Origin of the sequence: Pseudomonas sp. BP01 (genome assembly GCF_022760795.1) — a bacterium.
GTDB classification, from domain to species: domain Bacteria; phylum Pseudomonadota; class Gammaproteobacteria; order Pseudomonadales; family Pseudomonadaceae; genus Aquipseudomonas; species Aquipseudomonas putida_Q.
This window is the reverse complement of sequence record NZ_JAFBKA010000038.1, coordinates 1-56460: the sequence shown is the minus strand read 5'-3', so window position 1 is coordinate 56460 and position 56460 is coordinate 1. Positions and strand designations below refer to the sequence as shown.

The 56460-nt window shown below is 63.1% G+C and carries 50 protein-coding genes, 1 tRNA gene and 1 pseudogene (1 of these 52 only partly in view); 21 read left to right on the top strand and 31 right to left on the bottom strand.

Annotation, left to right across the window (positions count from 1 at the left end):
• A protein-coding gene (gene rssB / locus JOY50_RS25185; RefSeq protein WP_132846183.1) for a two-component system response regulator RssB crosses the window boundary here: on the bottom strand, window positions 1–1032 show its 5' portion. Its footprint begins 150 nt before the window's first position; 1032 of the gene's 1182 nt are visible here — the first part of the coding sequence; the start codon lies at window positions 1030–1032; its stop codon lies off the left edge, out of view.
• A gap of 271 nt (window positions 1033–1303) precedes the next feature.
• On the opposite strand from rssB, the gene JOY50_RS25180 reads away from it, so the two are divergent.
• Complete coding sequence (locus JOY50_RS25180; RefSeq protein ID WP_019471259.1) at window positions 1304–1603, top strand: PilZ domain-containing protein; 300 nt, start codon at window positions 1304–1306, stop codon at window positions 1601–1603.
• A gap of 31 nt (window positions 1604–1634) precedes the next feature.
• On the opposite strand, the gene JOY50_RS25175 is transcribed toward JOY50_RS25180, so the two are convergent.
• The gene (locus tag JOY50_RS25175) at window positions 1635–2342 is read right to left on the bottom strand and encodes a VacJ family lipoprotein (RefSeq protein ID WP_132846181.1); all 708 of its coding nucleotides are present in this window, start codon (window positions 2340–2342) and stop codon (window positions 1635–1637) included.
• Between the two features lie 201 nt (window positions 2343–2543).
• Here JOY50_RS25175 and JOY50_RS25170 point away from each other — a divergent pair, with 201 nt between their 5' ends.
• On the top strand, window positions 2544–3110 hold the full coding sequence (locus JOY50_RS25170; protein ID WP_138737676.1) for a phosphonoacetaldehyde phosphonohydrolase-related protein: 567 nt from the start codon (window positions 2544–2546) through the stop codon (window positions 3108–3110).
• 122 nt (window positions 3111–3232) lie between these two features.
• A complete protein-coding gene (locus JOY50_RS25165; protein WP_019471256.1) occupies window positions 3233–3496 on the top strand; it encodes a DUF4404 family protein in 264 nt (87 codons plus the stop codon).
• A gap of 143 nt (window positions 3497–3639) precedes the next feature.
• Here the strand turns inward: JOY50_RS25165 and queF are convergent, their stop codons facing one another.
• Both queF and JOY50_RS25155 read right to left on the bottom strand, forming a co-directional pair.
• Window positions 3640–4470: an NADPH-dependent 7-cyano-7-deazaguanine reductase QueF gene (queF, locus tag JOY50_RS25160; protein ID WP_132846176.1), complete on the bottom strand. Its 831-nt coding sequence runs from the start codon at window positions 4468–4470 to the stop codon at window positions 3640–3642.
• Between the two features lie 68 nt (window positions 4471–4538).
• Window positions 4539–5045: a plastocyanin/azurin family copper-binding protein gene (locus JOY50_RS25155; protein WP_132846174.1), complete on the bottom strand. Its 507-nt coding sequence runs from the start codon at window positions 5043–5045 to the stop codon at window positions 4539–4541.
• A gap of 182 nt (window positions 5046–5227) precedes the next feature.
• Here JOY50_RS25155 and cinR point away from each other — a divergent pair, with 182 nt between their 5' ends.
• Window positions 5228–5908 carry a two-component system response regulator CinR gene (gene cinR, locus JOY50_RS25150; protein ID WP_014753919.1) on the top strand — a complete coding sequence of 227 codons (681 nt, stop codon included), beginning with the start codon at window positions 5228–5230 and terminating at the stop codon, window positions 5906–5908.
• Entirely contained in the window at window positions 5905–7257 is a 1353-nt protein-coding gene (locus JOY50_RS25145) for a heavy metal sensor histidine kinase (RefSeq protein ID WP_132846172.1), read from the top strand. Before cinR ends, JOY50_RS25145 begins: the two co-directional genes overlap by 4 nt.
• Before the next feature lie 376 nt (window positions 7258–7633).
• Here the strand turns inward: JOY50_RS25145 and JOY50_RS25140 are convergent, their stop codons facing one another.
• The 3 genes from JOY50_RS25140 to JOY50_RS25130 form a co-directional block, all read right to left on the bottom strand.
• A complete protein-coding gene (locus JOY50_RS25140) occupies window positions 7634–8875 on the bottom strand; it encodes a lipoprotein-releasing ABC transporter permease subunit (protein ID WP_132846170.1) in 1242 nt (413 codons plus the stop codon).
• 61 nt (window positions 8876–8936) lie between these two features.
• Complete coding sequence (lolD, locus tag JOY50_RS25135) at window positions 8937–9620, bottom strand: lipoprotein-releasing ABC transporter ATP-binding protein LolD (protein WP_177313761.1); 684 nt, start codon at window positions 9618–9620, stop codon at window positions 8937–8939.
• Between the two features lie 7 nt (window positions 9621–9627).
• Window positions 9628–10878 (bottom strand): lipoprotein-releasing ABC transporter permease subunit, encoded by a 1251-nt coding sequence (locus JOY50_RS25130; protein WP_019472113.1) that lies wholly within the window; start codon window positions 10876–10878, stop codon window positions 9628–9630.
• A gap of 93 nt (window positions 10879–10971) precedes the next feature.
• Between JOY50_RS25130 and JOY50_RS25125 the strand changes: the two genes are divergently transcribed.
• Together JOY50_RS25125 and JOY50_RS25120 are read left to right on the top strand one after the other, a co-directional pair.
• Complete coding sequence (locus tag JOY50_RS25125) at window positions 10972–11556, top strand: PilZ domain-containing protein (protein WP_132846168.1); 585 nt, start codon at window positions 10972–10974, stop codon at window positions 11554–11556.
• A 31-nt stretch (window positions 11557–11587) separates the two neighbouring features.
• Entirely contained in the window at window positions 11588–12304 is a 717-nt protein-coding gene (locus JOY50_RS25120) for a glycerophosphodiester phosphodiesterase (protein WP_019472115.1), read from the top strand.
• Between the two features lie 48 nt (window positions 12305–12352).
• Here the strand turns inward: JOY50_RS25120 and sthA are convergent, their stop codons facing one another.
• The 3 genes from sthA to JOY50_RS25105 form a co-directional block, all read right to left on the bottom strand.
• Window positions 12353–13747 (bottom strand): Si-specific NAD(P)(+) transhydrogenase, encoded by a 1395-nt coding sequence (sthA, locus tag JOY50_RS25115; RefSeq protein ID WP_019472116.1) that lies wholly within the window; start codon window positions 13745–13747, stop codon window positions 12353–12355.
• Between the two features lie 203 nt (window positions 13748–13950).
• Window positions 13951–14949 (bottom strand): FAD:protein FMN transferase, encoded by a 999-nt coding sequence (locus JOY50_RS25110; protein ID WP_026034533.1) that lies wholly within the window; start codon window positions 14947–14949, stop codon window positions 13951–13953.
• A gap of 209 nt (window positions 14950–15158) precedes the next feature.
• Window positions 15159–16622 (bottom strand): glyceraldehyde-3-phosphate dehydrogenase, encoded by a 1464-nt coding sequence (locus tag JOY50_RS25105; protein WP_019472117.1) that lies wholly within the window; start codon window positions 16620–16622, stop codon window positions 15159–15161.
• Window positions 16623–16789: 167 nt separating this feature from the next.
• On the opposite strand from JOY50_RS25105, the gene mfd reads away from it, so the two are divergent.
• From mfd to JOY50_RS25090, 3 genes are read left to right on the top strand one after another with little or no spacing between them, the layout of a single operon-like run.
• Window positions 16790–20239, top strand: a complete 3450-nt coding sequence (mfd, locus tag JOY50_RS25100) for a transcription-repair coupling factor (protein WP_243056033.1) — start codon at window positions 16790–16792, stop codon at window positions 20237–20239.
• A 9-nt stretch (window positions 20240–20248) separates the two neighbouring features.
• Window positions 20249–20821, top strand: a complete 573-nt coding sequence (locus JOY50_RS25095) for a CsiV family protein (RefSeq protein ID WP_243056032.1) — start codon at window positions 20249–20251, stop codon at window positions 20819–20821.
• 4 nt (window positions 20822–20825) lie between these two features.
• Window positions 20826–24143: a DEAD/DEAH box helicase gene (locus JOY50_RS25090; RefSeq protein ID WP_243056031.1), complete on the top strand. Its 3318-nt coding sequence runs from the start codon at window positions 20826–20828 to the stop codon at window positions 24141–24143.
• Between the two features lie 196 nt (window positions 24144–24339).
• Here the strand turns inward: JOY50_RS25090 and nagZ are convergent, their stop codons facing one another.
• From nagZ to JOY50_RS25075, 3 genes are read right to left on the bottom strand one after another with little or no spacing between them, the layout of a single operon-like run.
• On the bottom strand, window positions 24340–25338 hold the full coding sequence (gene nagZ / locus JOY50_RS25085; protein ID WP_207911632.1) for a beta-N-acetylhexosaminidase: 999 nt from the start codon (window positions 25336–25338) through the stop codon (window positions 24340–24342).
• A 22-nt stretch (window positions 25339–25360) separates the two neighbouring features.
• Window positions 25361–25885 carry a L,D-transpeptidase gene (locus JOY50_RS25080; protein WP_132846158.1) on the bottom strand — a complete coding sequence of 175 codons (525 nt, stop codon included), beginning with the start codon at window positions 25883–25885 and terminating at the stop codon, window positions 25361–25363.
• A gap of 40 nt (window positions 25886–25925) precedes the next feature.
• The gene (locus JOY50_RS25075; RefSeq protein WP_132846156.1) at window positions 25926–26633 is read right to left on the bottom strand and encodes a TetR/AcrR family transcriptional regulator; all 708 of its coding nucleotides are present in this window, start codon (window positions 26631–26633) and stop codon (window positions 25926–25928) included.
• Window positions 26634–26849: 216 nt separating this feature from the next.
• Between JOY50_RS25075 and lexA the strand changes: the two genes are divergently transcribed.
• Window positions 26850–27458, top strand: coding sequence for a transcriptional repressor LexA (lexA, locus tag JOY50_RS25070; RefSeq protein WP_019470227.1), 609 nt, complete (start codon window positions 26850–26852; stop codon window positions 27456–27458).
• A 13-nt stretch (window positions 27459–27471) separates the two neighbouring features.
• Window positions 27472–27948 (top strand): SOS-induced cell division inhibitor SulA, encoded by a 477-nt coding sequence (sulA, locus tag JOY50_RS25065; RefSeq protein ID WP_063425182.1) that lies wholly within the window; start codon window positions 27472–27474, stop codon window positions 27946–27948.
• A gap of 50 nt (window positions 27949–27998) precedes the next feature.
• Here the strand turns inward: sulA and JOY50_RS25060 are convergent, their stop codons facing one another.
• From JOY50_RS25060 to JOY50_RS25030, 7 genes are all read right to left on the bottom strand, one after another.
• A complete protein-coding gene (locus JOY50_RS25060; protein ID WP_003248777.1) occupies window positions 27999–28232 on the bottom strand; it encodes a hypothetical protein in 234 nt (77 codons plus the stop codon).
• Between the two features lie 50 nt (window positions 28233–28282).
• Window positions 28283–28798 carry a DUF6586 family protein gene (locus JOY50_RS25055; protein ID WP_138737671.1) on the bottom strand — a complete coding sequence of 172 codons (516 nt, stop codon included), beginning with the start codon at window positions 28796–28798 and terminating at the stop codon, window positions 28283–28285.
• A gap of 172 nt (window positions 28799–28970) precedes the next feature.
• Entirely contained in the window at window positions 28971–31580 is a 2610-nt protein-coding gene (gene topA / locus JOY50_RS25050; RefSeq protein WP_019470223.1) for a type I DNA topoisomerase, read from the bottom strand.
• A 100-nt stretch (window positions 31581–31680) separates the two neighbouring features.
• Window positions 31681–31932 (bottom strand): DUF1653 domain-containing protein, encoded by a 252-nt coding sequence (locus JOY50_RS25045; RefSeq protein ID WP_016485639.1) that lies wholly within the window; start codon window positions 31930–31932, stop codon window positions 31681–31683.
• Between the two features lie 75 nt (window positions 31933–32007).
• On the bottom strand, window positions 32008–33183 hold the full coding sequence (gene fadA, locus JOY50_RS25040; RefSeq protein WP_012271343.1) for an acetyl-CoA C-acyltransferase FadA: 1176 nt from the start codon (window positions 33181–33183) through the stop codon (window positions 32008–32010).
• A gap of 31 nt (window positions 33184–33214) precedes the next feature.
• Window positions 33215–35362 (bottom strand): fatty acid oxidation complex subunit alpha FadB, encoded by a 2148-nt coding sequence (gene fadB, locus JOY50_RS25035; RefSeq protein ID WP_138737670.1) that lies wholly within the window; start codon window positions 35360–35362, stop codon window positions 33215–33217.
• A gap of 626 nt (window positions 35363–35988) precedes the next feature.
• Entirely contained in the window at window positions 35989–36426 is a 438-nt protein-coding gene (locus JOY50_RS25030) for a hypothetical protein (RefSeq protein WP_063425174.1), read from the bottom strand.
• A 108-nt stretch (window positions 36427–36534) separates the two neighbouring features.
• Between JOY50_RS25030 and JOY50_RS25025 the strand changes: the two genes are divergently transcribed.
• The gene (locus tag JOY50_RS25025) at window positions 36535–36978 is read left to right on the top strand and encodes a universal stress protein (RefSeq protein ID WP_243056030.1); all 444 of its coding nucleotides are present in this window, start codon (window positions 36535–36537) and stop codon (window positions 36976–36978) included.
• Between the two features lie 195 nt (window positions 36979–37173).
• On the opposite strand, the gene JOY50_RS25020 is transcribed toward JOY50_RS25025, so the two are convergent.
• Window positions 37174–39102 carry an ATP-binding cassette domain-containing protein gene (locus tag JOY50_RS25020; protein ID WP_028614036.1) on the bottom strand — a complete coding sequence of 643 codons (1929 nt, stop codon included), beginning with the start codon at window positions 39100–39102 and terminating at the stop codon, window positions 37174–37176.
• A 221-nt stretch (window positions 39103–39323) separates the two neighbouring features.
• Between JOY50_RS25020 and JOY50_RS25015 the strand changes: the two genes are divergently transcribed.
• Window positions 39324–41249, top strand: a complete 1926-nt coding sequence (locus JOY50_RS25015) for a transglycosylase SLT domain-containing protein (RefSeq protein WP_138737669.1) — start codon at window positions 39324–39326, stop codon at window positions 41247–41249.
• Window positions 41250–41369: 120 nt separating this feature from the next.
• Here JOY50_RS25015 and JOY50_RS25010 read toward each other — a convergent pair whose 3' ends face one another.
• Both JOY50_RS25010 and JOY50_RS25005 read right to left on the bottom strand, forming a co-directional pair.
• Entirely contained in the window at window positions 41370–42173 is an 804-nt protein-coding gene (locus tag JOY50_RS25010) for an MOSC domain-containing protein (protein ID WP_243056029.1), read from the bottom strand.
• A 55-nt stretch (window positions 42174–42228) separates the two neighbouring features.
• Window positions 42229–43164 (bottom strand): chemotaxis protein CheV, encoded by a 936-nt coding sequence (locus tag JOY50_RS25005; RefSeq protein ID WP_019472502.1) that lies wholly within the window; start codon window positions 43162–43164, stop codon window positions 42229–42231.
• A 351-nt stretch (window positions 43165–43515) separates the two neighbouring features.
• On the opposite strand from JOY50_RS25005, the gene JOY50_RS25000 reads away from it, so the two are divergent.
• From JOY50_RS25000 to JOY50_RS24990, 3 genes are all read left to right on the top strand, one after another.
• Window positions 43516–44025, top strand: coding sequence for a histidine kinase (locus JOY50_RS25000; protein WP_243056028.1), 510 nt, complete (start codon window positions 43516–43518; stop codon window positions 44023–44025).
• Between the two features lie 365 nt (window positions 44026–44390).
• Complete coding sequence (locus tag JOY50_RS24995) at window positions 44391–45287, top strand: sensor histidine kinase (protein ID WP_243056027.1); 897 nt, start codon at window positions 44391–44393, stop codon at window positions 45285–45287.
• Window positions 45277–45936 carry a response regulator transcription factor gene (locus tag JOY50_RS24990; protein ID WP_132846126.1) on the top strand — a complete coding sequence of 220 codons (660 nt, stop codon included), beginning with the start codon at window positions 45277–45279 and terminating at the stop codon, window positions 45934–45936. The genes JOY50_RS24995 and JOY50_RS24990 overlap by 11 nt, the downstream gene beginning before the upstream one ends.
• On the opposite strand, the gene yegS is transcribed toward JOY50_RS24990, so the two are convergent.
• A complete protein-coding gene (gene yegS / locus JOY50_RS24985) occupies window positions 45920–46807 on the bottom strand; it encodes a lipid kinase YegS (protein ID WP_019472506.1) in 888 nt (295 codons plus the stop codon). The genes JOY50_RS24990 and yegS overlap by 17 nt on opposite strands.
• 309 nt (window positions 46808–47116) lie before the next feature.
• On the opposite strand from yegS, the gene JOY50_RS24980 reads away from it, so the two are divergent.
• Entirely contained in the window at window positions 47117–48364 is a 1248-nt protein-coding gene (locus JOY50_RS24980; protein ID WP_019472507.1) for a glycosyltransferase family 4 protein, read from the top strand.
• Here JOY50_RS24980 and glp read toward each other — a convergent pair.
• Together glp and moaB are read right to left on the bottom strand one after the other, a co-directional pair.
• On the bottom strand, window positions 48353–49540 hold the full coding sequence (gene glp, locus JOY50_RS24975; protein WP_165931652.1) for a gephyrin-like molybdotransferase Glp: 1188 nt from the start codon (window positions 49538–49540) through the stop codon (window positions 48353–48355). The two genes, JOY50_RS24980 and glp, sit on opposite strands and share 12 nt — an antisense overlap.
• A gap of 22 nt (window positions 49541–49562) precedes the next feature.
• Window positions 49563–50102: a molybdenum cofactor biosynthesis protein B gene (gene moaB, locus JOY50_RS24970; protein WP_243056026.1), complete on the bottom strand. Its 540-nt coding sequence runs from the start codon at window positions 50100–50102 to the stop codon at window positions 49563–49565.
• A gap of 187 nt (window positions 50103–50289) precedes the next feature.
• Here moaB and JOY50_RS24965 point away from each other — a divergent pair, with 187 nt between their 5' ends.
• Together JOY50_RS24965 and JOY50_RS24960 are read left to right on the top strand one after the other, a co-directional pair.
• On the top strand, window positions 50290–50511 hold the full coding sequence (locus JOY50_RS24965; RefSeq protein WP_019472511.1) for a YgdI/YgdR family lipoprotein: 222 nt from the start codon (window positions 50290–50292) through the stop codon (window positions 50509–50511).
• An 80-nt stretch (window positions 50512–50591) separates the two neighbouring features.
• Window positions 50592–50668, top strand: a tRNA-Pro gene (locus JOY50_RS24960).
• Between the two features lie 53 nt (window positions 50669–50721).
• Here JOY50_RS24960 and JOY50_RS29355 read toward each other — a convergent pair.
• From JOY50_RS29355 to JOY50_RS24950, 3 genes and pseudogenes are all read right to left on the bottom strand, one after another.
• Entirely contained in the window at window positions 50722–51435 is a 714-nt protein-coding gene (locus JOY50_RS29355) for a methyl-accepting chemotaxis protein (protein ID WP_405046010.1), read from the bottom strand.
• 171 nt (window positions 51436–51606) lie between these two features.
• Window positions 51607–51765 (bottom strand): annotated as a pseudogene (locus JOY50_RS29350) (HAMP domain-containing protein); the annotation flags it as partial.
• A 763-nt stretch (window positions 51766–52528) separates the two neighbouring features.
• Window positions 52529–54292 (bottom strand): ABC transporter transmembrane domain-containing protein, encoded by a 1764-nt coding sequence (locus tag JOY50_RS24950; protein ID WP_132846116.1) that lies wholly within the window; start codon window positions 54290–54292, stop codon window positions 52529–52531.
• A gap of 208 nt (window positions 54293–54500) precedes the next feature.
• Between JOY50_RS24950 and JOY50_RS24945 the strand changes: the two genes are divergently transcribed.
• The gene (locus JOY50_RS24945; protein WP_019472514.1) at window positions 54501–54674 is read left to right on the top strand and encodes a PA1571 family protein; all 174 of its coding nucleotides are present in this window, start codon (window positions 54501–54503) and stop codon (window positions 54672–54674) included.
• 110 nt (window positions 54675–54784) lie between these two features.
• Here the strand turns inward: JOY50_RS24945 and pdxB are convergent, their stop codons facing one another.
• Window positions 54785–55927, bottom strand: a complete 1143-nt coding sequence (gene pdxB / locus JOY50_RS24940) for a 4-phosphoerythronate dehydrogenase PdxB (RefSeq protein WP_132846114.1) — start codon at window positions 55925–55927, stop codon at window positions 54785–54787.
• Between the two features lie 60 nt (window positions 55928–55987).
• Window positions 55988–56230 carry a sulfurtransferase TusA gene (tusA, locus tag JOY50_RS24935; protein ID WP_016500764.1) on the bottom strand — a complete coding sequence of 81 codons (243 nt, stop codon included), beginning with the start codon at window positions 56228–56230 and terminating at the stop codon, window positions 55988–55990.
• Window positions 56231–56460: the final 230 nt, after the last annotated feature.

The following is a 56460-nucleotide window of genomic DNA, read 5'->3' as shown; positions in this document are numbered from 1 at the left end:
GTCACCCGGCAAAAGGTCCAGAATGCCATCGGACATCAGGCTGAGGCTGAACTGAGGCGGCAGCTCCACGACCAGGTCCTGATAGGTGGCCTCGTCGAACAGCCCCACTGGCAGGCCACGGCCTTCCAGGTATCGGGTGTGCCCAGGGGTATGCAGCACGGGCAGCGGCAAGTGGCCGCCCACGGCGTAGGTCAACAGGCCAGACTCTTCGTCGATCACCCCACCAACCATGGTGACGTGCTTGCCCAGCTTGCTATTGATCAGGCCGCGGTTGATGTGACTGAGCACTTCGGACGGCTTGAACTCGCGCATCCTGCTGCGCTTTAGCTCAAACATGAGCCGCGTGGTCATGAATTTCAACAGCACGGTGACAAAGGCCGACGACGCGCCATGCCCGGAAACATCCGCGAGGTAGAAGGCAATGCGCCGCTCGTCCACACGGAAGTAATCGACAAAATCACCCGACAGGTACAGCGACGGGATGATCTGGTGCTCGAACGCGAACTCGCCAGCTACCCAGGGGCTTTCCGGCAGCATGTTCATCTGCACCTGACGACCGGCGGTCTGGTCCTCCTGCAGCAGGTGCAGGCTGGCCTCCAGCTCGCGGTTGGCCGCTTCGAGCTTGTCGCGGTAGCGCTGGTTTTCCAGCACCAGGCGTGACCGGTCGAGGGCACGGCGCACCGAATGCTCAAGTACGGCCAGGTCTTCCAGCGGCTTGATCAGGTAGTCGGCGGCGCCCAGGCGCAAGGCTTCCACCGCATCACTCATGACGCCGGCACCGGACACCACGATCACCGGCAACTGCGGCGCACGCTCGCTGACCTGACGGATCAGTTCGAGGCCGCCCATCTGCGGCATGCGCAAATCGCAGATCACAAGGTCGGGCTGGTGTTCTTCGAAGACCTGAAGCCCCTGCTGGCCATTACCGGCCTGGAGGACGCTGAAGCCACTGTCTTCAAGATAGGCGGCGAGGCTCGCACGGACCACGTCGTCGTCATCGATAATCAGCAGCGTTGCACTGGTTTTCTGCATGTGGGCGAACGGCGCCGATTTGGGTTGGTGCAGCGGTGTCGGCAAAGCAGACGGCCAGCTACGGGAATTCTTTGTGGTCACACTCTACTTGAGTTGTAGGACAAGAACACCTGCCCGGCAACTGTTCAAAGGTACCTTGTAAGGCGCAGACGGTACTCCCATCCGGCAGGCGTTTCAAGCATGCAAGGGTCGACCTCGCCGCTCTTTACAGGGCAAATCACCGGGAGTTATAAGAAAGTCGACCAGCGCACCCCGATGGGAAGGATGCAGCATGCCCAACACGCCCTCCAGCCACAGCGAAAAACGCGATTTCATCCGCATGCGCATCGACACCGCGGTCAACCTGCTACATGAAGGCCAGGTGATCGCAGCCGTGTGCCTGGACTTGTCCAGCGGCGGCATGCAGGTGCAGGCACCGCAACGCTTCCAGGTGGGGGATCATATTGAGGTGCGGATCGAGTCTGACCACCCGGCGCTGAAAGGGCTGCATGCCAGCACCGAAGTGGTATGGATTGCCGACCAGCCGGGTGGACAGCAGAAATTCGGGTTGCGCGTGCTGGCCATGCATTGAACAGGGGCCTATTGCGGCCCCTGTTCACAGATCAGAAGTCGTCTTCGACTTCGCCATCCTTGACCTTGAACTCGCGGTTCTGCAGGTAGGCGTTACGAATGAAGATGTACTTGTCACCCTGAATCAGCTTCTCGGCAGACAGCAAGTCGGCACGCGTGTCGATCACGTCCAGGGCGAAGATGGAATTGCGTGTCGGCACATGGTCGATGTAGCGATAGGGTTTGGTGTAGCTGTCCGGGTACTTGGCCACGCCGTCACGCACCGTGCTTGGCCCCAGCAGGGGGATGACCACGTACGGGCCGCTCGGCACACCCCAGTAGCCGAGGGTCTGGCCGAAGTCCTCGTCACTGCGCTGCAGGCCCATCGTGGTGCCCACGTCGAAGAAACCGCCCAGGCCAAAGGTGGTGTTGACGATCAGCCGCGCGGTATCCACGCCCGCCGCATGAGGCTTGAGCTGCAGCACGTTGTTGGCCAGGTTGGTCACGTCACCCAGGTTGCGGAAGATGTTGTGGATGCCATCTTCAAGGAACTGCGGAGTGACCGCCTGGTAGCCCTTGGCCAACGGCTTGAGGGCATAGGTGTCGAGGGTATCGTTGAAGCGGAAGATCGGCCGGTTGACCGCTTCCCAGGGATCTTCCTCGGTGGCTGCCTGGGTGGCTGCCACGGGCGCCAGCAGCATGCTGGCGCAGACACAGGCCTGGGTGACTCGTTCGATCACACTGGCACCGATCCTACGCATAGATGTCTCTCCATCGAATTTCTCGGCCGCAAGCGCAACGGGTCGCGCTGCTGGTAAGGCGGCAGTATAGAGGCTTGCGGGCTGATAAACAGCTTTACACATGTTTGCGCAATATTTTGTGAACAACTGTTGCATAAGGGCCGATGTCACAGGGCGGTAACAATCACCGAATAGCCTGCGGACTATTTGGGGGAAGTTGCCATGGATGCTGCACCCGCCTTCACTGCTGTGCTGTTCGGCTTGCGCGGCTGCCTGGTACAGGCCGCCACTGGTGGCGCCCCCTCGCCCGCCCCTGGCGCCCTGGCTACCCTCGCCAGCCTGCGCCAGCATCAGGTGCCGTGCATCTGGCTGGATGACCTCAGCGCCACCCAAAGCAAGCGCCTGGCCCACGTACTGCCCGGCTGGCTGCCGGGGCATTCGGTCAACGGCGTACGCTGGCCGGCGCCGAACGCCTGTTGGCAGGCACTGATGACCCTGGAAAGCGAACGCCTGGACGGCTGCGTACTGGTCAGCGGCGACCCGCGCCTGCTGCAGTCCGGCCTTAACGCCGGTTTGTGGACGGTAGGCCTGGCCGCCTGCAGCCCGTTCTGCGATCGCAGCTCGCGGCAATGGCTAGCCATGACCTCGCAACAACAGGACGTGGCCCGCGGCAAGGCGACGCTGGAACTGTTCGGCATGGGGGTGCACTCGGTCATCGACCACCTGGAAGCGCTGGAAACCTGCCTGCAGGACATCGCCCAGCGCCGGCGCAAAGGTGAAAAACCCTGATACAGCACCTTTGACGCGGATCATGCAAAGCGGCGGCAGGTGGATTACGCTGAAGACAGGCCAGAACCTTTGCCGCTTCGCTGAGGTCCATGGTTTGCCAAGCCCTTGATGGAGAACTACCAATGCCTGCCCGCGAATTGCAAGAGCGCCTGAACAGCTTGCGCGAGCAACTGGACCGCAACGTACCGCTCTCGGAAGACGAACTGGCCGCGTTGCACGAAGAAGCGCGCCAGATCGAGGCGCAACTGAAACTGGAGGAAGCCACGCCAGACAACAACCTGGTGGATGGCGTGAACCTGGCCATCGAACGCTTCGAGGCCGACCACCCCGACCTCACCGCCACCCTGCGCAGCATTGCCAACTCGCTGCACAGCATGGGGATCTGAAACAGCTGGGGCTGCTCGGCAGCCCATTCGCAGCACAAGGCTGCTCCCACAGGTTCAGCGCAAAACCCTGATCATGCGCTGAACCTGTGGGAGCGGCCTTGTGTCGCGAAAGGGGCGCAGAGCGCCCCCAACGTACTTGAGCCTTACTGCCGAACCAGCCGCTTGTTATCCGGGCTGATCGCCCCAGTGCTACGGTACGGGTTGATATCCAGCCCACCCCGGCGCACATACCGCGCATACACCGTCAGGTGCTCCGGCTGCAGCAGGTTCTTCAAGTCCAGGTAAATGCGCTCGACGCACTGCTCATGGAAGTCGGCATGCTGGCGGAAGCTGATCAGGTAGGTCAGCAGGCTGGCGTGGTCCAGCGCCCTGCCCTTGTACTCGACCACCACACTGCCCCAGTCGGGCTGGCCGGTCACCGGGCAGTTGGACTTCAGCAGGTGGCTGTGCAAGGTCTCTTGCACCACTTGCTCCGGGTTGCAACGCAGCAGCTCTGGCTGCGGCTGCTCATAGTTGCTGATGGCAACGTCCAGCGCATCGATGCACAGCCCCGGCAAGGCCACCACGCCTTGGGCCTCGACTTCAGCCAAGGTACGTACCTTCACGCCCACCGGCTTGCCGGCCGCGGCAGACAGGTCTTTCTCCAGGCAGGCCTGCAATTCGCCCAGCGAGGCAAATACCGTCTGGTTCAGCGAGTTGAGGTACAGCTTGAACGACTTGGACTCGATGATGTTCGGCGAGTCGGCCGGGATGGCGAACTCGCCGATCGCCACCACCGGCTTGCCCGACGGCAGCAGCCAGCTCAGCTCGAAGCAGTTCCAGTAATCCACGCCCTGCCAGGGCAAGGTCTGCGCGGTGACGCCCAGCTCGGCCCACTTGGCGGTACGCGGGATCGGGAACAGCTGCTCCGGGGAGTAGGTGGCGATGTATTCGCTGGACTTGCCCAGCGGCGAGTGTTCGGCAGCAGGATGCATGGAAACTGACCTAGAGGTTCGAAATTGCACCTAGTCTACCGGTTTTGCACCCTGCCTTGGAGCGCAAGTCACTCGATGGTCAACGCCCCGACCATGCCAGCCTGATAATGTCCCGGCACGTTGCACGCGAACTCGATAGGCGCCGACTTGCGGAAGGTCCAGGTCAGCTCGGCGCGCTGGCCTGGCATGACCAGCACCGTGTTGCCACCACCGTGGCCATGGCCGCCGCCGTGATCCATCATCTGGCCGTGGTCCATGCCTTCGTGGTTCATGGCCTCGGTGAACATCTTGCCTTGCATGGCGACCATTTCCTTCTGGTGCTCGGCATGCATGGCCTTGTCACCGAGGTTGAATTCATGCGGCAGCTTACCCTCGTTGACCAGTACGAAGCGCACCGTCTCGCCGGCTTTTACCTGCAGGTTTTTGGGCTCGAAGGCGATGTCCTTGAGCACCACGTTGACCGTGCGGGTGGCTTTGTTCGCCGGGGCCGGCTCGCCAAAGGCGAAAGTTTGCGCCTCGCCGGCAAAGGTCGGCAGGCTGGCCAGGGCAAGGGCGGCGATGAACAGGCGTTTCATGATGACTCCGGAAATGTACAACAGGATGAAGCCACCTTAGTCACGGGCGACTGGCAGCTACCTGACAGGGAGATTACAACTTTGTCAGCTTGGGCGTGCCTGCGCTTCGTCACGTATCATTTCAGCCACTAGACCGCCCGCTCCCACAGGGCAGGTACAAACTTTCAGATTATGGACAGTGCATGAAACTGCTGATCGTCGAAGACCAGGCCCGCACCGGCCAGTACCTGAGCCAGGGCTTGAGCGAGGCCGGCTTCGCCACCGAGCTGGCCACCGATGGCGAAACCGGCCAGTTCCTGGCCCTGACCGGCGACCACGACCTTTTGATCCTCGACGTGATGCTGCCCGGCCGTGACGGCTGGCAGATTCTGCAGGCTGTGCGCCAGGCCGGTCTGGATACGCCGGTACTGTTCCTCACCGCCCGTGACGCCGTAGAGGACCGCGTGCATGGCCTTGAGCTGGGCGCCGACGACTATCTGGTCAAGCCGTTCGCCTTTTCCGAACTGCTGGCCCGGGTGCGCAGCCTGCTGCGCCGTGGCACCAGCCCCAGCCAGGACACTACCCTGAGCCTGGCCGACCTGCGCCTGGACCTGATCCGCCGCCGCGCCGAGCGCGCCGGACAGCGCATTGACCTGACCGCCAAGGAATTTTCCCTGCTCGAACTACTGCTGCGCCGCCAGGGCGAGGTATTGCCAAAATCGCTGATCGCCTCGCAGGTGTGGGACATGAATTTCGACAGCGACACCAACGTCATCGAAGTGGCGATACGCCGCCTGCGCCTGAAAATCGACGACCCGCACCCCAACAAGCTGATCCACACCGTACGCGGCATGGGCTATGTACTGGAAGAGCGCACGGAATGATGCGCAGGGTTTCTCTCGGCAGCCGTCTGGCACTGTTATTCGCCGCCTGCACCGCCGCGGTTTCGCTGGGCGCTGGCGTGTTGTTCAGCCGGGCCAGCGAGCAGCACTTCGTCGAACTCGACCAGCAACTGCTGGACTCGCGCCTGTCAGTGTTCCGTACGCAACTGGCTGGCATCTCCACCCCGACCGAGCTGCAGGCACGCCTACCCGCCCTGCGCGATGAACTGAGCCACCAGGCCGACCTGGCCCTGCGCATCAGCGGCAGCGACGGCACCACCTGGTTCGAAAGCCGCACCGGGCTACCGCAGGCACCGCTGCCCGCCGGGCTGGCCACCCTGCATGCACAAGGCACCGATTACCGCAGCCTGGCTGTGCACCTGGTGCAGGGCGCCGTGCAGTCGCCACAACTGGCCCTGTACCTCGACATCACCCACCACCAGCACTTCCTGCAGGGCATGCAACGCCTGATCTGGCTGACTGTCGGCCTTTCCGCGCTGGTCACCGCGCTGCTCGGCGCCTGGGCGGTACGCCGCGGCCTGCGCCCGTTGCGGCAGATGGGCCAGGTGGCCGCCAGCGTGTCGGCACGCTCGCTCACCACGCGCCTGCCGGTGGCGCAAATGCCCGAGGAGCTGGCCGAGCTGGCCACCAGCATGAACGCCATGCTGCAGCGCCTGGACGATGCCTTCCAGCGCCTGTCGGCATTTTCTGCCGACATCGCCCATGAGCTGCGCACGCCGCTGTCCAACCTGCTGACCCATACCCAGGTTACCCTCACCCGCCCGCGCAGCCTCGAGGAGTACCGCGAAGCGCTGCATGGCAACCTGGAAGAACTGCAGTGGATGGCGCAGATGATCAACGACATGTTGTTTCTGGCCAAGGCCGACCACGGCTTGCTGGTACCAGGGCAAGCGCTTTTGGCATTGCACGACGAGGTGGATGCGCTGCTGGAGTACTACGCGCCGCTGGCCGAAGACAGCGATGTGCAGATGCTGCGCGAGGGTGAAGCCGTGCTGCACGGTGACCGGCATATGCTGCGCCGGGCGCTGTCCAATCTGCTGGATAACGCCATGCGCTTTACCCCGGCGGGTGGGCAGGTAAGGGTGACGCTGGCGCCAGGGCCGAGAATCAGCGTGGCCAATACCGGGCCGGCTATCGAGCCTGCTGCTTTGCCGCGGTTGTTCGACCGTTTCTATCGTGTGGACCCGGCACGGCGCGAAGGCAGTAGCGAGCATGCTGGGTTGGGCTTGGCGATTACCCGGTCGATCGTGCAGGCCCATGGCGGGTGCATTCGGGCGGAATGTGAAGGTGGCTGGACACGGTTCGTGATCGAGTTCAGCCAGGATCGGTGAAATTGGGGCTGCTTCGCAGCCCATCGCCGGCAAGCCAGCTCCCACAGGACTGCATCAAGCCGAAAGCGTGCGCGGTACCTGTGGGAGCCGGGGCTGCTGTGCTGCCCATTGCCGGCAAGCCGACCCCCATAGGAACGCATCAAGCCCAGAGCCTGCGCGTTACCTGTGGGAGCCGGGGCTGCTGTGCTGCCCATTGCCTGCAAGCCGACCCCCATAGGAACGCATCAAGCCCAGAGCCTGCGCGTTACCTGTGGGAGCCGGGGCTGCTGTGCTGCCCATTGCCTGCAAGCCGCCCCCCATAGGAACACATCAAGTCCAGAGCCTGCGCGATACCTGTGGGAGCTGGCTTGCCGGCGATGAGGCCCTCGAACCTACCTCAAACCGCCAGACCAATCGCCGGCTGTACCTGCGACGCCCGGTAGGCCGGGTAAATGGTCGCCAGGAAGCTCATCACCAACCCGGCCGTACAGATCATCACCACATCGCCCCACTGCAATTGCGATGGCAGGCTGCTGACGAAGTACACGTCCGAAGTAAAGATGTGCTGCCCGCTCACCCGCTCCAGCCAACCCACGATCTGGCTGACATTGAACGCTGCAATCACGCCCAACACGCCGCCGATCAGCGTCCCGACCACACCAATCAGGCTGCCCTGGACCATGAACGTGCCCATGATCTGCGCTGGCGTGGCGCCCAAGGTACGCAGAATGGCAATGTCCGGCCCCTTGTCGTTCACCACCATCACCAAGGTGGCAATGATGTTGAAGGCCGCCACGGCGATGATCATCATCAGCAGCAGGCCGATCATGGTCTTTTCCATCTTCATGGCGCTGAACAGGCTGCCCTGGGTATGCGACCAGTCATCGGCGCGGTAGGCGTCACCCAGCCCGGCTGCAATCGCCTTGGACACCTGCGGCGCGGCATACAGGTCCTGCAGTTTCAGGCGCACGCCCTGCACCTGGCCCGGCGCCCAGCGTTGCATCTCGCCGGCGTCGGCCACGTGGATGTAGGCTTGCGATCCATCCAGCTCGGCACCGACCTTGAAGATACCGACCACCGTCAGGCGCTGCATGCGCGGGGTGATACCACCCGGTTCCTTGCTGATTTCCGGCACGATCAGGGTCAGTTTGTCGCCGGTGTTCAGGCGGAAGCGCCGCGCGGTCAATTCACCGATGACCACACCGAACTCACCCGGCTGCAGGTCTTGCAGGCGGCCCTGGACAATGTGCTGGCCAACGATCGAGACCTTGCCCTCCTCGGCCGGGTCGATACCACCCACCTGGATCGGCTGCATCGCACCCTTGTACGACAGCATGCCCTCCATTTCGGTAATCGGCGCAGCCGCCACCACCGCCGGGTTCTGCATGGCTGTGTCGGCCACTTTGCGCCAGTCGTCCAGGGGCTGCACGCCAAGGATGGCGGCATGCGGTACCAGGCCGAGGATGCGCGAGCTCATTTCGCGCTGGAAGCCGTTCATCACCGACAGCACCACGATCATCGCCAGCACGCCCAGCGACAGGCCGATCATCGAGGTCATCGAAATGAACGAGATGAAGTGGTTACGGCGCTTGGCTCGGGTGTAGCGCGCGCCGATGAAGATGGGCAAGGGTCTGAACATGTACGAAATCACCCAATGAAAACAGGAAAACGGGGCGGCACCTGCCACCCCGAGCAGTCGATCAGATCGCCACCAGGTGGCCGTCGTCGAGCTTCAATACACGGTCCATCTGCCGCGCCAGGTTGAGGTCGTGGGTGACCACCAGGAACGCCGTGCGCGACGAGCTGGACAGCTCCTGCATAAGCTCCTGGATGCCCTGGGCGGTATGGTGGTCGAGGTTGCCGGTAGGTTCGTCGAGCATCACCAGGCCAGGGCGGTTGACCAGTGCCCGGGCAATCGCCACCCGCTGGCGCTCACCGCCAGACAGCTCGGCCGGCTTGTGGGTCAGGCGGTGGCCCAGGCCCACGCGCTTGAGCAGTGCCTCGGCACGCTCCCGCGCCTCAGGGATGGGCGTGCGGCCGATCAGCAGCGGCATGCACACGTTCTCGATGGCGGTGAATTCCGGCAACAGGTGGTGGAACTGATAAACAAAGCCCAGCTCACGGTTGCGCAGCAGGCCACGGGCACGTTCGCCCAGGGCCGACAGCTCTTCGCCAGCCAGCCAGACGCTGCCCTGGGTCGGCCGATCAAGGCCGCCCAGCAGGTTGAGCAAGGTACTCTTGCCCGAGCCGGAGCTACCGACAATGGCCACTCGCTCACCGGCATGCAGCTCAAGGTTGAGCCCGGACAGCACCTTTACCGATTCCGGGCCCTCGTCGTAGGACTTGCCCAGGTTGCGGCAACTCAGAACGGCTTTATCACTCATGCGCGACTCACTCATAACGTAGCGCCTCTGCAGGCTGGGTGCGGGCCGCACGCCAGGCCGGGTACAGGGTGGCGAAGAAACTCAGGACCAGCGCCGCACCGCAGACCATGTACACGTCCTGGGACTGGATCTGCGACGGCAGGTAATCGATGAAGTACACATCGGCATTGAGGAACTTGTGCCCGATCAGCTTCTCGATGCCTGCGATGGCCGCGCTCACGTTCAGCGCGGCAACGATCCCGACCACGGCGCCGATCAGGGTACCGATCACCCCGATCACCGTGCCCTGGACCATGAAGATGAGCATGATCTGCCCGGGCGTGGCGCCCAGCGTGCGCAAGATGGCAATGTCGCCGCGCTTGTCGTTGACCACCATCACCAGGGTGGAAATGATGTTGAACGCCGCCACCGCCACGATCAGCAGCAACAGCAGGCCGATCATGGCCTTTTCCATGCGGATGGCCTGATACAGGTTGCCGTGGGTGCGGGTCCAGTCACGGCTGTAGTACTCCTGGTCGCCCAACTGCTGGGCGATGCTCCAGGCCACGCGTGGCGCCTGGAACAGGTCGTCGAACTTCAGGCGCAGGCCCTGCACCTGGTCGGGCTTCCAGCGGTGCAGGCGGGAAAGGTCGCTGATGTTGGTCAGCCCCAGATAACCGTCGATCTCGCCCGCGCCCACGTGGAAGGTGCCAACCACGGTGAAGCGCTTCATGCGCGGGAACATGCCGGCCGGCGTCACGCTGACCTCGGGGGCGACGAAGGTGAGTTTGTCGCCGATGGCCACACCCAGCTTGGCCGCGGCCTTGTCGCCGATCATGATGCCCCACTCACCCGGCGCCAGCTGGTCGAGGCGGCCTTGCAGGACAAAGTTGTCGATGATCGACACCTCGCGCTCGCGGGCCGGGTCGATGCCGTTGAGCAGCACCTTCTGCACCTTGCCGTCATGGGTCAGCAGGCCCTGCATCTGGGTGAATGGGGCAACCGCCACCACCTGCGGATTCTGCTTTACTTGTTGGGCAAGGGCAGGCCAGTCGGCAATGGGCTGGCCGCTCTCCAGCGTGGCATGGGGGATCATGCCCAGCACGCGGGTGCGCATCTCGTGGTCGAAACCGTTCATCACCGACAGCACCACGATCATCACCACCACGCCCAGGGCGAGGCCGATCATCGAGGTCAGGGAAATGAACGAGACGAAGTGATTACGGCGTTTGGCACGGGTATAACGCGTGCCTATGAATGCGAAAAGAGGTCTGAACATGTCGGGGCTTGTTCGGATGAAAGGGAACGTCCTTGTGGCGAGGCGCCTACGGCGGCTTTACACTCGGACCACCGCCGCTACCTTGGGTTCGCCATGACGACATTAGACGAAGAAGATCGCCGCGAATACTACCGCATCGAAGATCGGATCGCACTTCAAATCAGCCCCCTCAGCGCGGCCGAAGCCCTTGAGCCAGATGTATTGCAAGATGATTCTCCGCTGTTCAACCTGCTCAGCGAGTTGCACTTGTCCGACTTCGAGTCGCAGCACCTGCTGCGTCAGTTGAGCGACAAGGACCGCACCCTGGCTGCCTTCCTGCGGGCACAGAACAAACGCCTCGACCTGCTCAGCGCAGTTGTTGCCCAGACCCTGCTCGGCGAAGTAGGCCAGCCGCTGCCAGTGGTCCTTTCCGAAGGCGGTATCGAATTCGCGCAGGCCACGCAGATTGCCCCAGGCACCCGGGTGAAAGTGAAGATGGTGCTGATGCCGCGCGCCCACGGCTTGCTGCTGCGCGGCAAGGTCACCCATTGCGACCCATGCCCCGAGGGCGGCTTCGAGGTCGGCACCGAATTCATCGACATGACCGATGCCCAGCGCCAACTGCTGGCTCGCTACATCCTGCAGCGCCAGCAACAACAACGGCGCCAGCAGCTGGAACAGAACGATCCCGCCTCATGACCCTGTTTTTCTCTGATTTGAAGGAACGAACGTGACCCTGATCTACGGCCATCGCGGCGCCAAGGGCGAAGCACCCGAGAACACACTGCACAGCTTCCGCCAGTGCCTGTCCCACGGCGTCACCCGCTGCGAACTGGACCTGCACCTGTCGGCCGACAACGAGCTGATGGTGATCCACGACCCAACCCTCAAGCGCACCACCGGCCGACGCGGCAAGGTGGTCGACCACCCTGCCGCCGACCTGATGAAAATCGATGCGCGCAACGGCGGCCCGGGCCACGTGCAGCCCTGCCCTATTCCGAAACTGGAAGAGCTGTTCGAGAAATGCCCGTTCGAGCATTGGCAGCTGGAGGTAAAAAGCGCTTCGCGCACCCGCGCGGCCACTACCGTGCTGGCGATTCGCGAACTGGCCCAGCAGCATGGGCTGCTGGACAAGGTCACCATCACCTCCAGCTCACGCGAAGTGCTGGGCGCCGCCCTGGAACTGGTGCCGGACGTGAAGCGCGGGCTGGTCGCCGAGTACGCCTGGCTCGACCCGTTGAAGGTGGCGCAGAACTACGGCTGCGATCTGCTGGCATTGAACTGGACACTGTGCACCCCCGAGCGCCTGCTGAAAGCGCAGGCCCAGGGTTTGCACGTATCGGTGTGGACGGTCAACGAGCCGGCACTGATGCGCCGGCTCGCTGACTTTGGCGTGGACAGCCTGATTACAGACTTTCCCGGTTTGGCCAAGACCACCCTCGGGTAGGGTTGAAATCGGTCTCTCCGACCGGCTCAGGCCACCGGTCGGAGCCGCTCAAAAAAGCCGGTTCAGGCCATCGTAGGCAGCTACCCGGTAGGCTTCGGCCATGGTCGGGTAGTTGAACGTGGTGTTGACGAAGTACTTCAGGTTGTTCTGCTCACCCGGCTGGTTCATGATCGCCTGGCCGATGTGGACGATCTCCGAAGCCTGGTAGCCGAAGCAGTGCACGCCGAGGATTTCCAGGGTTTCACGGTGGAACAGGATCTTCAGCATGCCCTGTGGCTCGCCGGCGATCTGCGCACGCGCCATGCTCTTGAAGAAGGCCTTGCCCACTTCGTACGGCACCTTGGCCTGGGTCAGTTCCTGCTCGTTCTTGCCGATCGAGCTGATTTCCGGAATGGTGTAGATACCGGTCGGTACGTCATTGACGAAGCGCCAGCTGCCATTGTCGACGATGCTGCCCGCCGCAGAGCGCCCCTGGTCGTGCGCGGCACTGGCCAGGCTCGGCCAGCCGATCACGTCACCGGCGCCGTAGATGTTCGGCACGGTAGTGCGGTAGGCCTCGTCGACCTCGATCTGGCCACGGCTGTTGACCTTGATGCCGATGTTCTCCAGGCCCAGCTTGTCGGTGTTGCCGGTACGGCCGTTGCACCACAGCAAGGCGTCGGCCTTGATCTTCTTGCCCGACTTAAGGTGCAGGATCACCCCGTTGTCCAGGCCTTCGACACGCTCATACTCTTCGTTGTGGCGCACGGTGATGTTGTTGTTGCTGAAGTGGTAGCTCAGCGCCTGGGAAATTTCCGAATCCAGGAAGCTCAACAGCTGGCCACGGTTGTCCACCAGCTCTACCAGCACGCCCAGGCCGCTGAAGATCGAGGCGTATTCGCAACCGATCACGCCGGCGCCGTACACGATCAGCTTGCGCGGGGTGTGGCTGAGGCTGAGGATGGTGTCGCTGTCGTAGACGCGCGGGTGGTGGAAGTCGATGTCGGCCGGGCGGTACGGGCGCGAGCCGGTGGCGATGATGATGTGCTTGGCGTTGAGCTTTTCCACCACACCGTTCGGGCACACCACTTCAACGGTTTGCTCGTCGGCAAAGCTGCCGGTGCCGAAGAACACATCGACACGGTTGCGGGCGTAGTAGCCGGTGCGCGATGCAACTTGCTTGGAAATCACCTTCTCGGCGCTTTTCAGCACGTCCGGGAACGAGAACCAGCGCGGCTCACCGATCGCCCGGAACATCGGGTTGGTGTTGAACTGCATGATCTGCCGCACCGAGTGACGCAGTGCCTTGGACGGGATGGTACCCAGGTGCGTGCAGTTGCCACCGACTTGGCGACGGTCATCGACCATCGCTACCTTGCGCCCTGCTTTGGCGGCGTTCATTGCCGCGCCTTCACCGGCCGGGCCAGAACCCAGCACCACTACGTCGTAGTTGTAGACAGCCATGCGTACTCCTTCAGAACTGCCCGCAAGCCACGGTCGCTCGCGGGGCGCGATCATGCCGCCGGGGCGTCATGAGAAAATTCGGGTGCAGTCTAATCAAGCGTGAACGCCGCGCACATTAACCCTTGGTCGCGTCGTAGGCCAATTTTGCCCGCACTACATATGGTTCACCCATTCCCTGGCGGCAATCATCCCTGCCTGCGCTTTCAGTCGCCTTTCACTGCCCGTTCGAATGCGGGCGTAGCTCGAGAGACGAAGCCACCCTCGGCCCGAGTCACCAATACTGCGGCCAGCCCGTGCGCCACGGCAAAATCCCAGCCACGTTCAGGGCCAAGGATCAGCAGCAGTGTCGAATAGCCGTCGGCCTGCAGTGCCGAGGCGTCCAGCACGGTGACTGCGGCCAGGTCGTGCTGCACGGGGCGCCCGACGCGGGCATCGAAGGTGTGCGAATAGCGCCGGCCATTCTCCTCGAAATAGTGCCGATAGTCACCCGAGGTTGAGACTGAAAGGCCATTGACCGCAATGATCTGCCGGGCGATCTGGCGGTCTTCGCGGGGCAACTCCAGGGCGATGCGCCAGGGGCTGCCATCGGGCTTGCGGCCAACCGCCTTGAGCTCGCCAGTGGCCTCGGCGACAAAACTGGCTATACCCATGGCGCGCAGGCGCGCGGCGATCAAGTCGACGGCATGGCCGGCGGCGATGCTGTTGAAGTCGAGCTGCACCGGGGCGTCCTTGCACAGGGCCTGGCCTTGCACATGCAAGTGCCGGTAGCCCACGCGCTGACGAACCTGAGCCAGGGCTTGCGGGTCGGGCACCTGCTCGTGGCGGGCCTGGGGGCCGAAGCCCCACAGGTCAAGCAAGGGTTCAACGGTGAGGTCAAAGGCGCCATCACTCTGCTCGGCCAGTTGCTGGCCAAGGGCAACCAGTTCAAGCATGTCGGGCGGCAGGGCCAGGCACTGGTTGGCGGGCAACTGGTTGAAACGGCTGACGGTGGAATCGCCACGGTAGGTCGAATAGTGCCGGTCGATGTCGCCAAGGATGGTTTCGACCGCCGCCTGTACCTGGGCCGGCGCCGGGCCACCGGGCTCGCGGACGTATTGGATGCTGTAGCTGCTGCCCATGGTCGGGCCGCCCAGGCGCTCCAGGGTGGGGCCCTGGTTGCAGGCGGTGAGCAGCAGGAGGATGAACAGTAAGGCTGTGCGCAAGGTTCGGGCTCTCGGTTGCCTGCACTGGCCTCATCGCCGGCAAGCCAGCTCCCACAAGTACTGAGCTGAGTCTGACGACTGTGCAGTACCTGTGGGAGCTGGCTTGCCGGCGAGAGGCCAGTACAGACACAGTAGATGCCCGATCAGTTCATCAGGCAAAAAAAACGGGAACCCGAAGGTTCCCGTTTTTTCATTGCCTTACAAGCGAATCAGCGTGGAAACGCTGGCGGGTTCACACCGGCCATGTCTTCCATCACGCGAACCACCTGGCAGCTGTAACCGAATTCGTTGTCGTACCAGACGTACAGGACAACGCGGTTGTCGTTGGCGATGGTGGCTTCAGCGTCAACCACACCGGCGTGGCGCGAGCCAACGAAGTCGGTCGAAACCACTTCCTGCGAGCTGACGTAGTCGATCTGCTTGTGCAGTTCCGAGTGCATGGCCGTCTGGCGCAGGTACTCGTTGATTTCGTCGCGGTTGGTGGCCTTTTCCAGGTTCAGGTTCAGGATGGCCATCGAAACGTTTGGCGTCGGTACGCGAATGGCGTTGCCGGTCAGCTTGCCCTTCAGCACTGGCAGCGCCTTGGCAGCTGCAGTGGCGGCGCCGGTTTCGGTGATGACCATGTTCAGCGGCGCGGCACGGCCACGGCGGCTGCCCTTGTGGAAGTTGTCGATCAGGTTCTGGTCGTTGGTGAACGAGTGAACGGTTTCGACGTGGCCGTTGACGATGCCGTACTTGTCGTTGACAGCCTTGAGCACGGGCACGATGGCGTTGGTGGTGCAAGAGGCCGCCGAGATGATCTTGTCATCGGCAGTGATGTCACCGTGGTTGATGCCGTGCACGATGTTCTTCAGCGCGCCCTTGCCAGGTGCGGTGAGGATCACGCGGGCAGCGCCCGGGCAGGCCAGGTGCTGGCCCAGGCCGTCGGCATCACGCCATACGCCGGTGTTGTCGACGATCAGCGCGTTGTCGATGCCGTACTGGGTGTAGTCGACTTCGCTCGGGCTCTTGGCGTAGATAACCTGGATCAGGTTGCCGTTGGCGGTGATGGTGTTGTTGGCTTCGTCGATGGTGATGGTGCCATCGAACGGGCCGTGCACCGAGTCACGGCGCAGCAGGCTGGCACGCTTGACCAGGTCATTCTCGGCGCCTTTGCGCACGACAATGGCACGCAGGCGCAGGCCGTCGCCACCACCGGTCTTCTCGATCAGGATGCGCGCCAGCAGGCGGCCGATGCGGCCGAAGCCGTACAGGACAACGTCGGTGCCTTTGCGCGCCGAAGCGTTCTGCTGGCCAACCACGTCGGCCAGCTCTTCACGGACGAACTGCTCGGCAGTACGGCCATTGCCTTCCTGCTTGAACTTGTTGGCCAGCTTGCCCAGGTCGACCGAAGCGGCGCCCAGTTTCAGCTCGCTCATGGCCTTGAGCAGGGGGAATGTCTCGTGGACGGACAGTTCGGTTTCGTCGGCTTGACGATGACGCGCAAAGCGGTGCGCCTTGAGGATCGAGATAACCGAACGGTTGATCAGGCTACGGCCATAAATCGAGCTCACCACGTTGTTGTTGCGGTAGAGCTGACCGATAAGCGGGATCATCGCTTCAGCCAGAGCTTCACGATCAATCCACTCACCAAGACACTGGTCGGGCTTCTGAGTCACGGGAACCTTCCACATGTAGGGACAGAAAAAAGGGGCTACATTATGACGCCCCGACGCGGAACCGGCAATGAGCGCCTGTCGTAGTCACGCAAGCCAGCGTTCACGCCCTTTCGAGCCTGACAGCCGGCACGGTCACCGGTACAATCGGTGTCTTTGCCGCAACGCTTGGAGTGCAATCTCCCGTGTCAGTTCTGCGCCTACCGCACATGTCGGCCACGGCCGGCAAACAAACCTGGGGTAACCTGCCCGGTGCCGCCCTCAGCCTTGCCATCGCCGAGGCTGCCAGCAACGCTGGCCGCTTCACCCTGCTGCTGACAGCCGACAGCCAGGCCGCCGACCGTCTGGAGCAGGAGCTGCGCTTCTTCGCCCCGGACCTGCCAGTGCTGCCGTTCCCCGACTGGGAAACCCTGCCCTACGACCTGTTCTCGCCACACCAGGACATCATTTCCCAGCGCATCGCCAGCCTGTACCGCCTGCCGGAGCTGAGCCACGGCATCCTCGTGGTGCCGGTCACCACCGCCCTGCACCGCCTGGCGCCCACGCGCTTCCTGCTGGGCAGCAGCCTGGTGCTGGACGTGGGCCAGACCATAGACGTGGAACAGATGCGCACGCGCCTTGAGGCCAGTGGCTATCGTTGCGTCGACACTGTCTACGAGCATGGCGAATTCGCAGTGCGTGGCGCACTGATCGACCTGTTCCCGATGGGCAGCAAGCTGCCCTACCGCATCGACCTGTTCGATGACGAGATCGAGACACTGCGCACCTTCGACCCCGAGACCCAGCGCTCGATCGACAAGGTGGATTCGGTGCGCCTGCTGCCGGCACGCGAATTTCCGATGCAAAAAGAGGAAGTGACCCGCTTCAAGGCACGCTTCCGTGAACGCTTCGACGTCGACTTCCGCCGCAGCGCGATCTTCCAGGACCTGGCCAGCGGCATCATTCCTGCCGGCATCGAGTACTACCTGCCGTTGTTCTTCGAAGAAACCTCCACCCTGTTCGACTACCTGCCAGCCGACACCCAGGTGTTTTCGCTGCCCGGCGTGGAACAGGCCGCCGAACACTTCTGGAACGACGTGCGCGGGCGTTATGAAGACCGCCGCGGCGACCTCAGCCGGCCACTGCTGCCGCCTGCCGAGCTGTTCATGCCGGTGGAAGACTGCTTCGCCCGGCTCAAGCAATGGCCGCGGGTGGTGGTCAGTAGCGAAGACATCGAGCCGGGCGCGGGCCGCGAGCGCTTCCCGGCGCGCGCCCTGCCCAACCTGGCCATCGAGGCCAAGGCCAATCAGCCGCTGGCCGAACTGGCCAACTTCCTCGACCAGTTCCCAGGCCGCGTGCTGTTCACCGCCGAATCGGCCGGCCGCCGCGAAGTGCTGCTGGAGCTGCTCGAACGGCTGAAACTGCGCCCGCACACCGTCGACGGTTGGGCCGACTTCATCACCGGTAGCGAACGCCTGGCAATCACCATTGCCCCGCTAGATGACGGCTTGCTGCTGGACGACCCAGGCCTGGCCCTGGTCGCGGAAAGCCCGCTGTTCGGCCAGCGCGTGATGCAGCGCCGCCGCCGCGACAAGCGTGGCGAAACCGCCAACGACGCGGTCATCAAGAACCTCACCGAGCTGCGCGAAGGCGCACCGGTGGTGCACATCGACCATGGTGTGGGCCGCTACCTGGGCCTGGCCACGCTGGAAATCGACGGCCAGGCTGCCGAATTCCTCACCCTGGAATACGCCGAGAACGCCAAGCTGTACGTGCCGGTGGCCAACCTGCACCTGATCGCCCGCTACACCGGCAGCGACGACGCCCTGGCACCGCTGCACCGGCTGGGCTCGGAAGCCTGGCAGAAGGCCAAGCGCAAGGCCGCCGAACAGGTGCGCGACGTGGCCGCCGAACTGCTCGACATCTATGCCCGCCGTGCTGCGCGCAAGGGTTATGCGTTTGCCGACCCATCCGCCGACTACGCCACCTTCAGCGCCGGCTTCCCGTTCGAAGAAACCCCTGACCAGCAAACGGCCATCGAAGCGGTGCGCGCCGACATGCTCGCGCCCAAACCGATGGACCGCCTGGTGTGCGGCGACGTCGGCTTCGGCAAGACCGAAGTGGCCATGCGCGCGGCGTTCATCGCCGTACACAGTGGCCGCCAGGTCGCCGTGCTGGTGCCCACTACCCTGCTGGCCCAGCAACACTACAACAGCTTCCGTGACCGCTTTGCCGACTGGCCGGTGACCGTGGAAGTAATGAGCCGTTTCAAGTCGGCCAAGGAAGTGGCCGCCGCCGCGGCCGACCTGGCCGAAGGCAAGATCGACATCCTCATCGGCACCCACAAGCTGCTGCAGGACGATGTGCGCTTCAAGGACCTGGGCCTGGCCATCATCGACGAAGAGCACCGCTTTGGCGTGCGCCAGAAGGAGCAGCTGAAGGCCCTGCGCAGCGAGGTCGACATCCTCACCCTGACCGCCACGCCGATCCCTCGCACGCTGAACATGGCAGTGGCCGGTATGCGCGACCTGTCGATCATCGCCACGCCACCTGCGCGCCGCCTGTCGGTGCGCACCTTCGTCATGGAGCAGAACAAGAGCACGGTCAAGGAGGCGCTGCTGCGCGAACTGCTGCGCGGTGGCCAGGTGTACTACCTGCACAACGATGTGAAAACCATCGAAAAATGCGCCGCCGACCTTGCCGAACTGGTGCCCGAGGCACGTATCGGCATCGGCCACGGGCAAATGCGCGAGCGCGAGCTGGAACAGGTGATGAGCGATTTCTACCACAAGCGCTTCAACGTGCTGGTGGCATCGACCATCATCGAAACCGGCATCGACGTGCCCAGCGCCAACACCATCGTCATCGAGCGCGCCGACAAATTTGGCTTGGCCCAGCTGCACCAGCTGCGTGGCCGGGTCGGCCGTAGCCACCACCAGGCCTACGCCTACCTGCTCACCCCAACCCGGCAAAAGGTCAGCGCCGACGCTGAAAAACGCCTGGAGGCCATCGCCAACACCCAGGACCTGGGCGCCGGTTTCGTGCTGGCCACCAACGACCTGGAAATCCGCGGTGCGGGCGAGCTGCTGGGCGAAGGCCAGAGCGGGCAGATACAGGCGGTGGGCTTCACCCTGTACATGGAAATGCTCGAGCGCGCGGTCAAGGCGATCCGCAAGGGTACCCAGCCAAATCTGGAGCAGCCGCTGGGCGGCGGGCCGGAGATCAACCTGCGCTTGCCGGCGCTGATCCCAGAGGACTACCTGCCCGACGTGCATGCGCGGCTGATCCTGTACAAGCGCATTGCCTCGGCCGCTGACGAAGAAGGCCTCAAGGACCTGCAGGTAGAAATGATCGACCGCTTCGGCCTGCTGCCAGAGCCGACCAAGAACCTGATGCGCCTGACCTCGCTCAAGCTGCACGCGGAAAAGCTCGGCATCAAGAAAGTCGATGCCGGCCCCAATGGCGGCAAGCTGGAGTTCGAAGCCGAAACCCCGGTCGACCCGCTGACCCTGATCAAGCTGATCCAGGGCCAACCCAAACGCTACAAGTTCGAAGGCGCTACCCAGTTCCGCTTCCTGGTCCCGATGGAACGCCCCGACGAACGTTTCAAAACCCTGGAGGCGCTGTTCGAGCGCCTGACCCCACAGCCTGCCTAAGGAAGATCCATGCGTGCCATCCGTTGCCTGACCCTGCTGCTGGCGCTGTTCGCGCCAGCCGCCTTCGCCGAAGGCCTGTATCAGGTAGAAATGATTCTGGTGCGGCAGAACAGCGTGCCCGCCTTCACCAGCCCGTTTGCCCCTGAAGACTGGAGCGCCGGGGCCCCGCGCCTGGCAAAAGACGCCGAGCGCCGCCTGGCGCTGGAAGACGAAGCCACCCGCCTGGAAGCCACCGCCGACTACACCGTATTGATGCACAAGGCCTGGCAGCAGCAGTTGGGCAGCGAACCCAGCCGCATCGCCTTGGGCGAAGGCACCGAACAGTTCGGCCACTTCCCTATCGAAGGCAACCTGAGCATCGCTGAAGGCCGCTTCATCTCGGTCGAGGCCAACTTCTGGGTCAACCAGCTGGACGGCAACGGCAGCGTGCTGCAAAGCGAGCAGTTCAGGCAGAACAACAGCAACATGAAGGGCGGCCAGCTGACCTTCCTCGACGGCGGGCACTTGGCCGTGCTGCTGAAGGTGACACCACCGGGCACGCCGAAAATGCCGGTGATGGACCCGGAGATGATGGAGCAGTAATCCGATGAAGCAAGATGCCGCCGAGATGGTGAACGCTTATCCGAACTGGACCCAATCGTTCAGCAAAGCTGCCCTGCAACGCGGTGAGCGCTATGCCGAGGAAGGCAGGGTCGAACTGGAAGGCCTCTATGGGCCGACCATCACGGCCAATTGCCAAGGGAGTGGCGACAACCACTATCGGCAAAGCATCGAGTTGCACGTAGCCGGCGGCCGTTGCCATGTGCACGGTGAATGCGATTGCCCTGTAGGGCAAAACTGCAAGCATTGCGCCGCTGCACTGTTCTGCATAAGCGACCCTTGGTCCAATCATGAGGCCACGCAAGCCGACCCGGCAACGTTGTCCGCCGAACTGCAGCACTGGTTGAGCGGCCTGGAGCAGGCCCCGCCCAAGCCCAACGCAACCGAAGACAAACGCGGACGCATGGTGTGCTACCAGCTCAATCTCACCGATGATGCCGGCTGCGCCCTGCTGGTGCGCAAGGGGACGCGAACCGAGGACGGCATACGCTTCAGCCGCGTCCAGTCACTGTACGACTTTCTCTACGAGCCCCCGCGCTTCGTGACGGAAGACGACACCCGCATTTTGCGCCTGCTCTCGGCCCTGAATCAGGGCGGCGGCCAGGACCGCGGCTATAAACTGAAGGGCCAGGAAGGTGGCGAGTTGTTCCAGCGCGCACTCGAAACCGGGCGCATGTTTTACGATGTCGGCTTCCCACCGCTTCATCAAGGCCCGGTGCGCCATGCCGAGTTTCGCTGGGTACGCCTGGACAACGGAAACTACCGGGGACTGTGGTACAGCGGCGAGGAAATGCTGCGCTGCGTCATCCCGCTGCTGCCACTTTACTACTTCGATCTGCTGACCAGTGAAGTGGGCAAGGTCGAGCACAGCCTGGATCCGCATGTCGCCGTGCAGCTGACTATTGCCCCCGATGTACCCGAGCACCTGGTCGTACCCCTCAGCCACAAGCTCAATGCCCTCAGCCACAAGGTGCCGACGCCGACGCCAGTGCAGGAGCAGGTGCTCGATCACATCCAGCCCAAGCCCCTTCTTGCGCTCGGCAGCCTTGAATACACCGCCTACATGCCGAAAACCGGTCGCATGCAACGGCAAATGCAACATCGCGCCGCATTGGCATTCAGCTATGACGGTTTGCAGGTCAGCGGCACCGACGAGAAGCCGCTGACCCGACTGGCGGGCAGCACCAGCCAGCGAATTCGCCGACAGCCGCAAGCCGAGCTGGCCCTGCGCAAGGCGTTACGCGACCTGGGCTTCAAACCCGCCACTCGGCAGAGCAAGGCCCTGCCCGACAGTGCCGGCGAAATGTATCAGTTGCCCGACGACGAAGCCTGGCTGCGCTTTGCACGCCAAGGCCTGCCGCAGCTGCGCCAAGCCGGCTGGGACATCGACATACACCGCGATTTCGCCTTCAACCTGCAGGAGGTGGACGACTGGTATGCGAGCATCGACGAGGCACCCGGCCATGAATGGTTCGACCTGGAGCTGGGCATCGTGGTCGATGGCCAGCGTCACAGCCTGCTGCCAATCGTGCTGCAACTGCTGCGCAGCAGCCCGGAAATGCTGCGCCCCAGCGAACTGGCCCGGCGCAGTGACGATGAGCACCTGCTGATCGACCTGAACCGCGGCCGCCTGGATGCACCGGCGTTGCGCGTCGCCCTGCCCTACGGCCGCATCAAGGCCGTGATGGGTACCTTGGGCGAGCTGTACCTGCACGAAGACACAGCGGGCCCGGCGCTGCGCATGGAACGCGCCGACGCCGCGCGCCTCAACGATATCGAAGGGTTGCCACTGCTCTGGGAGGGTGGCGAGCACGTTCGCGATCTGGGCCGCCGCCTGCGAGATGCCCGCGACCTGCAAGTGGCCCCACCCGCCGGGCTGCAGGCCAGCTTGCGCCCCTATCAGCAGCAGGGCCTGAACTGGCTGCAGGCGCTGCGGGAAATGGGCACCGGGGGCATCCTCGGTGACGACATGGGCCTGGGCAAGACCCTGCAGGCCCTGGCACACCTGCTGCTGGAGAAAGAGTCCGGGCGCCTGGAAGCACCAGCCCTGGCGGTCATGCCCACCAGCCTGATACCCAACTGGCTGGACGAAGCCCAGCGCTTTGCCCCCGGCCTGCGCGTACTGGCACTGCATGGGCCGGGTCGCAGCAAGCATTTTGCCAAGCTGCATGAATACGACCTGGTCCTGACCACCTATGCCCTGGTGCCACGCGACCTCGAACACCTGCGCGTCCAGGCCTGGCACGTACTGGTCCTGGACGAGGCACAGAACATCAAGAGCAGCACCAGCAAGGCCGCCCTCGCCGTCTGCGAGCTACAGGCCGGCCAGCGCCTGTGCCTGACCGGCACGCCGATGGAAAACAACCTGGGCGAGCTGTGGTCGATCTTCCACTTCCTCATGCCCGGCTGGCTGGGTGATGTCAAACGCTTCAACCAGGACTACCGCACCCCGATCGAACGCCATGGCGACGCTGAGCGCCTGGCCCACCTGGTCACGCGTATCCGCCCGTTCCTGCTGCGCCGCACCAAGGAGCAGGTGGCCACCGAGTTGCCCGCCAAGACCGAGATGGTGCACTGGGTCGAGCTCAGCGACGCCCAGCGCGATACCTACGAGGCCGTGCGGGTGGCCATGGACCAGAAAGTCCGCGACGAGATCGCCCGCAATGGTGCCGCACGCAGCCAGATCGTCATCCTCGACGCGCTACTCAAACTGCGCCAGGTGTGCTGCGACCTGCGCCTGGTAAAAGGGGTAGAAAGCAAAGGCAACCAGGCCGACAAGGGCAAGCTGGGCGCATTGCTGGAAATGCTCGATGAGCTGCTCAGCGAAGGGCGGCGGGTACTGCTGTTCTCGCAGTTCACCTCGATGCTGGCACTGATCCAGCAGGAGCTGGAGAAACGCAAGATCCGCTACAGCCTGCTGACCGGTGACACGCGGGACCGGCGCACGCCCGTGCAGCAGTTCCAGCAGGGTGATAGCGAAGTGTTCCTGATCAGCCTCAAGGCCGGTGGCGTGGGCTTGAACCTGACGGCCGCGGACACGGTGATCCACTTCGACCCCTGGTGGAACCCGGCCAGCGAAAACCAGGCCACCGACCGTGCCTACCGCATTGGCCAGGACAAGCCGGTGTTCGTGTTCAAGCTGATTACCCGGGGTACGGTGGAAGAGAAGATCCAGTTGTTGCAGCAGGAAAAAGCGGCGCTGGCGGCCAGCTTGCTGGATGGCGGGCAGGCCGGGCAATGGCGCATGGGCGATGAAGAAATCGAGGCCCTGTTTGCGCCATTGCCAGGCAAGCGCGGGCGGTAACCCAGCATTTTGTACTGCCCATGCCGACCTCTTCGCGGGCATGCCCGCTCCCACAGGGACCGCACCGCTGCCGAGGGCTATGCAGTACCTGTGGGAGCGGGCTCACCCGCGAAGAAGCCAGCACAGGCACAACACCGACCTCAAAACCGGCATCGTACCTGTGGGAGCGGGCATGCCCGCGAAGAGGCCGGCGCAGTCAATCGACCAGCTGAGCTTCCTTCAACGCCCCCAACGCCTCCAGCCAGCGCGGCTGCTGGCGATAATCGGTGCGCGCAAACCCTTGCCCGCGCATCCGCGCAATCCGCGGCGATGGCTTGACCTTCATCCGCTGCGCCGCACTCAGTGCCAGCTCTGCTGCCGCCCGGTCATTGCACACCAGGCCCATGTCACAGCCCGCGCTCAAGGCCGCCTCGATACGGCTGGCCGCATCACCCACCACATGCGCACCGGCCATCGACAGGTCATCACTGAAGATCACCCCGTCAAAGCCCAACTCGCCGCGCAGGATCTCCTGCAGCCAACGCCGGGAGAAACCCGCTGGCTGGTTGTCGACCTGCGGGTAGATGACATGCGCCGGCATCACTGCCGCCAGCTGCCCGCTCAGTCGCGTGAACGGCACCAGGTCAGCCTGGCGTAATTGTTCAAGGCTGCGCTCATCGGTAGGAATAGCCACATGCGAGTCAGCCTCGGCCCAGCCATGCCCCGGGAAGTGCTTGCCACAGGCAGCCATGCCAGCCGCGTTCATACCGCGGATGAACGCCCCGGCCAGTTGCGTGGCACGCAGTGGATCACCCTCGAAGGCCCGGCTGCCGACCACGGCGCTGCGCTGATGGTCCAGGTCCAGCACCGGGGCAAAGCTGAGGTCCAGGCCAACCGCCAGCACCTCGGTTGCCATCAGCCAACCGCACTGTTCGGCCAGGTACTCGGCGTTGTCATTGTCGGCCAGCGCACGCATAGCGGGCAGGCGCACAAAACCCTGACGCAGGCGCTGCACGCGGCCGCCTTCCTGGTCTACCGCCAGAATCAGGTCGGGCCGTATGGCGCGGATCGACGCGCACAGCTCGCGCACCTGGCGCGGGCTGTCGATGTTGCGAGCAAAGATGATCAGGCCGGCCACTTCGGGTTGGCGCAGCAAGTGACGGTCTTCGGCGGTCAGCCATTTACCGGCGATATCCACCATCAGGGAGCCTTGCAGGCTGACGGTCATGGGTAATCCTTCATTGAAGACAGAGAGAGGCCCACTGGGGGCAAGCGGCTTGTTCGATGCGCACCGGGCAATGCACCGGCACCCGCTCGAACAGGCTTAGCAAGTCGGTGTTGCGCAGGCGTATGCAGCCATGGGACAACGCTACGCCCATGGGTTCCGTATCCGGCGTGCCGTGCAGGTAGATGTAACGGCGGAAGGTGTCGACCGCGCCCAGGCGGTTGATACCCGGCTCACAGCCGCTAAGCCAAAGGATGCGAGTGAGTATCCAGTCGCGGCCCGGGTATTGCGCGTGCAATACCGGCGACCACACCTCACCCGTCCAGCGCCGCCCGGCCAGTACTGCAGCAAGCGGCAGGCCCGCGCCAATTTTAGCCCGCACCTGATGCAGGCCACGCGGTGTGCAGCCCGAGCCATTGCGCTCGCCGGCACCGTTACGCGCCGTGGAAACCGGCAGGCGCACGCGCAGCTGGCCACGGGCAAAGCCGTACAGGCATTGGTCGGCGAGGGAAATGTGCAGTAGATCGAGATCGGGCATGGGCGCTAGCTTAGCCGAAGCGCCCTGCCCCGCCCAGCCTTCAGGCCTTGGCGGTAATAGCGGTAGTCTTGCTGCGTGGACGCAGCTGCGCCGTGGCCATGGCCTCGTCGGTGACGCCGCTGTCGGCACGCATGCCGGCGGCCAGGAACGGTACCATCAGGCGCATCACCTGCTCGATCGAGGTGTTGATGCCGAAGTCAGTTTCGGCAATGGCCCGCAGCGCCTTGATACCGGACATGCTGAAGGCGGCGGCACCGAGCATGAAGTGCACGCGCCAGAACAGTTCCAGTGGCGGAATACGCGGCGCGGCCTCGTTGACCAGCAGCATGTAGCGGCGGAACACTTTGCCGTACATGTCTTCCAGGTAACGCCGCAGGTGGCCCTGGCTCTGGCTGAAGGCCAGGCCCAAAAGGCGCATGAAGATCGACAGGTCGTTGTTGCTGCGCGGTTGCACGGCCAACGCCTGCTCCACCAGCATCTCCAGCAGCTCTTCGAGGCTGGGCTTTTGCTCCGGCTTGGCCTGGCGACGCTCCAGCTCGCGCTCGAGGCTGGCGCAGAACGGGCCGAGGAAGCGCGAGAACACCGCCTGGATCAACGCCTTTTTAGAGCCGAAGTGGTAGTTGACGGCCGCCAGGTTGACCCCGGCCTTGCTGGTAATCAGCCGCAACGAGGTCTCGGCGAACCCCCTTTCCGCGAACAGCTGCTCGGCAGCATCGAGAATGCGTTCAACGGTTTCCGATTGGGCCATGACTACTCCGCGTGCTCCGCCAGACAAACAGGTGTTTGAAACATACGTTTCAGGCCTGCTTCTGTCAAGGCTCGGTGACCGGGCGGTCGCCATTTAAAAGCAGCCTGGCTGCGGGCTGCAAGCGCCACCGCTCAGGTTTATTGCGCCTTTTGGCTTGCAGCGCATCCAGTACTGTATATAATCCCAGTCACTGTACAAAAAGACAGAGCGCTCACCATGTTGAAACTGACGCCACGCCAAGCCGAAATTCTCGCGTTCATCAAGCGCTGCCTCGAAGACAACGGCTTCCCGCCGACACGTGCCGAGATCGCTCAGGAGCTGGGCTTCAAGTCGCCCAACGCCGCCGAGGAGCACCTCAAGGCCCTCGCCCGCAAGGGTGCGATCGAGATGACCCCGGGCGCCTCCCGCGGCATCCGCATCCCCGGCCTGGAAACCAAGGCAGAAGAAACCGGCCTGCCAATCATCGGCCGGGTGGCTGCCGGCGCGCCGATCCTTGCCGAACAGCACATTGAGCAATCCTGCAATATCAACCCTGCCTTCTTCCACCCCCAGGCCGATTATTTGTTGCGCGTCCACGGCATGAGCATGAAGGACGTCGGCATCTTCGACGGCGACCTGCTGGCAGTACACACCTGCCGCGAAGCCCGCAACGGTCAGATTGTCGTGGCCCGCATCGGCGACGAAGTCACCGTCAAGCGCTTCAAGCGTGAAGGCAGCAAGGTCTGGCTGCTTGCCGAAAACCCCGAATTCGCCCCCATCGAAGTTGACCTGAAAGAACAGGAACTGGTGATTGAGGGTTTGAGCGTCGGCGTCATTCGCCGCTGATCCAGGAGGCGTCATGCAGCAGTTCATTCACGCACCCGAGCAAGCCCAGTTGCCCCTGTTCGAAGCATTCCTCGCCCAGCCCGTACTACCGGGCCTGAAAGCCAGCGAACTGGCGCGCAAGAGCAACCAGCCAGAACTGTTCAGCGAATTGTCGCTGCGCGGCGCCCCCGGGCACTGCCAAAGCCTGCTGGCACCGGTATTGCGCGAGTTGAGCGAAGAGGACGAGGCCCGCTGGCTGACCCTGATCGCCCCGCCGTCGAGCCTGACCCAGGCCTGGCTGCGCGATGCCGGCCTCAACCGTGAACGCATCCTGCTGCTGCAGCCTCGTGGCAACCAAACCCCGCTGCAACTGGCCTGCGAAGCCTTGCGCCTGGGCCTTAGCCACACGGTGGTCAGTTGGCTAGGCAATGTCAACGCCACCGCACGCCAGCAATTGCTGCGCGCCGCCAGTGTCGGAAACGCACAAAGCCTGAACATCCGCCTTGGCTGATGCTCAGGCTTTGCCTGTCTTTTGAAGAAACCTGATGCCCTGCTGCACCTTCAGTGCAGCACGCGCGGCCCTTCATCACGCTCGAGCTCGCCATCCATCAGGCGACCGGCCATCTGCACGCCAACACTGAGCATGGCCTTGGCCACTTCTACATGCTGGCCCTGCAGGAACACCTTGGCGTCTTCCGAGAAATCCAGGGTTACCAGAGAGCCCTCATCCTCGGCGCGACGCAGTTCGATGCGGCCATCAGGCAACTCGACAATTTCCAGAAAAGACGTAGACATAAATGGCAGTTCTCCGCGAAAGGCCAGCATTGTACCAGCCGTAACAGCTATCAGCACTCACTCAACGCGTCGCGGAAACGTCTCACCAGGCCCTTGAGGTTGTTGCGCCAGCTTTCCAGCTCGGCACGCGACAGCGCAGCAGGCTCGGGCTCATCGAGATTGACGGCCTGGATCAGTGGCTGTGTGACGTCGGTTTTCGGCGCTTTCCTGGCGACCGGTGGTCGGAACAAATCGGCATAAGCACTGAGCATTTGCGCCAGCCAGGTTTCACGCTGGCGGGCCAGCTCAAGCAGCTCGGCCACTTCCGGTATGGCGATGCCGTTCAGCGCGTCGTCGCCCAGCGCCTGCTCAACCGTTGCGACAACCGGCAGGCGGTAGAAGGCTCCGATTTCATGGCATAGGCCCAGCAGCGCGCCATACAGGTGGAACAGCGTCGACTCGCGCTCAGCCTGAACCAGGCCCTGGGCGTTCATGGCCTGGCTGTGTTCAGCCTTGGCCATGGACTCGAGGGCGAGGCCGGCGAAGAACAGTTTCTGGTTGGTGCGGGTGTAGGTTTCCTGGGCCATTTCTGGGCCCTCCCATCAGGCTGCAAGGCGAATACATGCATCATAAATGATTAGGGCCGCTTTGCGCCCCTTCGCGGCACAAGGCCGCTCCTACAAGGAATCGCGTTCTCTTGTAGGAGCGGCCTTGTGCCGCGAAGGGGCGCGCAGCGGCCCCAATTACAACGCTGTCAGATCAGCGCTTGTCTTCAACCTTCCAGGCATTGCCGTCGTAGAAGGCCTTCCAGCCGGTCGGCTTGCCATCGACCTCGGACTGCACGTACTGCTCCTTGGTCTTGCGGCTGTAGCGGATAACCGCCGGGCGGCCTTCCGGGTCTTTCTGCGGCGCATCGCACAGGAAGTGGTACTTAGGATCGATCTCATGCTTGTGCGGCACGATTTCAAGCACCAGCGGCGCACGGGTTTCGCGGTTTTTCGGGAACTGGCTGGCGGCCAGGAACAACCCCGAAGCACCGTCACGCAGCACGTAGGTGTCGTCGACCTTCTCGCACTTGAGCTCCGGCATGTCCACCTTGTCCATCTTCGGTGGCGCTGCCTCGCCGCTCTTTAGCAGCTTGCGGGTGTTCTTGCACGCCGGGTTGGTGCAGCCGAAGAACTTGCCAAAACGGCCGGTCTTCAACTGCATCTCGCTGCCACACTTGTCGCACTCCAGGCTCGGCCCTTCGTAACCCTTGATGCGGTAGCTGCCCTCTTCGATCTCGTAGCCAACGCAATCGGGGTTGTTACCGCAAATGTGCAGCTTGTGCTTCTCATCCAGCAGGTAGGCATCCATCGCTGTCGCGCAGATCGGGCAACGGTGCTTGCCCAGCAGCACGCGGGATTCCGATTCACCCTCGTCATCAGCGGCAATCTCATCACCCGGCACCAGGTTGACGGTGGCCTTGCAGCGCTCTTTTGGCGGCAGGCTGTAACCCGAGCAACCCAGGAAAACACCCGTGGAAGCGGTGCGGATCATCATCGGCCGGCCACATTCCTTGCACGGAATGTTGGTCATGGTCGGCTGGTTGGCGCGCATGCCGCCTTCGCTGGACTCGGCCGTCTGCAGCTTCTTGCTGAAGTCGCCGTAGAACTCGTCGAGCACGTTCTTCCAGTCACGCTCGCCCTGGGCCACGTCGTCGAGGTTCTCCTCCATGTCGGCGGTAAAGCCGTAGTCCATCAGGTTGGAGAAGCTTTCCGACAGGCGCTCGGTAACGATGTCGCCCATTTTCTCGGAATAGAAACGGCGGTTGTGCAAGGTCACATAGCCACGGTCCTGAATGGTCGAGATGATCGCCGCATAGGTCGACGGGCGACCAATGCCGCGCTTTTCCATTTCCTTGACCAGGCTGGCTTCAGTGAAGCGCGCCGGTGGCTTGGTGAAGTGCTGGCTCGGGTCGATCTGAATCAGCTTCAGCGCTTCGCCCTGGACCATCTCGGGCAGCACGTCGTCTTCGCCCGGCTTGCTCTGTTGCGGCAGCACGCGGGTATAACCGTCGAACTTGAGGATACGGCCCTTGGCACGCAGCTCGAAGTCGCCAGCAGCCACGGTGACGCTGGTGGACAGGTACTGCGCAGGCGGCATCTGGCAGGCAAGGAACTGGCGCCAGATCAACTCGTACAGGCGCTCGGCGTCGCGCTCCATGCCACTGAGCTTGGTCGGGTGGGTATTCACATCGGAAGGACGAATCGCTTCGTGCGCTTCCTGGGCCCCTTCCTTGCTGCCGTACACCAGCGGCGCCTCCGGCAGGTACTGTTTGCCGAATTCGCGCTCGATGTAGCTGCGCGCCATGTCCAGAGCGTCGACCGACAGGTTGGTCGAGTCGGTACGCATGTACGTGATGTAGCCGGCTTCGTACAAGCGCTGGGCCATCATCATGGTTTTTTTCACCCCGAAGCCCAAGCGGTTACTGGCCGCCTGCTGCAGGGTAGAAGTAATGAACGGCGCCGACGGCTTGCTGCTGGTCGGGCGGTCTTCACGCTTGACCACGCTGTAGCTGGAAGCCTTGAGCTTTTCCAGCGCGGCCATGGCCTGGGCTTCGTTCAGCGGCTTGAAGGCCTCGCCCTTCTCGCGCGCCACCTCGAAACGCACCTTGGCGTTCTTGGCGGTACCGAGGTCGGCGTGGATCTCCCAGTACTCTTCCGGGATGAATGCGCGGATTTCACGCTCGCGCTCCACCACCAGCTTCACCGCGACCGACTGCACACGGCCAGCAGACAGGCCGCGGGCAATCTTGGCCCACAACAGCGGCGAAACCATGTAACCGACCACACGGTCGAGGAAGCGCCGCGCCTGCTGGGCGTTGACCCGGTCGATGTCCAGCTCGCCCGGCTGCGAGAAGGCTTCCTGAATCGCCTTCTTGGTAATTTCGTTGAACACCACGCGCTTGTAGCGGGTGTCGTCACCACCGATGGCCTCGCGCAGGTGCCAGGCAATGGCTTCCCCTTCGCGGTCCAAGTCGGTTGCGAGATAGATGGTGTCGGCATCCTTGGCCAGGCGACGCAGTTCTTCGATCACCTTTTCCTTGCCAGGCAGGATCTCGTACTTGGCCTTCCAGCCGTGATCCGGGTCGACGCCCATGCGTGCCACCAGCTGGCGGCGGGCCTTATCTTTCGGCGACAGGGCCGGAGCCTCACCCGCGGCCTTGCCACGCTTGGCGGCTGGCTCTTTGCTTGCGCTGGCCGAACCGCTGGTGGGGAGGTCTCGGATATGGCCGATACTCGACTTCACCACGTACTGGTTGCCCAGGTACTTGTTGATGGTCTTGGCCTTGGCCGGGGATTCCACAATGACCAGCGATTTGCCCATGGATCGGAGTATTCCTGAATCTGAAAATGAAAAACGCGTCAGGTACCAAACGCGGCACCGCTATATATAGTGGCAAAAGTGTGAGGTCAAGCTCGGCTGATCACTCGTGCGACTTGCCCAGCAACCCAGGCAGCCCTTCTTCGGCCTTGACCAAAGCAAAGCGTGGCACCTGCTCGCCGTCAACCTCGACAGACTCCTGGAACATCAAAAGGGGGCGCACCCAGAAGCTGTAATCACCATACAGGCATTGGTAGAACACCATCCACTCTTCGTTCTCGGAGTGCCGCGCAACGCTGAAGACACGGTACTCAGGCCCTTTGTAATGCCGGTATACGCCTGGTTGTATCTGCATGTTGCCCACCCTCTTGAATAAACCTGTAAAAACAAAACCGGGGCACAAGGCCCCGGTTGCTATCCCGCAACGCGATCAGACGCGTTCGAAGACCGTGGTGATACCTTGGCCGAGGCCGACGCACATGGTCGCCACCCCCAGCGTACCGCCATTCTGCTTCATGACGTTGAGCAGGGTGCCCGAAATCCGTGCCCCGGAGCAACCGAACGGGTGGCCCAAAGCGATGGCGCCGCCGTGCAGGTTAACCTTCTCATCCATCTTGTCGAGCACTTTCAAGTCTTTCAGCACTGGCAAGGCCTGTGCAGCAAAGGCTTCGTTGAGCTCGATGAAGTCGATGTCAGCCATGGTCAGCCCGGCGCGCTTGAGCGCTTTCTGGGTCGACGGCACAGGGCCATAACCCATGATCGCCGGATCGACACCAGCCACCGCCATCGAACGGATTACCGCCAATGGCTGGATACCCAGGTCCATCGCGCGCTGGCCGGACATGACGATCATGCACGAAGCGCCGTCGGTGATCTGCGACGAGGTGCCGGCAGTGACAGTACCGCCTTTCGGGTTGAACGCGGGCTTGAGCGACGCCAGGCCTTCGAGGGTGGTTTCCGGGCGAATGGTTTCGTCGAAATCGAACACCTTCAGGAAGCCGTTCTCGTCATAGCCCTGCATCGGGATGATCTCGTCCTTGAACTTGCCTTCGACCGTGGCCTTGTGGGCCAGCTGGTGCGAACGCACGCCGAACAGGTCCTGCTGCTCACGGGTAATGCCGTGCATCTTGCCGAGCATTTCTGCAGTCAGGCCCATCATCCCGGAAGCCTTGGCAGCATGCAAGGACAGGTGCGGGTTAGGGTCGACGCCGTGCATCATGCTGACGTGGCCCATGTGTTCCACGCCACCGACCACGAACACATCGCCGTTACCGGTCATGATCGCCTGGGCAGCGGTGTGCAAGGCGCTCATCGAAGAGCCGCACAGGCGGCTGACGGTCTGCGCTGCAGACGTGTGCGGGATCTGGGTCATCAGCGACGCCATACGGGCGATGTTCCAGCCCTGCTCCAGGGTCTGGTTGACGCAGCCCCAGATCACGTCCTCGACTTCTTTCGGGTCGACCTTGCCGTTGCGTTCCAGCAGCTTGCTGATCAGGTGCGCCGACATGTCTTCGGCGCGGGTATTGCGGTGCATGCCACCCTTGGAGCGGCCCATTGGCGTGCGACCGAAGTCGACAATCACCACGTCTCTTGGATTCAGGCTCATATCAAATCTCTCGCTCTAGCTCGTTGACCGCTCAGTTGAAGAAGCGCTGGCCGTTCTTGGCCATTTCACGCAGCTTCGCAGTCGGGTGGTACAGCGGCCCCAGATCGGCGTACTGATCGGCCAGGGCGACAAATTCGGCCACACCGATCGAGTCGATGTAGCGCAGCGCACCACCGCGGAAAGGAGGGAAACCAATGCCATAGACCAGGCCCATGTCGGCTTCGGCGGCGGTTTCGACAATACCGTCTTCCAGGCAGCGCACGGTCTCCAGGCACAGCGGGACCATCATCCAGTTGATGATGTCTTCGTCGGTGACTTCACGCTGCTCGAACACGATCGGCTTGAGCACGTCGAGCACGGTGGCGTCGAAGACCTTCTTCGGCTTGCCGCGCTTGTCGGTTTCGTAGGCGTAGAAGCCCTTACCGTTCTTCTGGCCCAGGCGGTTGGCCTCGTACAGCGCGTCGACGGCCGAGCGGCGCTCGTCCTTCATGCGGTCCGGGAAGCCTTCGGCCATCACGTCGCGGCCGTGGTGGCCCGTGTCGATGCCAACCACGTCCATCAGGTAGGCCGGGCCCATCGGCCAGCCGAACTTTTCCATGACCTTGTCGATGCGGACGAAGTCGACACCGGCACTGACCAGCTTGGCGAAGCCGCCGAAATACGGGAACAGCACGCGGTTGACCAAAAAGCCCGGGCAATCGTTGACCACGATCGGGTTCTTGCCCATTTTCTTGGCGTAGGCCACGGTGGTGGCGACCGCCACTTCACTGGACTTCTCGCCCCGGATGACTTCCACCAGCGGCATCATGTGCACCGGGTTGAAGAAGTGCATGCCGACGAAGTTTTCAGGGCGCTTGAGCGCTTTTGCCAGCAGGTTGATGGAGATGGTCGAGGTGTTGGAGGCGAGGATCGCATCTTCCTTCACCTGGCCTTCCACTTCAGCCAGCACGGCCTGCTTCACTTTCGGGTTTTCGACCACAGCCTCGACGACGATGTCGACATTGGCGAAATCGCCATAGGACAGGGTCGGGCGAATGGCGTTGAGTGCCTCGGCCATCTTGGCCGGGGTCAGGCGACCCTTGTCGACGCGGTTGCCGAGCAGCTTGGAGGCCTCGTTCAGGCCCAGCTGGATGGCTTCCTCGCGAATGTCCTTCATCAGGATCGGGGTGCCCTTGACCGCCGACTGGTAAGCGATGCCGCCACCCATGATACCGGCGCCGAGCACGGCGGCCTGCTTCACGTCATGGGCGATTTCGTCATGCGCCTTGGCCTTGCGCTTGAGCTCCTGGTCGTTCAGGAACAGGCCGATCAGGCTTTCGGCAACCGACGTCTTGGCCAGCTTGGCAAAGCCTGCGGCTTCGACTTCCAGGGCCTTGTCGCGGCCGAAGTTGGCGGCTTTCTGGATGGTCTTGATGGCTTCGACCGGGGCCGGATAGTTCGGGCCGGCCTGACCGGCGACGAAGCCCTTGGCGGTCTCGAAGGCCATCATCTGCTCGATGGCATTGAGCTTGAGCTTTTCCAGCTTTGGCTGACGCTTGGCCTTGTAGTCCAGCTCACCACTGATGGCACGCTTGATCAGGTCCAAGGCACCGGCCTGCAGCAAATCAGGGGCGACCACGGCGTCGACGGCACCCACTTTCAGTGCGTCTTCGGCACGGTTTTCCTTGCCGGAGGCGATCCACTCGATAGCGTTGTCCGAACCGATCAGGCGCGGCAGGCGCACGGTGCCGCCAAAGCCGGGGTAGATACCCAGCTTGACTTCCGGCAGGCCGATCTTGGCGCTGCTGGACATGACCCGGTAGTCGGCGGCCAGGCACATTTCCAGGCCGCCGCCCAGGGCGATGCCGTTGATGGCAGCAACGGTCGGCACTTCGAGGTCTTCGAAGGCGCTGAAGATGCGGTTGGCTTCCAGGTTGCCGGCGACCAGTTCGGCCTCGGGCAGCTTGAAGTTGTCGACGAACTCGGTGATGTCGGCGCCGACGATGAACACGTCCTTGCCACTGCTGACGATCACGCCCTTGACCGAAGCATCGGCCTGGATGGCGTCGACGGCCTGGCGAAGCTCGTTCAGGGTCAGGCGGTTGAACTTGTTGACGGACTCACCCTTGAGGTCGAACTTGAGCTCGACGATGCCACTTTCAAGAGCCTTAACCGTGATGGCTTTACCTTCGTAAATCATCAACTGATCTCCACGATATGGAAGCTGAACTGTACACGCCGATCGCTGCAGCAGAAGCAGGCCTAGCTGCCCTGCCCCAGGCACACCCGTCAGCGCGCTAGTCGGAAGTATGGCTTGGCGTCATGACATACAAACGCTCAATTCATACGCCCGTTTGATTTGGGTGTGCACACATTCTCCGAAAAGATCGGCGTTGTCAAATGCTCACGAGCACGGCGAAAACGCGACTTTCCAGTCACTCTGTATCGTCCGGGTACAAAACATGATGACAGTGATCGCCGACCATTCATGTCAGCGATTGACCACGCCCAATTGAACAGTGCTGCATCTTTCGGCTTGCGCGGCAACCCAAGGCGGCTACACTGGCACTTGCTTGAGTGAATACCCGGCCTGCCTGGCCTTTTCTGCGCAGCAGAACGCAAAGCGGCGACTTGGCACCCCACCCCTTCAGGGTTCTGCCAAGCCGCCGCTTTGTCGTTTAAAGCTACTGAAACCGCCGCATTCCCTGTGGGAGCGGGCGTGCCCGCGAAGAATTGTACGCGGTCGCTGGCACCGGCTACGCCGATGTTCGCGGGCCTGCCCGCTCCCACAGTGGTCGGTGACAAGCCATGCTGATCGGTGGGCTGTCAGGCGAGGGTTTCGAGGACGTAGGCAACATCTTGCAATACAGCTGTATCACCCCGTTCAGTCCAGTACAGGGCAATCATTCGTGCGTCGGCTTCGACCTTGTAAGCACTCGCCGGCAAGCGCGCCAAGGCCTCCCTGAAGCGTGGGTCTTCGCAGGGCTCGCGCCACTGGTTACACCACACCCCGGGGCTGACCTGCCAGAAGCTGAAAGCGTCTTCATGCCCACGGCGCCGTGCCCGGTGGTATTGCGGGCAAGGGCTTGGAGGCTCCTTTTCGAGCCAGTGCGGCCACTGCTGCGGCGCCAGCTGCATGGCCAACCCCATGCGCCGTGCCTCCAGGCGCAGTTTCATCTGCTCGCTCTGCTTGCGCGAGCCGCGCAGCCAGGAAAGCGGGCTGAGAATCAGCGCAAGGATTGACACCACCAGCAATACCGTCATATCAGTAGTTCCCATAAAGCGTTGCAAATGAGCTGGTTAGCCATTTCACGGAAGACCCGCCCGAAAGCGACCATACTTCTTCTATCGCGATTGTCAGGAGTACCGCTCATGTCCTACGAACATCTTCTGGTCGCCGTCGACCTGACCGAAGAATGCGACCCGGTGATCAAGCGCGCCATGGCGCTGGCCAAACCTTCGAATGCCAAGGTTTCGCTGGTGCACATCGTCGAGCCGATGGCCATGGCATTCGGCGGTGACGTGCCCATGGACCTGTCGCAACTGCAACAGCAACAGTTCGACCAGGCCAAGGAGCGCATGGACCGCCTGTTCAACAAATACCCCGACATCCAGCGCGGCGATTCGCACCTGACCTACGGCCAACCGCGCCAGGAAATCCACCAACTGGCCAAGGACCAGAAGTGCGACCTGATCGTGGTCGGCAGCCATGGCCGCCATGGACTGGCGTTGCTGCTGGGTTCCACGGCCAATGACGTGCTGCATGGTGCACCGTGCGATGTTCTGGCGGTGCGGTTGCAGAAGAAGACTGATTAAACCTGCCCCGGCCCTATCGCAGGCAAGCCAGCTCCCACAGGGATACCACAAGGCCTGAAACCTGTGGTGTACCTGTGGGACACCAGAAGGCTTGAAACCTGTGGTGTACCTGTGGGATACCACAAAGCTTGAAACCTGTGGTGTACCTGTGGGAGCTGGCTTGCCGGCGATAGGGCCAGTTCAGGCTGACGCCGATCAGCCTTCCAGCTCGGCCCAGCGCTCTACCAACGCATCCAGCTCACCTTGCAGCTTCTCGATCTTTGCAAGCACTGCCGAAGTTTCCGCGATCGGCCGCTGGTAGAAGCCCGCCGCATTCACTTCTTCCTGAGCCTCAGCCATGCGCTGCTCAACTTCGTCGATCTGCCCTGGCAGCATTTCCAGTTCACGCTGCAGCTTGTAACTGAGCTTTTTCTTCGACGCCTCTTCCGCCACCGGCGCAGCCACTGGCGCGGGTTTGTCCTCGACTTTCTCCACGACCGCGCTGTTGAGCTCGGACTTGCCACCCTTGCTCTCGGTCACGCCCAGCAGCTTTGGCGAGCCACCTTGGCGAATCCAGTCCTCGTAGCCGCCCACGTACTCACGCACCTTGCCCTCGCCTTCGAACACCAGGGTGCTGGTGACGACGTTGTCGAGGAAGGCCCGGTCGTGGCTGACCATCAGCACAGTGCCCTTGTAGTTGGACAGTACTTCTTCGAGCAGCTCGAGGGTTTCCACGTCCAGGTCGTTGGTCGGTTCGTCGAGCACCAGCAGGTTGGCCGGTTTGCTGAACAGCTTGGCCAGCAGCAGGCGCGCACGCTCGCCACCCGACAATGCCTTGACCGGCGTGCGGGCACGCTGAGGGCTGAACAGGAAGTCGCCCAGGTAGCTAAGCACGTGGCGGTTCTGGCCGTCGATCTCGATGAAGTCACGGCCTTCGGCCAGGTTGTCGATCACGGTCTTTTCCAGCTCAAGCTGGTGGCGCATCTGGTCGAAGTAGGCCACTTCCAGCTTGGTGCCACGCTCGACCTTGCCCGAAGTGGGCTCCAGGCCGCCAAGCATCAGCTTGAGCAAGGTGGTCTTGCCGGTGCCGTTGGCACCCAGCAGGCCGATACGGTCCTGGCGCTGCAGGACCATGGAAAAGTCCTTGACCAGCATTGGCCCGCCGGCGTGATGGAAGCTGACGTTTTCCAGCACCATCACCTGCTTGCCGGATTTTTCTGCCGACTCGATCTGGATGTTGGCCTTGCCCTGGCGTTCGCGGCGCTCGCCACGCTCCACGCGCAAGGCTTTCAGCGCCCGCACGCGGCCTTCGTTACGGGTGCGGCGGGCCTTGATGCCCTGGCGGATCCACACCTCTTCCTGGGCCAGGCGTTTGTCGAACAGCGCGTTGGCGGTTTCTTCGGCGGCCAGTGCGGCCTCCTTGTGCACCAGGAAGCTGGCGTAGTCACCATTCCAGTCGATCAGGCCGCCGCGGTCCAGTTCAAGGATGCGGGTGGCCAGGTTCTGCAGGAAGGACCGGTCGTGGGTGATGAACAGCACCGCACCGTTGAAGCTGCGCAGGGCCTCTTCGAGCCAGGCAATGGCACCGATGTCCAGGTGGTTGGTCGGCTCGTCGAGCAGCAGCAGGTCGGGCTCGGACACCAGCGCCTGGGCCAGCAGCACACGGCGGCGCCAGCCACCGGACAGCTCGGCCAGGGTCTTGTCGGCCGGCAACTGCAGGCGGCTAAGGGTGCTCTCCACCACTTGCTGCAGGCGCCAGCCATCACGGGCTTCCAGCTCGTGCTGGACGTGCATGAGTTTTTCCAGGTCTTCGTCGTTCTGGATATTCATGCTCAGGTGATGGAACTGCGCCAGCAGCTCGCCGACGCCATCCAGGCCTGCGGCCACCACATCGAACACCGTGCGCTCGTCCGCCACCGGCAACTCCTGCGGCAGCTCGCCGATCTTCAGGCCCGGGGCACGCCAGACTTCACCGTCGTCGCCCTTCTGCTCGCCCTTGACCAGGCGCAGCATGCTGGACTTGCCAGTACCGTTGCGGCCGATGATGCACACCCGCTCACCACGAGCGATCTGCCAGGACACTTTGTCCAGCAGCGGCATGGCGCCGAATGCGAGGGACACATCGCTGAATTTGAGCAGGGTCATGTTGGTCTCCATAAATCGGGCGCGCATTCTACCTGACTTGGCCCTCGACAGCATCCGCCTCGCCACCCGACGAGGGCTTTGCGACATCTGGTCGAAGTTAATATCCCGATACAAGCACAGTGCTTTCACCCGCCGCCGGCAAACAGCTAAGCTAAGGCAATTGCTTCCAACAGTGCTGGCTCCGCCGTCACTTCCCCATGGTTCAACTGCCCGGACGTATCATGCGCAGCCGCCTGTTACATATTGCATCCTGCCTGCTGCTCACCGCTGCCACCTGCGCGGCGCAGGCCACCGACCTCACCCAGCAACGCCAGTACTACGACGAGGCCAAGCGCGCGCTGGCCAAGGGCGACAAAGGCCCGTACCTGCGCTATGCCCAAGCCCTGAGCGACTACCCGCTGACACCCTACCTGGCCTACGACGAGCTTACCGCCCGCCTCAAAAACGCCAGCAACCAGGAAATCGAAGGCTTTCTTGCCAAGCATGGCGACCTGCCACAGGCCAACTGGATGAAACTGCGCTGGCTACGCTGGCTGGCCGAGCGCGGCGAATGGGACACCTTCGTCAAATACTACGACCCCAAGCTCAACTTTACCGAACTGGACTGCCTCAACGGCCAGTATCAGCTCAGCCATGGCCTGCGCGCCGAGGGCTACGCCACAGCCGACAAACTGTGGAACGTCGGCAAATCGCAACCTGCCGCCTGCGACACGCTGTTCGGCATGTGGGCGGCCGAAGGCCAGCTGACCGAAGCCAAGCGCTGGGAACGCACCAAGCTGGCGGCCCAGAGCCGCAACTACGCCTTGGCCAACAACCTGGTCAAGACGCTGACCACGCTCGGCCCGCAGGGGCGTCTGCTGGTCGACGTGGCGCAGAAGCCTGAGCTGCTCAACCAGCCGTCGCGCTTCACCCCGGCCAACGAAGCCATGTCCGATGTGGTCAGCCTCGGCCTGCGCCGGCTGGCCCGGCAGGACCCGGAGCGGGCCATGGCACTGCTCGACGATTACGCCCAGCGCATGCACTTTTCCCGCGACGAGAAAGTTGCCATCGCCCGCGAAATCGGCCTGACCCTGGCACGCCGCTACGACCCGCGCGCACTCGACCTGATGACCCGCTACGACCCCGAGTTGCGCGACAACACCGTCAGCGAATGGCGCCTGCGCCTGCTGCTGCGCCTGGGCCGCTGGGAAGATGCCTACGCGCTGACCAAGCGCCTGCCCCAGGACCTGGCCGGCAGCAGCCGTTGGAAATACTGGCAGGCACGTAGCCTGGAGCTGGCCGAGCCGAACAACCCGCAGATCCCGCTGCTGTACAAGACCGTCGCCCGTGAGCGCGACTTCTACGGTTTCCTTGCCGCCGACCGGGCACAGACGCCGTACCAGCTGAACAACAAGCCCCTGCTGCTGAGCCCGCAACTGGTCAAGAAGGTCCGCAACACACCCGGTATCCAGCGTGCACTGGAATTCCACGCCCGCGGCCAGATCGTCGAGGGCCGCCGCGAGTGGTACCACGTCAGCCGCCACTTCACCCGCGACGAAATGGTTGCCCAGGCACGCCTGGGCTACGACCTGCGCTGGTACTTCCCGGCCATCCGCACCATCAGCCAGGCGCAATACTGGGACGACCTGGACATCCGCTTCCCGATGGCCCACCGCGACACCCTGGTGCGCGAAGCCAAGGTCCGCGGCCTGCATTCGAGCTGGGTATTCGCCATCACCCGGCAAGAAAGTGCATTCATGGAGGATGCGCGCTCGCCGGTGGGCGCCAGCGGCCTGATGCAGCTGATGCCGGCCACGGCCAAAGAGACCGCGCGCAAGTTCAGCATCCCGCTGGCATCACCGGCGCAGGTGCTGAACCCGGACAAGAACATCCAGCTGGGCGCAGCCTACCTGAGCCAGGTGCACAGCCAGTTCAACGGCAACCGGGTGCTGGCCTCGGCGGCCTACAACGCAGGGCCCGGGCGCGTGCGGCAGTGGCTGAAAGGCGCCAAGCACCTGAGCTTCGATGTGTGGGTGGAATCGATCCCGTTCGACGAAACGCGCCAATATGTGCAGAACGTGCTGTCGTATTCGGTGATCTACGGGCAGAAGCTGAATTCGCCGCAGCCGCTGGTGGATTGGCATGAGCGGTATTTCGATGACATGTAAGGCCTGCTGAACCTGAACCGGCCCTATCGCCGGCAAGCCAGCTCCCACACAGGTTCGAAGACTTGTGCGCTACCTGTGGGAGCTGGCTTGCCGGCGATAGGGCCGGTTCAGGCAGCACATTCACTCCAGAACTTCCACCTGCATTCCTACTTCAAGCCACCCACTGCCATCCACTGCCAGGTTCTGCCCGAACAGCACATCCCCCTCCTTCTCGCGAAAGCTCTTGAGCGTGACCATCGGCTCGCGGTCCGCACTGCGCTCCCCGGTTGCCGGGTCTATCGTGGTAAAAATGCACCGCACACTGGGCTTGAGCAAGCGAAATTCCAGGTTGCCAATACGGATCCGCTTCCAGCCATCCTCGGCAAACGGCTCCGCCCCTTGCACAACCAGGTTGGGCCGAAAGCGCAGCATTTCCATGGGCCGGCCAATACGCCGGTTGAGCTCGTCCAGCGAGCCCTGCCCAATCAGCAGCAAGGGGAAGCCATCGGGGAACGCCGCCCGATCACTGTTGTAGCCATAGCCATTGGGCAGGTAACGCGCGCGCTGCTCCGGGCAATGCACCAGCCGCACAGCCTTGCCCAGCAACCCGCTCAACCAGGCCGCCGCTGCGTCGCCGGCATCCGGCACGCGCAGGGTGTCGCGCCAGATCGTCACGCCGCGCAGGGCGTCATCGGCAGCGGGCACAGGCACCTGCAACGGCACCCGCCCAGGCGCCTGCAGCAGTAACTGGCCGTTGTCGTCATCGCGCGCGTCGATCTGGCCAAGTTGTGGCCAGGCCCGCTGGGTCAGGCAGCGTCCATTTTCTTCCTCCACGACCATCCAGCGCCGGTCGCCCTGCAGCCCCAACAACCCGACCCTTGATCCCTGCAGGCTTTGCGCCTGACCCGACTTCACCGGGTATCGATACAGCTCACTGAGAAACATCCCTGCCGCCTCGCGTCATGCCAAATGCCAAGCTTATACCCGGCAGGCCCGGCGATCACGCAGTGGCGGCATCCAGTAGCAGGCGTTGCTTGACCACATCGACCAGACGATCAGGCTGGAACTTGGACAGGAAGTTGTCGCACCCTACCTTCTTCACCATGGATTCGTTGAAACTGCCCGAGAGCGAGGTGTGCAAGACTACGTAGAGCTGACGCAAACGGGCATCGCTGCGAATTTCGGTGGTCAGCCGGTAGCCGTCCATTTCCGGCATTTCGGCGTCGGTGAACACCATCAGCAGTTTTTCGCACACGTCCTCGCCGGCATCGGCCCAGGCCTTGAGCATGCGCAACGCCTTCAGGCCGTCACTGGCCATGTGCAACTTCACGCCCAGCTGTGAAAGGGTGTCGCGCAACTGCGCCAGGGCCACACTGGAGTCGTCAACCAGCAGCACCTCGCGGCCACGGGCACGGGCCAGCACCGGGTCGGCGAGCTTTTCGCCGGAAACCCGGGCGTTGTACGGCACAATCTCAGCCAGCACCTTCTCCACGTCGATGACCTCCACCAGCTTTTCATCGACCTTGGTGATGGCCGTCAGGTAGTGCTGGCGCCCGGCGCTGGCAGGCGGCGGCATGATCGACTCCCAGTTCATGTTGACGATGCGGTCGACGCCGCCCACCAGAAAGGCCTGTACCGAACGGTTGTACTCGGTGACGATGATGGTGCTGTCCGGCCCTGGCTGCAGCGGGCGCATGCCGATCGCCTGGGACAGGTCGATCACCGGCAGGGTCTGGCCGCGCAGGTTGACCACCCCGCAGACGAAGGCGTGGCGTTGGGGCATCAGGGTCAGCTTGGGCAGCTGCAGCACTTCCTGCACTTTGAACACGTTGATCGCGAACAACTGTCGGCCGGCCAGGCGAAACATCAGAATTTCCAGGCGGTTCTCACCCACCAGTTGCGTGCGTTGGTCTACTGTGTCGAGAATGCCAGCCATTGGAAAACCCCCAGGCTTGAGTCAAAAAAGTGAAAACATCCACCTTGTATCGGCGGCTTCACGTACACCTTGACCCTTGCGGAAAAATGCCGTGAAGGCAATTGATATCACTTTACCATCATGCTTTACTGCGGGCATTCCACGGTAAATCAGCAGCGGCGACAAAAGTTCCCCACCTGAGCCCGATATCAGGGAAACCCCTAGCTGCAATCGGGCGCAACCTGATGTTCGCGATATCCTTTAGCCATTAATGTGACGCCATTCTCAATGCATGAATGGAGTCAGGCTTTTGCTAGCTATCGTTTTGGCGTGCCCGCCCCCTGCGCCTGCCCTACGCGCGGGGACCTGATTATGGACACTGCCTTATCGTTCTATGACGCCCTGCAGAATTACCTGCTGGATGCCCAGGTATTGCTGACCCAGGCCCAGGAATGCCTGCAGCATCTGGAACTGATCGACAATGATCCGGATGCCTGCCGCTGCCTGGACAACACCCTCGACAACCTTGCCCGGCAAGCCACGCGCCTGGGCCTGCGTGAAGTCGCCCATTACACCAACGCCCTGCAGCAGTTGCTCGCCCCCGCCTGTCACGGCGGTTGCCTGCAACGTGAAGCCCTGCCCGCGCTAGGGGCCTGCCTAACCTTGCTGGCCTGGCAACTGGAACTGCTCGATACCCGTACCGGGCGACTGAACCTGGACATCGGCGAACAACTGGTGTTGCTGAGCGACCTGGCCAAGGTCGTGCAAAAACCCTTTGCGCCGGCCTGTGCTTCCTGCGACGAGCAAAGCAGCGTTTGCCTGCATTCGCACACCACAGTGGCAGTGGGCACAGGCACCGGCCGCTGGAATCCACCGTATTAACCTGACACAAAGTGCAACTAAGCACGATTATTCACGCCCTGCCGAGATCGAACTTGGAAAGTTCTGCAAGCTTTCGGGGGCCACGTTGGATCATTACCGCACTAGTTGCACGACAAGTGCGTAATGCGCGATCAATGGGTGGCATTTTGCTACCCGCCAATGCCCGACTTGCAGGCGTTTCAAGGCGTTACCCAGCCGCGACCGATACAGTGCGAAGTGGTAATATGCGCCCCCACAAACACTTGCAACCTGAATAAAGGTTGAACGATCACGTGTTCAAAAAAACATCGAAAGTACTGCGCCAAAGCCTCTGAGCAGCATTGTGCAAGGCCTTCATCAGCAATACTTCAGTGGCTTCCCTACCTATGCTCCCACGCTTGAAGACTTCTTTGCGTTGCTGGTCCCGCGTTGCCCTGCTGCGTTGGGCGACCGCCGCGCTATGCGTGGCCTCGCTGGGTGCCAACCTGATACTGCACCTGGCCAACCAGGCAGTCCCGGCCAGCCTGCTGGTGCTGCAACTGGCCGCTACGCTCGGTACCGTGGTCTGCCTGAGCCTGGGCGCCAGGTCGATCAGCCTGCGCCCGGCAGAACTGGCCGAGCGTATGCTCAAAGTCCAGGAAGACGAGCGCCAGCATTTGAGCCGGGAACTGCACGACGACATCGGCCAGATGCTCACTGCCGCCAAGCTGCAACTGCAGTGGCTGCAACGGCGCATGCCCGACGAGCTGCAGGGCCACTGCAACACCCTGCGCAGCACGCTGGATGACACCTTGGGCAACGTGCGCGACGTGTCAGCCCTGCTCAACCCTCGGCAACTGGCCAGCCTTGGCCTGGAAGCCAGCCTGCGCGCGCACCTGGTGCGCACCCTGGCCAGCAGCGGCGTGCACTGGAGCCTGGCGTGCAACCAGCGCCTGGGCGGCATCGACGAGGCGGTGGCCATGGCGGTGTTTCGCATTACCCAAGAGGCCGTGACCAACATGCTGCGCCACGCCCAGGCAAACAACCTGATCATCCAGCTGCAGCGCACCCCCGAGGGGCTGGCGTTGTCGATCCACGACGATGGCCATGGGTTCGTCCCGGCACGGCACCCGGCCGAAGCTGGCCAGCGTGGCTTGGCCGGCATGCAGGAGCGGGTCACCGCGTTGCAGGGCAGCCTCGACATCACCAGCCAGCTCGGCCTGGGCACGCGTATCGAGGCGGTGTTCCCATGGCCTGCGCGTACCCAGCAACGCGCCGGGAGTACTGCCACCCATGCCCTGTAGACTGCTGCTGGTAGACGACCACTCGCTGATCCGCGCCGGTGTGCGCGCACTGGTCTGCGACATCGCCGGCTATGACGTAATCGGGGAGGCCGACGACGGCAGCCAATTGCTCGAACACGTGCGTGCGCTGGCGCCCGACATCGTCTTGCTGGACATCTCCATGCGTTCGACCAACGGCCTGGACGCCCTTACCCAACTGCGGGCAAGCGGCAGTACCTGCAAGGTGCTGATCCTGTCGATGCATACCGACCCGGACCTGATCATGCGGGCCCTGGAAAGCGGCGCCCACGGCTACCTGCTCAAAGACACCAGTGCCACCGAGCTGGAACACGCACTGGGCGCGGTGCGCAACGGCGAACGCTACCTCAGCCCCGCTATCGCCCACACCGTCATCAACCAGGCCCTACGGCACACCAGGCAGGGCAAGCAAGCGGCTGGCGAGCGGCATAACCTCACGGCGCGACAACTGGAAATCCTGCGCCTGATCGTGCGCGGCAAGACCACCCGGGAAATCGCCACAGGGCTGGGCCTGTCGATCAAGACCGTAGAAACCCACCGCTCGCAAATCATGAAGCGCCTGCAGATTCACGACGTCGCCGGCCTCGTGCTGTTCGCTGTACGCGAGAACATCATCAGCCTGGATGACTAAGCAACGGCGACCCGGCCGGCAGGTGCAGGCGTAACGCAGCGGGCCTGGCCTGGAAGCGCAGGCTTTCGGCCTGCAACGGCTCGCCATCAAGGTTCATGTCCAGGCCTTGCGCGCTCTTGATCTCTACCCAAGGCAACCTGGCGCGCACGAACAGGCCGTCACCTGCCAGCAGGTCGCGCAGCGCGCCCACCATCTCTTGCGGCGCTGGCAGGATGGCGATGTCGAGCAAACCGTCATTCACAACCGCGTCGGGGCATAGCACTTGCCCGCCCCCCGCCTGGCGACCATTGCCGATACCCAATGCCAGCAAGCTGCCCTGCCACTGGAAGTCAGGCCCCTGCAGCTCCACCGAGGCTGCCTGCAGTTCGCTGAAACGCGACAACCCAGTGAACAGGTAGGCCGCAGCACCCAGCACTTTTTTCAGGTCTTCGGAGGTGTTGGCGGTGACCTGGCTACCAAACCCGCCTGTGGCCATGTTGAGAAACAACTGGTCGCCGGCCTGGCCCAGATCGATGGCCTGCGCCGGTGCATTCAGCAGCGCCAGCGCCGCGGCAGGCTCCAGGGGTATGCCGGCGGCTCTGGCGAAATCGTTTGCCGTGCCAAGGGGCAACAGCGCAAGGCTGGCCTCGGCACACGCCAGCCCCATCGCCTCGGCCACATCCCGCAAAGTGCCGTCCCCACCGCCGGCGACGATATGGCTGTAGCCAGCCGCCAGCGCCTCGCCAACCAGGCGCTGCGCGTCACCTGCCTCCCAGGTGACACGCACATCCAGCACCCAGCCGGTATCGCGCAGGTCGCGCACGGCGCTGCGCAGCTCTTCATTCATCGCCTGCTTGCCGTGCAGGATCAGCATAGCCTTGCGCCCTTGCATCGCGCGTCTCCGTGAAGTTGACCGACCCAGATCTCGACCACGCACGCGCCCGGATCGTTGCATGCCCGCAAAAAAATACAGAAGCCAGCGTGGTCTTTTCCCCACACCCGATAATGCGCGCTATGCTCAGAAAATGAACTGTTGACAAGTTTTTGACCCAGGCAAACAACCTCTCCTCTGGAGTCATTCTTTTGACGCCGGTTTGCCGGGCTCGAAACCCCAGCCAAGGACGCGCCCCGGCAGTGGTGTCAAGCACCCTGCCGATGGGCGCGTCTTTTCATCCGCGGCCTTTAGCGAGGATTCCGGGTCATGCGCATTCTCTGGACACTGCCCTACCTACCATGGCCGACCACCAGTGGCAGCAAGACCCGGCAATACCACCTGATGCGCGCACTGGCACAGCAGGGCCACCGCATTACCCTGTTGGCGCAGTCGAAAATCCCTCTCAGCGATCCCGCCCGCGAAGCCCTGGAGCCACTGCTCGAACGCCTGATCGTCATGCCCCGCCGGCCACTGCACAGCCCGCTGAACCTGCTGGCTTCGCCCATCATCGACTACCCCATGCGGGCCATCATCAACGGCCTGTCCCCTTGCCTGCGGCACCGTTTCGAGCAGTTGCTTGACGAACCCTGGGACGTGATCCAGATCGAGCACAGCTATAGCTTCCAACCGTTCGAAAAGGCCCTGCAGGCCCGCGGGCTGCCGTACATGCTTAGCGAACACACGCTGGAGTCGGTGATGGGCGGTGCCTGCCACGACCGGCTGCCCCTGTGGCTGCGCCCACTCAACGCCTTTGACCGCTGGCGCTACCGGCGCTGGGAACACAGGGTGCTATGCCAGCCCACCGAACTGGTGGCGGTTAGCGCCCACGATGCCGAGCTGATCGCGCAGATCAGCGGGCGACCGGTGAACGTGGTGGTCAATGGTGTGGATTGTGATTTCTACCAGCATGTGGAACCTGCATTACACAGCCAGCGCCTGCTGTTCGTCGGCAACTTCGAATATGGCGCCAACCAGGAGGCCATCGAGTGGGCGCTGGAAGACATCATGCCCCAGGTGTGGATGAGCAACCCGGCGGTGCGCCTGGCAATAGCCGGGCATGCCCTGCCGGCTAGCTGGAAATTGCACTGGAACGACCCGCGCATCGAATGGTTCGGCTACCGCCCTGACCTGCGTGAGTTGCAAAAACGTTCGGCACTGTTCTTCGCGCCGCTGCGCTATGCCGGCGGCTCCAAGGTAAAAATCCTCGAGGCCATGGCCGCAGGCCTACCGGTGATCACCACCGGCAAAGGCGTATCGGGCCTGACTGCAAACAACGGTGAGCACTACCTGGGCAGTGATGACGGCGACCAGCTGGCACTGCTGATCACCCAACTGCTCAACCAGCCTTGGCGCATGAGCCAGTTGAGCGCTGCCGGGCGCCAGTTCGCTCGCCAGCGCCATGACTGGAGCGTGGCCGCTCAGCAACTGGAGAACGTGCACATGCGCCTGGCCCAGGCGGCACCGGCCGAGGCCGCGCCACTGGGCAGCGCCTGGCTGGGCCGCTCAGCCAAGTAGCTCGCTGAAAGGAATGAACGGCACGCTGTCGCCCTGCTTCGGCGTGCTGCCCTCACGCACTTCAACCAACCCCTCGGCCCACGCCGCGCTACGCAGCACGCCGGAGCTCTGGTTCTTGTAGATACGCACCTGGCCTTGCTCGATACGTGCACGCAGGTACTCACGCCGCGTGCCGGGTTTGGGCCAGTCAAAGCCTGCCGGCATGTCGAAGCGCAGCGGCGTGACATCGACCACGCCCTGGCGACGCAACAGATAGGGCCGCGTCAGCAGGCCAAAGGTGACCAGGGTAGAGGCCGGGTTACCCGGCAGGCCGATCACAGGCACGCCCTGGAAGTGGCCGAAGGTGAGTGGCTTGCCCGGCTTGATCGCCAGCTTCCACAAGGCCAACTCGCCGGCTTCGCGCAGCGCCGCTCCCAAATAGTCGGCCTCGCCTACCGAGACACCGCCGGTCGACAAGATCAGATCAACGTCACCCAGCGAGGCCAGGCACGCCCGGGTAAGCCCCAGGTCATCCGGCAAGATGCCTGCATCGACCACGTCGCAGCCCAGCCGCTGCAACCAGCTGACCAGCAGCCGGCGGTTACTGTTGTAAATTTGCCCCGGCCCCAGGGGCAGGCCGGGCTCGACCAGTTCGTCACCGGTGGACAGCACCGCCACCCGCACCTTGCGCACCACGTCCAGTCGGCCGTGGCCCAGGGTCGCTGCCAGGCCCAGTTCGATCGGCCCAAGCCGGGTGCCGGCGCTCATCACCTGCTCGCCCTTGCGGGTTTCCTGGCCTTGGGGGCGGATGTTCTGATCGGCCTGCAAGGGTTCGACAAAGCGAACCCGACCGTCGTCGACCACCACGGTGTTTTCCTGCATCTCGACGCAGTCGGCACCTTCAGGCACTGGTGCACCGGTGAAAATGCGCGCACAGGTGCCGGGCTGCAGCGGCTGCGGCGCATGGCCGGCGAAGATCCGCTGGCTGACCGGCAGTGGCTCGCCCTGCCAGTCGGCTTTGCGCAGGGCATAGCCGTCCATGGCACTGTTCGGCCAGGGCGGCAGGTCGAGCCAGGCCACCAGGTCGGCGGCCAGCACGCGGCCTTCGGCCTCGGCCAACGGCAGGTTCTCGATGTCACGGATCGGCGCCGCTTCGGCCAGCGCCAGCAGTTGTTCCAGGGCTTGCTCCACCGGCATCAGTGGCCGGGCCTGGCTGACCTCAGCCACGGCTTTCACAGACCGCTGCCTGTTTCAGGTGCGCCACGAAGTTGCATGGGCGATGACGGGCATCGAGCTGCTCGGCAAGGATGCCGTCCCAGCCCGTGCGCACCGCATTGGTCGAGCCCGGCAAGCAGCACACCAATGTGCCGTTGGCCAGCCCGGCCAAGGCTCGCGACTGCACGGTGGAAGTGCCAATGTCGGCCACGGACATCTGCCGGAACAGCTCACCAAAACCGTCAACCTGCTTGTCCAGCAGGCAAGCCACCGCCTCGGGCGTGCTGTCGCGCCCGGTAAAACCGGTACCGCCAGTAATCAGCACCACTTGCACGCTGTCATCGGCGATCCAGGTGGCGACCTGGGCGCGGATTTTGTACAGGTCGTCCTTGAGCAGTACCCGCTCGGCCAGGCGGTGGCCCGCGGCGCTCAGGCGGTCGACGAACAGCTGGCCAGAGGTGTCGGTGTCGAAGGTGCGGGTGTCGCTGACCGTCAGCACGGCGATGTTCAGCGCCACGAAGGGGGTATCTGCCTTGGCTTTCATGGGTGTCCGTCACAACAGGATGAGATGGTCGCAGTTATATCACAGCGCACCTTTTCCGGCGTTGCCCCCATCAGCCTTGCCCTGGATCAACAGGACAGATTTGTCGCTATGCTGCACTTGGAGTGAACTTGCACTAACGTCCTGCGTCATAAATGTCATCTAGCACCATCGCACTTGGAGAAACACGATGATCAAACGGACCCTACCCGCCTTCATGCTTGCCTTGGGCCTGGGCGCCCTCGCTGGCTGCTCGACCCCTACCGTCATCACCCTGAACGATGGCCGGGAGATCCAGGCAACGGACAAACCGTCTTTTGACGAAGATTCCGGTTTCTACGAATTCGAACAGCTCGACGGTAAGCGCACGCGCCTTAACAAGGACCAGATCCGTACCGTCAAAGAGCTCTGATCAGGCACTCGTTTTGGCAAAGGCCCTTTTAACAACAAGGGCTTGTGGGCCAAAACGGGATGCAGTAGGATTTTGTTCATCGGAGTGTAGCGCAGCCAGGTAGCGCGTCTCGTTCGGGACGAGAAGGCCGCAGGTTCGAATCCTGTCTCTCCGACCAGATCCTTTCAAAAAGCCCGCCTTGCGCGGGCTTTTTGTTGCAACTGCAAAAGGTCAGGCGCTCAAGCGCGAGGTTACTTCCCCCAACTGCCCGGACAACCCATGCAGGCGTTGCCCCGCCTGCTCGGTGTGCTGCACCGACGCCTGGTTGGCCGTGGCAATGCGGGTAATTTCGATCAGGTTGCGCGAGATCTCTTCGGCCACGCTGGTCTGCTCTTCGGCCGCCGTGGCGATCTGCCGGTTCATGTCGCGGATCGCCTCTACCGCCTGGGTGATGCGCTGCAGCATCTGCCCGGCCTGTTGCACCTGCTCGGCCCCCTCTTCGCTTCGCTGCTGGCCGCTTTCGATGGCTTTGACCGCTTCCACCGCTCCAGACTGTACCGCTTCGATGATCTGGTGGATTTCGGCAATCGAGGCTGCCGTGCGCTGGGCCAGGCTGCGTACCTCATCGGCCACTACCGCAAAGCCACGCCCGGCCTCACCGGCGCGGGCCGCTTCGATGGCCGCGTTGAGCGCCAGCAGGTTGGTCTGCTCGGCAATACCACGGATCACTTCCAGCACTTTGCCAATGCGGGTGCTGTCATGCTCCAGGTCGCGGATTACCGCCGCAGTGCCGGCGATTTCGCGATTGACCACGCCAATGATATCGATGGTCTGCTGCATTACCTGCTCACCTGCCTGGGCACTGTGGTCGGCGTCATCCGCCGCGCGGGCAGCTTCGGCAGCATGACGGGCGACCTCCTGCGCGGTGGCAGACATCTCGTGCATGGCCGTGGCCACCTGGTCGGTACGCTGGAACTGGTCATGGGTGCCGCGGGCCATGTCGCCGGCAATGCTGCGCAGCTGGCCGCTGGCACCTTCCAGCTCCTGGGCATTGTCCTTCAGCCGGCCGACGGTGTCGGCAAGGAAATCGCGCAGGGTATTGGCCGCCCGCGCCAGGCGCCCCAGTTCATCCTCGCGGCGGCTGTCCACCCGGGCGGCAAAACGGCCCTGGCTAAGCTGCGCGACATACTCGATCAACTGGCGTATCGGCTCGATCAGGCCGCGGTTGACCAGCCACAGGCTGAGCAGCCCCACCAGCACCGCCGAGGCCAGCATCACCAGCAGGCCCATCCATACCGTGCGTTCTGCGCTGGCGCTGATGCTGGCCGCGCGCTGGCGGGCATCGGCACGCAGTTGCTCGACCAGTTCGCTCATCTGCTCACTGGCGGCGCGATCCACGCCCTTGACCGCCAGGTCGCCGGCTACTGGGTCGCCACCTGCGGCGAGGAAGGCCTGGCGGCCCTGCGCATAGGCCTGGCCCAACTGCCGGTGGCTGTCACGCAGCTGCTGCAACGGCGCCTTGAGCCTGGCATCGCTGCTGTCGATCAATTGCCCGAGCAGTTGTTGCACCTGCTGCTCGCGGGCCTGAAACTGCTGCCAGTACTTGTCCATCTCAGCAGGCTGACGCCCGCGCAGCAGCACGTTCTTCCATTCCTGCACTTGGATCTTGAATTGCAGGTTGGCTTCGTCAATCAATTGCGAGGCCCGTAGCGGCCCGTCCACCAGCTCGGCATAACCGCGCACGCTGGACGACAAAAACTGGAAACAGACCAGGGCGATCAGCAGCATCGCCACCAGGCTACCGCCGAGCAGCGAGAGAATTTGCACTCTGAGGGATTTACGCAACATCGTGGATCTCGAAACCGGAAGGAAAGGAATGGCGCGCATCGGCAACACCAGGTAAGACATTCCATGTCCTTGTTGGCAGGCCAAAAAAAAGCTGCCATCAAGCAATGGCAGCCAGGTCGAGCACTTACGCAACAGTTGAGCCAGATACTCTCAGGCAATTGCTACAAAATTGTTACAGACTCGCGACGCGTTAACCGCTTGTGAATTGCAAGGCCGCCAGCCGCGCATACAGAGGGCTTTCCTCGATCAACTGACGGTGGGTGCCCACTGCTACCACCCGGCCCTTGTCGATGACCGCGATGCGCTCGGCATGCTGCACCGTGGCCAGGCGATGGGCAATCACCAGCGTGGTACGCCCGGCCATCAGGCTGGGCAACGCCTGCTGGATCAGGTGCTCGCTCTGCGCATCGAGCGCGCTGGTGGCCTCGTCCAGCAGCAGGATCGGTGCATCCACCAGCAACGCCCGGGCAATCGCCAGGCGCTGGCGTTGCCCGCCAGACAGGCCGATCCCGCCCTCGCCCAAGGGCGTCTGGTAGCCTTGCGGCAGCTGCCGGATGAATTCGTCGGCATGGGCGCCATGCGCAGCTGCTTCGACTTCGGTCTGGGTAGCATCGGGGCGGCCATAACGGATATTGGCCTCCACCGTGCCGCGAAATAGTGAGGGGTTTTGCGCCACCAGGGCGAACTGCCGTCGCAGTTGGTCGGGATCCAGCTCGGTAAGTGGCTGGCCATCGAGCAGAATGCGCCCTTGCTGCGGGTCGTAGAAGCGCAGCAACAAATCGAACAGGGTCGACTTGCCCGCCCCCGAGGGGCCAACCAAGGCCACGGTCTGCCCGGGCTCGATGACCAGGCTCAGGCCATCGACAGCCGCCACCGAAGGCCGTGACGGGTAGGCGAACACCAACTGCTGCAGCTCGATATGCCCGCTGGCCCGCTGCTGCGGTAGCGCCTGCGCCACAGTGGGTGGCAGGATCGCACTGCGCGCCGCCAACAGCTCGGCAATACGTTCGGCCGCACCCGCTGCACGTTGCAGCTCACCGATCACCTCACTGAGGGTGCCGAACGCGCTACCGACGATCAGGCTGTAGAAGACAAAAGCCGCCAGCTCGCCTGCAGAAATACGCCCGGCGATCACATCCATGCCGCCGACCCACAGCATCACCCCCACCGCCCCCAACACCAGCACGATCACCAGCGTAATCAGCCAGGCACGCTGGGCAATCCGCTTGCGGGCCACGCCAAATGCGGCTTCGACCGTGTCGGCGAACCGCTCGCGGTCGTGCGCCTGGTGGTTGTAAGCCTGTACCGTCTTGATCTGCCCCAGGGTCTCGGCCACGTAGCTGCCCACATCGGCCACCCGGTCCAGGCTCTGGCGCGACAGGCTGCGCACCCTGCGACCAAACAGCAGGATCGGTGCCAGCACCAGCGGCAAGGCCACCACCACGATGCTGGTGAGCTTGGGGTTGGTGATGAACAGCAGCACCACACCACCAATGACCATCAGCGCGTTGCGCAGGAACATCGACAGCGATGAGCCGATGACCGATTGCAGCAAGGTGGTGTCAGCGGTCAGCCGCGACTGGATCTCGGAGCTGCGGTTGTCTTCGAAAAAACCGGGGTGCAGGCCAATCAAGTGGTCGAACACGGCACGGCGGATATCGGCCACGCAACGCTCGCCGATCCACGACACCAGGTAGAAACGGCTGAAGGTGCCCACCGCCAGGGCCAGCACCAGCAGCAGGAACAGGCCGATGGTCTGGTTGAGCTGGTGCGCCGAGCGGGTCATGAAGCCCTGGTCTACCAGCAGGCGAATGCCCTGGCCCATGGACAGGGTGATGGCGGCTGTGACCACCAGGGCCAACAAGGCCAGCAGCATCTGCCGGCGGTACGGACTGACGAACTGCCAGCCCAGGCGCAAGGCACGGCGGTGGCGAGGGGAAACCGATTCGGGCATGGTGGCGACCACAGTGGCGGGGAAGCCGCAGACTACCATTCATCCGGGTCTGGGAAATGCGTGCAGCTTGGTATAACGCATCGGTCTAAAAAATGATGGAGCTTTGGAAGCGTTTCTGTTGGACTGTTGTTGCCGTGACACAGAAGCTGTCACAGGCCAGTCACGGCGCAGGGCTACCCTGAACTTGAACCTGAAGAGGAGACAGTGCATGAGCTTGCAGCATGGCAGCGACAACCATAAGCCCCAGACCACCCCGCAATCACAGGCATGCGGTTCGATCATCGACGGCAAGGGACGCGAAGTGCCTATCACCGAGCAGATGATCCAGCAGGCCTGCAAGGCCCTGGAAGAGAGCCGGGTCGAGCGCGTACACAAAGGTTGATCGGCGATTTTTTTGCAACCCGGCGCCTGCGCCGGGTTTTTAATGCCTGACAGCCGGAGAACGCCGCTCCTACAGGGGGACCGCAAAAACCTGCGGGAATTGCGAGCCTGTCAGACCAGCTCCGCCCCCAAGGCACTGACCAGCTGCGCCAGCTGCGGCGACTCCCCACGCAAGCGCACCGCCAGCCCTTCGATCTCGCGTCGCGGCGGGTATTGCTTGCGCAACTGGTCGAACGCCGCACGCTGCTGCTGCGGGTCATCACTCAGGCTGCGACGGAAGTCGGCATCGTCGCGGCGTGGGTCGTACACGGCGCGGCACAGGGTCGCCAATGCCCAGACCGGGTCGGTGCTGGCATCCAGCTCGATCTGCGCCAGTGGCGGCCGGGGCAGCAAGTCTGCCAGCTGCACCTGCTCGTCCACACCCAGGAACCGGCACAGCGCCTGGTAGATCTGCGCGGTGCCACGCTGGCGGCCGTCGAGGCTGTAGCCGGCAATGTGCGGCGAGGCCAGTGTGCACAGGTCGGCCAATTGCAGGTCGACTTGTGGCTCGCCCTCCCACACATCCAGCACCGCATGAACGTCTTCACGGTCCAGCAGCAGCTCGCGCAAGGCGGCGTTGTCCACCACTGGGCCACGGCTGGCGTTGATCAGCCAGGCACCTGGGCGCAACTGTGCGAGCTGCGCCTGGCCCAACAGGTGCCAGGTCGGGTGCTCGCCACCGCGCTGCAACGGGGTATGCAGGCTGATTACATCGCACTGTTGCACAATGGTTTCCAGGCTGACGTAGTTGCCGCCCTCGGCGGCCTGGCGCAACGGGTCGCACACCAGCACCTTCCAGCCCAGGCCGTGCAGCACCCGAACCAGGCGGCCACCCACCTCACCCGCGCCCACCACGCCATAGACGCGCTCAGGCAGTGCCGCGCCATCCAGCTCGGCCAGGGTCAGCAGGCTGCCTAGCACGTAGTCGACCACACCGCGGGCATTGCAGCCCGGTGCACTGCTCCAGCGAATGCCCGCCTCGGCAAAGTAGTCCAGGTCCAGGTGATCGGTACCGATGGTACAGGTGCCGACAAAGCGTACGCGGCTGCCTTCGAGCAACTGGCGGTCGACTTTGGTTACCGAGCGCACCAGCAGGATATCGGCGTCCTTGACGCTGGCGGCATCGAGGCTTCGGCCGGGGTAACGGCGGATTTCACCGAAACCCTGGAAAAAGGCATCGAGCAGCGGGATGTTCTCGTCGGCAACTATCAGCATGGCGCTCTCCTGTCTGGGGAACGCAGTGTAGGCGCAACGCCGGGCGTGTTCCAGAGCGCTTCAGTCGGCTTTTTTGCGGATCCAGTACAGGAAGGTACCGGCGTCCTCTTGCTGTTGCAGCAGTTCGTGGCCGAGGAAGTTGCAGAATTTGGGAATATCGCGGCGGGTTGACGGGTCGGTGGCGATGACCTTCAGCAGGCCACCAGCGGCCAGGTCACGCACGTGCTGGTGCAGCATCATCACCGGTTCCGGGCAGTTCAGGCCGGTGGCATCGAGGATGGCGTCGGGGGTGAAATCGGTCATGGGGGGCTCCGAAAATGATCGCCATTGTCGCGCATAGCGCGACGCGGTCCAAGCACCGCTTGAGAAAAGCGCAGTCGCCCGCCAGCCCAGCTCTTGATCTTGCTCTTGATCTTGCTTTTGATCTTCGCGACTTCAGGAGGCCGAACGCAGGCCTTGCGGAGGGAGGTGACGGGCATGGATGCCCGTCAAGCGCTGGGCCCCAGGATGGGGCCTGCAGCGCGGTCCTCCCG

What these genes read in the sequence shown, in the direction of transcription:
- JOY50_RS25180 (WP_019471259.1), top strand. Translation starts at nt 1,304, where the DNA reads ATGCCCAACACGCCCTCCAGCCACAGCGAAAAACGCGATTTCATCCGC.
- JOY50_RS25175 (WP_132846181.1), bottom strand. Translation starts at nt 2,342, where the DNA reads ATGCGTAGGATCGGTGCCAGTGTGATCGAACGAGTCACCCAGGCCTGT.
- JOY50_RS25170 (WP_138737676.1), top strand. Translation starts at nt 2,544, where the DNA reads ATGGATGCTGCACCCGCCTTCACTGCTGTGCTGTTCGGCTTGCGCGGC.
- JOY50_RS25165 (WP_019471256.1), top strand. Translation starts at nt 3,233, where the DNA reads ATGCCTGCCCGCGAATTGCAAGAGCGCCTGAACAGCTTGCGCGAGCAA.
- queF (WP_132846176.1), bottom strand. Translation starts at nt 4,470, where the DNA reads ATGCATCCTGCTGCCGAACACTCGCCGCTGGGCAAGTCCAGCGAATAC.
- JOY50_RS25155 (WP_132846174.1), bottom strand. Translation starts at nt 5,045, where the DNA reads ATGAAACGCCTGTTCATCGCCGCCCTTGCCCTGGCCAGCCTGCCGACC.
- cinR (WP_014753919.1), top strand. Translation starts at nt 5,228, where the DNA reads ATGAAACTGCTGATCGTCGAAGACCAGGCCCGCACCGGCCAGTACCTG.
- JOY50_RS25145 (WP_132846172.1), top strand. Translation starts at nt 5,905, where the DNA reads ATGATGCGCAGGGTTTCTCTCGGCAGCCGTCTGGCACTGTTATTCGCC.
- JOY50_RS25140 (WP_132846170.1), bottom strand. Translation starts at nt 8,875, where the DNA reads ATGTTCAGACCCTTGCCCATCTTCATCGGCGCGCGCTACACCCGAGCC.
- lolD (WP_177313761.1), bottom strand. Translation starts at nt 9,620, where the DNA reads ATGAGTGATAAAGCCGTTCTGAGTTGCCGCAACCTGGGCAAGTCCTAC.
- JOY50_RS25130 (WP_019472113.1), bottom strand. Translation starts at nt 10,878, where the DNA reads ATGTTCAGACCTCTTTTCGCATTCATAGGCACGCGTTATACCCGTGCC.
- JOY50_RS25125 (WP_132846168.1), top strand. Translation starts at nt 10,972, where the DNA reads ATGACGACATTAGACGAAGAAGATCGCCGCGAATACTACCGCATCGAA.
- sthA (WP_019472116.1), bottom strand. Translation starts at nt 13,747, where the DNA reads ATGGCTGTCTACAACTACGACGTAGTGGTGCTGGGTTCTGGCCCGGCC.
- JOY50_RS25105 (WP_019472117.1), bottom strand. Translation starts at nt 16,622, where the DNA reads ATGTGGAAGGTTCCCGTGACTCAGAAGCCCGACCAGTGTCTTGGTGAG.
- JOY50_RS25095 (WP_243056032.1), top strand. Translation starts at nt 20,249, where the DNA reads ATGCGTGCCATCCGTTGCCTGACCCTGCTGCTGGCGCTGTTCGCGCCA.
- JOY50_RS25090 (WP_243056031.1), top strand. Translation starts at nt 20,826, where the DNA reads ATGAAGCAAGATGCCGCCGAGATGGTGAACGCTTATCCGAACTGGACC.
- JOY50_RS25080 (WP_132846158.1), bottom strand. Translation starts at nt 25,885, where the DNA reads ATGCCCGATCTCGATCTACTGCACATTTCCCTCGCCGACCAATGCCTG.
- JOY50_RS25075 (WP_132846156.1), bottom strand. Translation starts at nt 26,633, where the DNA reads ATGGCCCAATCGGAAACCGTTGAACGCATTCTCGATGCTGCCGAGCAG.
- lexA (WP_019470227.1), top strand. Translation starts at nt 26,850, where the DNA reads ATGTTGAAACTGACGCCACGCCAAGCCGAAATTCTCGCGTTCATCAAG.
- sulA (WP_063425182.1), top strand. Translation starts at nt 27,472, where the DNA reads ATGCAGCAGTTCATTCACGCACCCGAGCAAGCCCAGTTGCCCCTGTTC.
- JOY50_RS25060 (WP_003248777.1), bottom strand. Translation starts at nt 28,232, where the DNA reads ATGTCTACGTCTTTTCTGGAAATTGTCGAGTTGCCTGATGGCCGCATC.
- JOY50_RS25055 (WP_138737671.1), bottom strand. Translation starts at nt 28,798, where the DNA reads ATGGCCCAGGAAACCTACACCCGCACCAACCAGAAACTGTTCTTCGCC.
- topA (WP_019470223.1), bottom strand. Translation starts at nt 31,580, where the DNA reads ATGGGCAAATCGCTGGTCATTGTGGAATCCCCGGCCAAGGCCAAGACC.
- JOY50_RS25045 (WP_016485639.1), bottom strand. Translation starts at nt 31,932, where the DNA reads ATGCAGATACAACCAGGCGTATACCGGCATTACAAAGGGCCTGAGTAC.
- fadA (WP_012271343.1), bottom strand. Translation starts at nt 33,183, where the DNA reads ATGAGCCTGAATCCAAGAGACGTGGTGATTGTCGACTTCGGTCGCACG.
- fadB (WP_138737670.1), bottom strand. Translation starts at nt 35,362, where the DNA reads ATGATTTACGAAGGTAAAGCCATCACGGTTAAGGCTCTTGAAAGTGGC.
- JOY50_RS25030 (WP_063425174.1), bottom strand. Translation starts at nt 36,426, where the DNA reads ATGACGGTATTGCTGGTGGTGTCAATCCTTGCGCTGATTCTCAGCCCG.
- JOY50_RS25025 (WP_243056030.1), top strand. Translation starts at nt 36,535, where the DNA reads ATGTCCTACGAACATCTTCTGGTCGCCGTCGACCTGACCGAAGAATGC.
- JOY50_RS25020 (WP_028614036.1), bottom strand. Translation starts at nt 39,102, where the DNA reads ATGACCCTGCTCAAATTCAGCGATGTGTCCCTCGCATTCGGCGCCATG.
- JOY50_RS25015 (WP_138737669.1), top strand. Translation starts at nt 39,324, where the DNA reads ATGCGCAGCCGCCTGTTACATATTGCATCCTGCCTGCTGCTCACCGCT.
- JOY50_RS25010 (WP_243056029.1), bottom strand. Translation starts at nt 42,173, where the DNA reads ATGTTTCTCAGTGAGCTGTATCGATACCCGGTGAAGTCGGGTCAGGCG.
- JOY50_RS25005 (WP_019472502.1), bottom strand. Translation starts at nt 43,164, where the DNA reads ATGGCTGGCATTCTCGACACAGTAGACCAACGCACGCAACTGGTGGGT.
- JOY50_RS25000 (WP_243056028.1), top strand. Translation starts at nt 43,516, where the DNA reads ATGGACACTGCCTTATCGTTCTATGACGCCCTGCAGAATTACCTGCTG.
- JOY50_RS24995 (WP_243056027.1), top strand. Translation starts at nt 44,391, where the DNA reads ATGCTCCCACGCTTGAAGACTTCTTTGCGTTGCTGGTCCCGCGTTGCC.
- JOY50_RS24990 (WP_132846126.1), top strand. Translation starts at nt 45,277, where the DNA reads ATGCCCTGTAGACTGCTGCTGGTAGACGACCACTCGCTGATCCGCGCC.
- yegS (WP_019472506.1), bottom strand. Translation starts at nt 46,807, where the DNA reads ATGCAAGGGCGCAAGGCTATGCTGATCCTGCACGGCAAGCAGGCGATG.
- JOY50_RS24980 (WP_019472507.1), top strand. Translation starts at nt 47,117, where the DNA reads ATGCGCATTCTCTGGACACTGCCCTACCTACCATGGCCGACCACCAGT.
- glp (WP_165931652.1), bottom strand. Translation starts at nt 49,540, where the DNA reads ATGCCGGTGGAGCAAGCCCTGGAACAACTGCTGGCGCTGGCCGAAGCG.
- moaB (WP_243056026.1), bottom strand. Translation starts at nt 50,102, where the DNA reads ATGAAAGCCAAGGCAGATACCCCCTTCGTGGCGCTGAACATCGCCGTG.
- JOY50_RS24965 (WP_019472511.1), top strand. Translation starts at nt 50,290, where the DNA reads ATGATCAAACGGACCCTACCCGCCTTCATGCTTGCCTTGGGCCTGGGC.
- JOY50_RS29355 (WP_405046010.1), bottom strand. Translation starts at nt 51,435, where the DNA reads ATGCACGAGATGTCTGCCACCGCGCAGGAGGTCGCCCGTCATGCTGCC.
- JOY50_RS24950 (WP_132846116.1), bottom strand. Translation starts at nt 54,292, where the DNA reads ATGCCCGAATCGGTTTCCCCTCGCCACCGCCGTGCCTTGCGCCTGGGC.
- JOY50_RS24945 (WP_019472514.1), top strand. Translation starts at nt 54,501, where the DNA reads ATGAGCTTGCAGCATGGCAGCGACAACCATAAGCCCCAGACCACCCCG.
- pdxB (WP_132846114.1), bottom strand. Translation starts at nt 55,927, where the DNA reads ATGCTGATAGTTGCCGACGAGAACATCCCGCTGCTCGATGCCTTTTTC.
- tusA (WP_016500764.1), bottom strand. Translation starts at nt 56,230, where the DNA reads ATGACCGATTTCACCCCCGACGCCATCCTCGATGCCACCGGCCTGAAC.